At 46.4% G+C, this 57671-nt stretch carries 54 protein-coding genes (2 of these 54 cut by a window edge); 46 read left to right on the top strand and 8 right to left on the bottom strand.

What is annotated here, in order from left to right; translation table 11 throughout:
- From MHH93_RS12435 to MHH93_RS12445, 3 genes are all read left to right on the top strand, one after another.
- Nucleotides 1-54, top strand: partial view of a lipid II flippase Amj family protein gene (locus MHH93_RS12435; RefSeq protein WP_500054277.1) — the 3' portion only. 747 nt of this gene lie to the left of the window's left edge; the window shows 54 of its 801 coding nt (coding positions 748-801); its start codon lies beyond the left edge, outside the window; it ends in the stop codon at nucleotides 52-54.
- A gap of 135 nt (nucleotides 55-189) precedes the next feature.
- Nucleotides 190-798, top strand: coding sequence for a TetR/AcrR family transcriptional regulator (locus tag MHH93_RS12440; RefSeq protein WP_500054278.1), 609 nt, complete (start codon nucleotides 190-192; stop codon nucleotides 796-798).
- Nucleotides 799-878: 80 nt separating this feature from the next.
- Nucleotides 879-2108: an MFS transporter gene (locus tag MHH93_RS12445; protein ID WP_500054279.1), complete on the top strand. Its 1230-nt coding sequence runs from the start codon at nucleotides 879-881 to the stop codon at nucleotides 2106-2108.
- Between the two features lie 106 nt (nucleotides 2109-2214).
- Here MHH93_RS12445 and msrA read toward each other — a convergent pair whose 3' ends face one another.
- Nucleotides 2215-3177: a peptide-methionine (S)-S-oxide reductase MsrA gene (msrA, locus tag MHH93_RS12450; RefSeq protein ID WP_124116135.1), complete on the bottom strand. Its 963-nt coding sequence runs from the start codon at nucleotides 3175-3177 to the stop codon at nucleotides 2215-2217.
- Nucleotides 3178-3358: 181 nt separating this feature from the next.
- Nucleotides 3359-3970 carry a TVP38/TMEM64 family protein gene (locus MHH93_RS12455; protein ID WP_500054280.1) on the bottom strand — a complete coding sequence of 204 codons (612 nt, stop codon included), beginning with the start codon at nucleotides 3968-3970 and terminating at the stop codon, nucleotides 3359-3361.
- A gap of 199 nt (nucleotides 3971-4169) precedes the next feature.
- Here MHH93_RS12455 and MHH93_RS12460 point away from each other — a divergent pair, with 199 nt between their 5' ends.
- Both MHH93_RS12460 and yxiS read left to right on the top strand, forming a co-directional pair.
- Nucleotides 4170-5108 (top strand): Gfo/Idh/MocA family protein, encoded by a 939-nt coding sequence (locus MHH93_RS12460; RefSeq protein WP_500054281.1) that lies wholly within the window; start codon nucleotides 4170-4172, stop codon nucleotides 5106-5108.
- 32 nt (nucleotides 5109-5140) lie between these two features.
- Nucleotides 5141-5455 carry a protein YxiS gene (yxiS, locus tag MHH93_RS12465; RefSeq protein ID WP_500054282.1) on the top strand — a complete coding sequence of 105 codons (315 nt, stop codon included), beginning with the start codon at nucleotides 5141-5143 and terminating at the stop codon, nucleotides 5453-5455.
- A 25-nt stretch (nucleotides 5456-5480) separates the two neighbouring features.
- Here yxiS and MHH93_RS12470 read toward each other — a convergent pair whose 3' ends face one another.
- Nucleotides 5481-6299 (bottom strand): AraC family transcriptional regulator, encoded by an 819-nt coding sequence (locus MHH93_RS12470; protein WP_500054283.1) that lies wholly within the window; start codon nucleotides 6297-6299, stop codon nucleotides 5481-5483.
- Between the two features lie 190 nt (nucleotides 6300-6489).
- Between MHH93_RS12470 and MHH93_RS12475 the strand changes: the two genes are divergently transcribed.
- From MHH93_RS12475 to MHH93_RS12500, 6 genes are all read left to right on the top strand, one after another.
- Nucleotides 6490-7602 carry a Gfo/Idh/MocA family protein gene (locus tag MHH93_RS12475; protein WP_500054284.1) on the top strand — a complete coding sequence of 371 codons (1113 nt, stop codon included), beginning with the start codon at nucleotides 6490-6492 and terminating at the stop codon, nucleotides 7600-7602.
- A gap of 151 nt (nucleotides 7603-7753) precedes the next feature.
- Nucleotides 7754-8722 (top strand): sugar phosphate isomerase/epimerase family protein, encoded by a 969-nt coding sequence (locus tag MHH93_RS12480; protein ID WP_062835305.1) that lies wholly within the window; start codon nucleotides 7754-7756, stop codon nucleotides 8720-8722.
- A 24-nt stretch (nucleotides 8723-8746) separates the two neighbouring features.
- Nucleotides 8747-9475: a ThuA domain-containing protein gene (locus MHH93_RS12485; RefSeq protein WP_017687549.1), complete on the top strand. Its 729-nt coding sequence runs from the start codon at nucleotides 8747-8749 to the stop codon at nucleotides 9473-9475.
- Nucleotides 9476-9789: 314 nt separating this feature from the next.
- The gene (locus MHH93_RS12490; protein WP_167483707.1) at nucleotides 9790-10086 is read left to right on the top strand and encodes a winged helix-turn-helix transcriptional regulator; all 297 of its coding nucleotides are present in this window, start codon (nucleotides 9790-9792) and stop codon (nucleotides 10084-10086) included.
- Nucleotides 10087-10280: 194 nt separating this feature from the next.
- Nucleotides 10281-11012: a hypothetical protein gene (locus MHH93_RS12495; RefSeq protein WP_500054285.1), complete on the top strand. Its 732-nt coding sequence runs from the start codon at nucleotides 10281-10283 to the stop codon at nucleotides 11010-11012.
- Nucleotides 11013-11205: 193 nt separating this feature from the next.
- Nucleotides 11206-11919 (top strand): hypothetical protein, encoded by a 714-nt coding sequence (locus tag MHH93_RS12500; RefSeq protein ID WP_500054286.1) that lies wholly within the window; start codon nucleotides 11206-11208, stop codon nucleotides 11917-11919.
- A gap of 88 nt (nucleotides 11920-12007) precedes the next feature.
- Here MHH93_RS12500 and MHH93_RS12505 read toward each other — a convergent pair whose 3' ends face one another.
- A complete protein-coding gene (locus MHH93_RS12505; RefSeq protein WP_500054287.1) occupies nucleotides 12008-12724 on the bottom strand; it encodes a Crp/Fnr family transcriptional regulator in 717 nt (238 codons plus the stop codon).
- A gap of 430 nt (nucleotides 12725-13154) precedes the next feature.
- On the opposite strand from MHH93_RS12505, the gene adhE reads away from it, so the two are divergent.
- The 17 genes from adhE (at nucleotide 13155) to MHH93_RS12590 (ending at nucleotide 38143) form a co-directional block, all read left to right on the top strand.
- On the top strand, nucleotides 13155-15767 hold the full coding sequence (gene adhE, locus MHH93_RS12510) for a bifunctional acetaldehyde-CoA/alcohol dehydrogenase (protein ID WP_500054288.1): 2613 nt from the start codon (nucleotides 13155-13157) through the stop codon (nucleotides 15765-15767).
- Between the two features lie 871 nt (nucleotides 15768-16638).
- The gene (pflB, locus tag MHH93_RS12515) at nucleotides 16639-18897 is read left to right on the top strand and encodes a formate C-acetyltransferase (protein WP_500054289.1); all 2259 of its coding nucleotides are present in this window, start codon (nucleotides 16639-16641) and stop codon (nucleotides 18895-18897) included.
- 89 nt (nucleotides 18898-18986) lie between these two features.
- The gene (pflA, locus tag MHH93_RS12520) at nucleotides 18987-19739 is read left to right on the top strand and encodes a pyruvate formate-lyase-activating protein (protein ID WP_500054290.1); all 753 of its coding nucleotides are present in this window, start codon (nucleotides 18987-18989) and stop codon (nucleotides 19737-19739) included.
- A gap of 192 nt (nucleotides 19740-19931) precedes the next feature.
- Nucleotides 19932-21299 carry an ABC transporter substrate-binding protein gene (locus MHH93_RS12525; protein ID WP_091028776.1) on the top strand — a complete coding sequence of 456 codons (1368 nt, stop codon included), beginning with the start codon at nucleotides 19932-19934 and terminating at the stop codon, nucleotides 21297-21299.
- A 51-nt stretch (nucleotides 21300-21350) separates the two neighbouring features.
- Nucleotides 21351-22235 carry a carbohydrate ABC transporter permease gene (locus tag MHH93_RS12530; RefSeq protein ID WP_339256228.1) on the top strand — a complete coding sequence of 295 codons (885 nt, stop codon included), beginning with the start codon at nucleotides 21351-21353 and terminating at the stop codon, nucleotides 22233-22235.
- Nucleotides 22235-23065, top strand: a complete 831-nt coding sequence (locus MHH93_RS12535; protein WP_500054291.1) for a carbohydrate ABC transporter permease — start codon at nucleotides 22235-22237, stop codon at nucleotides 23063-23065. Before MHH93_RS12530 ends, MHH93_RS12535 begins: the two co-directional genes overlap by 1 nt.
- A gap of 31 nt (nucleotides 23066-23096) precedes the next feature.
- Nucleotides 23097-24932, top strand: coding sequence for a cache domain-containing sensor histidine kinase (locus tag MHH93_RS12540; protein ID WP_500054292.1), 1836 nt, complete (start codon nucleotides 23097-23099; stop codon nucleotides 24930-24932).
- Complete coding sequence (locus tag MHH93_RS12545; protein WP_500054293.1) at nucleotides 24929-26560, top strand: response regulator transcription factor; 1632 nt, start codon at nucleotides 24929-24931, stop codon at nucleotides 26558-26560. The genes MHH93_RS12540 and MHH93_RS12545 overlap by 4 nt, the downstream gene beginning before the upstream one ends.
- A gap of 28 nt (nucleotides 26561-26588) precedes the next feature.
- Nucleotides 26589-28241, top strand: a complete 1653-nt coding sequence (nagZ, locus tag MHH93_RS12550; protein WP_500054294.1) for a beta-N-acetylhexosaminidase — start codon at nucleotides 26589-26591, stop codon at nucleotides 28239-28241.
- A 273-nt stretch (nucleotides 28242-28514) separates the two neighbouring features.
- Complete coding sequence (locus tag MHH93_RS12555) at nucleotides 28515-30767, top strand: stalk domain-containing protein (protein ID WP_500054295.1); 2253 nt, start codon at nucleotides 28515-28517, stop codon at nucleotides 30765-30767.
- Between the two features lie 338 nt (nucleotides 30768-31105).
- A complete protein-coding gene (locus tag MHH93_RS12560; protein ID WP_017687564.1) occupies nucleotides 31106-31570 on the top strand; it encodes a Fur family transcriptional regulator in 465 nt (154 codons plus the stop codon).
- A 2-nt stretch (nucleotides 31571-31572) separates the two neighbouring features.
- Nucleotides 31573-31824, top strand: coding sequence for a membrane protein insertion efficiency factor YidD (yidD, locus tag MHH93_RS12565; RefSeq protein WP_017687565.1), 252 nt, complete (start codon nucleotides 31573-31575; stop codon nucleotides 31822-31824).
- A 419-nt stretch (nucleotides 31825-32243) separates the two neighbouring features.
- Nucleotides 32244-34304: a methionine--tRNA ligase gene (gene metG, locus MHH93_RS12570; protein WP_500054296.1), complete on the top strand. Its 2061-nt coding sequence runs from the start codon at nucleotides 32244-32246 to the stop codon at nucleotides 34302-34304.
- A gap of 304 nt (nucleotides 34305-34608) precedes the next feature.
- Complete coding sequence (locus MHH93_RS12575) at nucleotides 34609-35667, top strand: metal ABC transporter solute-binding protein, Zn/Mn family (RefSeq protein ID WP_500054297.1); 1059 nt, start codon at nucleotides 34609-34611, stop codon at nucleotides 35665-35667.
- Nucleotides 35668-35765: 98 nt separating this feature from the next.
- Nucleotides 35766-36524, top strand: coding sequence for a metal ABC transporter ATP-binding protein (locus MHH93_RS12580; protein ID WP_440390784.1), 759 nt, complete (start codon nucleotides 35766-35768; stop codon nucleotides 36522-36524).
- A gap of 52 nt (nucleotides 36525-36576) precedes the next feature.
- Nucleotides 36577-37380, top strand: a complete 804-nt coding sequence (locus MHH93_RS12585; RefSeq protein ID WP_278294255.1) for a metal ABC transporter permease — start codon at nucleotides 36577-36579, stop codon at nucleotides 37378-37380.
- A 49-nt stretch (nucleotides 37381-37429) separates the two neighbouring features.
- On the top strand, nucleotides 37430-38143 hold the full coding sequence (locus tag MHH93_RS12590) for a cytochrome c biogenesis CcdA family protein (RefSeq protein WP_062835286.1): 714 nt from the start codon (nucleotides 37430-37432) through the stop codon (nucleotides 38141-38143).
- 149 nt (nucleotides 38144-38292) lie between these two features.
- On the opposite strand, the gene splB is transcribed toward MHH93_RS12590, so the two are convergent.
- On the bottom strand, nucleotides 38293-39363 hold the full coding sequence (gene splB, locus MHH93_RS12595; protein WP_500054298.1) for a spore photoproduct lyase: 1071 nt from the start codon (nucleotides 39361-39363) through the stop codon (nucleotides 38293-38295).
- 192 nt (nucleotides 39364-39555) lie between these two features.
- Here splB and mntR point away from each other — a divergent pair, with 192 nt between their 5' ends.
- The 3 genes from mntR (at nucleotide 39556) to MHH93_RS12610 (ending at nucleotide 42897) form a co-directional block, all read left to right on the top strand.
- Nucleotides 39556-39984 (top strand): transcriptional regulator MntR, encoded by a 429-nt coding sequence (gene mntR / locus MHH93_RS12600; RefSeq protein WP_062835284.1) that lies wholly within the window; start codon nucleotides 39556-39558, stop codon nucleotides 39982-39984.
- A 210-nt stretch (nucleotides 39985-40194) separates the two neighbouring features.
- On the top strand, nucleotides 40195-41805 hold the full coding sequence (locus MHH93_RS12605; RefSeq protein WP_500054299.1) for a family 10 glycosylhydrolase: 1611 nt from the start codon (nucleotides 40195-40197) through the stop codon (nucleotides 41803-41805).
- Between the two features lie 90 nt (nucleotides 41806-41895).
- Nucleotides 41896-42897: a patatin-like phospholipase family protein gene (locus MHH93_RS12610; protein ID WP_500054300.1), complete on the top strand. Its 1002-nt coding sequence runs from the start codon at nucleotides 41896-41898 to the stop codon at nucleotides 42895-42897.
- A gap of 60 nt (nucleotides 42898-42957) precedes the next feature.
- Here the strand turns inward: MHH93_RS12610 and MHH93_RS12615 are convergent, their stop codons facing one another.
- Both MHH93_RS12615 and MHH93_RS12620 read right to left on the bottom strand, forming a co-directional pair.
- Nucleotides 42958-43290, bottom strand: coding sequence for a hypothetical protein (locus tag MHH93_RS12615; protein ID WP_500054301.1), 333 nt, complete (start codon nucleotides 43288-43290; stop codon nucleotides 42958-42960).
- Between the two features lie 5 nt (nucleotides 43291-43295).
- A complete protein-coding gene (locus tag MHH93_RS12620) occupies nucleotides 43296-44288 on the bottom strand; it encodes a DUF1385 domain-containing protein (protein ID WP_062835280.1) in 993 nt (330 codons plus the stop codon).
- Nucleotides 44289-44501: 213 nt separating this feature from the next.
- Here MHH93_RS12620 and MHH93_RS12625 point away from each other — a divergent pair, with 213 nt between their 5' ends.
- The 5 genes from MHH93_RS12625 (at nucleotide 44502) to MHH93_RS12645 (ending at nucleotide 49019) form a co-directional block, all read left to right on the top strand.
- Nucleotides 44502-45080, top strand: a complete 579-nt coding sequence (locus MHH93_RS12625) for a YqhR family membrane protein (protein WP_500054302.1) — start codon at nucleotides 44502-44504, stop codon at nucleotides 45078-45080.
- A gap of 76 nt (nucleotides 45081-45156) precedes the next feature.
- The gene (gene aroQ / locus MHH93_RS12630; protein WP_062835278.1) at nucleotides 45157-45600 is read left to right on the top strand and encodes a type II 3-dehydroquinate dehydratase; all 444 of its coding nucleotides are present in this window, start codon (nucleotides 45157-45159) and stop codon (nucleotides 45598-45600) included.
- A gap of 39 nt (nucleotides 45601-45639) precedes the next feature.
- A complete protein-coding gene (locus MHH93_RS12635) occupies nucleotides 45640-46713 on the top strand; it encodes a M24 family metallopeptidase (protein ID WP_500054303.1) in 1074 nt (357 codons plus the stop codon).
- 304 nt (nucleotides 46714-47017) lie between these two features.
- On the top strand, nucleotides 47018-47575 hold the full coding sequence (gene efp / locus MHH93_RS12640; protein WP_017687580.1) for an elongation factor P: 558 nt from the start codon (nucleotides 47018-47020) through the stop codon (nucleotides 47573-47575).
- A gap of 190 nt (nucleotides 47576-47765) precedes the next feature.
- Nucleotides 47766-49019 carry an aspartate kinase gene (locus MHH93_RS12645; protein ID WP_421886351.1) on the top strand — a complete coding sequence of 418 codons (1254 nt, stop codon included), beginning with the start codon at nucleotides 47766-47768 and terminating at the stop codon, nucleotides 49017-49019.
- A gap of 86 nt (nucleotides 49020-49105) precedes the next feature.
- Here the strand turns inward: MHH93_RS12645 and MHH93_RS12650 are convergent, their stop codons facing one another.
- Complete coding sequence (locus tag MHH93_RS12650) at nucleotides 49106-49855, bottom strand: 2-phosphosulfolactate phosphatase (protein WP_500054304.1); 750 nt, start codon at nucleotides 49853-49855, stop codon at nucleotides 49106-49108.
- 263 nt (nucleotides 49856-50118) lie between these two features.
- Here MHH93_RS12650 and spoIIIAA point away from each other — a divergent pair, with 263 nt between their 5' ends.
- The 10 genes from spoIIIAA to accC all read left to right on the top strand — a co-directional run.
- Nucleotides 50119-51123, top strand: a complete 1005-nt coding sequence (spoIIIAA, locus tag MHH93_RS12655) for a stage III sporulation protein AA (RefSeq protein ID WP_500054305.1) — start codon at nucleotides 50119-50121, stop codon at nucleotides 51121-51123.
- Nucleotides 51116-51634, top strand: coding sequence for a stage III sporulation protein SpoIIIAB (gene spoIIIAB, locus MHH93_RS12660; RefSeq protein ID WP_211083536.1), 519 nt, complete (start codon nucleotides 51116-51118; stop codon nucleotides 51632-51634). Before spoIIIAA ends, spoIIIAB begins: the two co-directional genes overlap by 8 nt.
- A gap of 29 nt (nucleotides 51635-51663) precedes the next feature.
- Nucleotides 51664-51867 (top strand): stage III sporulation protein AC, encoded by a 204-nt coding sequence (spoIIIAC, locus tag MHH93_RS12665; protein ID WP_017687585.1) that lies wholly within the window; start codon nucleotides 51664-51666, stop codon nucleotides 51865-51867.
- Between the two features lie 32 nt (nucleotides 51868-51899).
- Nucleotides 51900-52289, top strand: coding sequence for a stage III sporulation protein AD (gene spoIIIAD, locus MHH93_RS12670; RefSeq protein ID WP_017687586.1), 390 nt, complete (start codon nucleotides 51900-51902; stop codon nucleotides 52287-52289).
- Between the two features lie 20 nt (nucleotides 52290-52309).
- Nucleotides 52310-53500: a stage III sporulation protein AE gene (spoIIIAE, locus tag MHH93_RS12675; RefSeq protein ID WP_253438819.1), complete on the top strand. Its 1191-nt coding sequence runs from the start codon at nucleotides 52310-52312 to the stop codon at nucleotides 53498-53500.
- Nucleotides 53501-53531: 31 nt separating this feature from the next.
- The gene (gene spoIIIAF / locus MHH93_RS12680) at nucleotides 53532-54362 is read left to right on the top strand and encodes a stage III sporulation protein AF (RefSeq protein WP_500054306.1); all 831 of its coding nucleotides are present in this window, start codon (nucleotides 53532-53534) and stop codon (nucleotides 54360-54362) included.
- 15 nt (nucleotides 54363-54377) lie between these two features.
- Entirely contained in the window at nucleotides 54378-55016 is a 639-nt protein-coding gene (gene spoIIIAG, locus MHH93_RS12685) for a stage III sporulation protein AG (protein ID WP_500054307.1), read from the top strand.
- Between the two features lie 66 nt (nucleotides 55017-55082).
- The gene (locus MHH93_RS12690) at nucleotides 55083-55901 is read left to right on the top strand and encodes a SpoIIIAH-like family protein (protein WP_500054308.1); all 819 of its coding nucleotides are present in this window, start codon (nucleotides 55083-55085) and stop codon (nucleotides 55899-55901) included.
- A 139-nt stretch (nucleotides 55902-56040) separates the two neighbouring features.
- Nucleotides 56041-56505 carry an acetyl-CoA carboxylase biotin carboxyl carrier protein gene (gene accB, locus MHH93_RS12695; protein ID WP_253438811.1) on the top strand — a complete coding sequence of 155 codons (465 nt, stop codon included), beginning with the start codon at nucleotides 56041-56043 and terminating at the stop codon, nucleotides 56503-56505.
- 55 nt (nucleotides 56506-56560) lie between these two features.
- Nucleotides 56561-57671 carry the 5' portion of an acetyl-CoA carboxylase biotin carboxylase subunit gene (gene accC / locus MHH93_RS12700; RefSeq protein WP_062835268.1) on the top strand. 233 nt of this gene lie beyond the right edge of the window, so only the first 1111 of its 1344 coding nucleotides appear in the window; its start codon is at nucleotides 56561-56563; the stop codon falls past the right edge of the window.

Genomic DNA, 57671 nt, shown 5'->3' on the forward strand with positions numbered 1-57671 from the left:
TTGTTATTAATTCCTTTTGCGTACTGGATCGGTTGGATTGTAAGTATGATGTGACGAATACTTTCGTGAATTGTAGCCAGGCGCGCTCTCGTACATCTTTTGAAACAGCAAATGAGAGGTGCCTGTGTAAATTGAATTGACGAGGTATTTGTGCTGTGATACTATTAGACCGAATAGTCGGTTTAGTTTATGGGGGTATTTCCAATCGAAGTCAAACGAAGAAAAGATGTTACCCAGATTAAAAAAGACATTGCACGTAATACCAAGGAACTGTTTGCCCAAAAGGGATATAGTGCAACTTCCATGGAAGACATCTGTACAATTAACAATCGAAGTAAAGGCAGCATCTATTATCATTTCAAAAGCAAAGAAGAGCTATTCATGTATCTAATCAAGCTTAATAATGAAGATTGGATGGATGCTTGGCTGGACAAAGAATCAGAGTATAAGACTGCCATAGATAAACTGTACGGACTTGCTGATCATTACGTGGATGATTTGGCCAATCCGCTGAATCATGCCATTAACGAGTTTGTCTCGGGCCAGGTTGTTAGCCAGGAGATGCTGGATGAGATGCTTTCCCTGATTCGAATTCCATATGCGACATACGAGTCCATTATTACTAAAGGGATGGAAGATGGGGAGTTAAAACCCGATGACCCACAGGATGTAATGCACATTATCTACGGCCTGTTTAGCGGATTGACGACACTCTATTACGAGAAGGACTTGGCAGATATTCGTCGAATTTACCACAAAGGCATGGCCAGTCTATTGGCGGGCATACAACAACATTAACCATGAAAAGCTGATGTAACGTCAGTTTTTCTTTTTAAACATTAATAAACCGGACAGTCGGTTTAAAAAGGAGATGAAGAATGAGCACTTTGTTCAGGAACAAAGCTTTTTTAATCGTTACAGGGTCTGATCTGCTGCAAAATCTGGCGATATGGATCCGGAATATGGCGATCCTCTATTATGTGATGGACCGAACTCAAGGAAGTCCAATAGCCGTCTCGCTGATTACCGTACTTGAATATGCCCCGATTTTTGTTTTCTCCATCATTGGCGGTGCACTTGCTGATCGCTGGAATCCGAAACGAACGATGATCTTGGGAGATATTCTGAGTGCATTGTCCATTGTCATGATTATTGGCGTGTTATCTTCCGGGTATTGGCAGATTCTATACGTAGCCACGTTTGTATCCTCCATCGTTAGCCAGTTTTCTCAGCCATCTTCTCTAAAGATCGTGAAGCGAAATGTAAAGGGAGAACATTTGCAATCTGCAATTGCTATTACCCAGAGTGGTCAATCGTTATTTTTAATTCTCGGACCAATCGTCGGAACGTTTATATACACGGCAATGGGAATTCAGGCGTCCATGTATGCATTACTCATTCTATTCCTCACCTCTGCACTTCTACTCACATTGTTGCCTAAAGACGCCACTCAGCGCGAAACAAATACCTCATTATTAGCGGATATCAAAGAAGGCTGGCAATATGTTGCTCGATCTCGCTCATTAAAAATGCTTAGTCTGGTATTCATCTGTATAGGGCTTTCTGCAGGTCTCATCAGCCCACTGGGCATATTTTTGATCACCGAACGCCTGGGGCTTGTAGCAACATCGTTACAGTTCCTGTCTGGCGCATCCGGATTAGGTTTATTGATTGGAGGAGGTATTGCGGCTGCTGTAAGTGGCAAGTTGAACCAGACTTTAACTCTAATCGTAGGTGTGCTGTGTCTGGCTGTAGCCACGATGGGGGAAGTGTTATCCAGTTGGTTCTGGCTGACCCTTTTGATCAGCTTCTTGAGTTCCGTCAGTCTGGCATTTATCAACGTCATCATCTCCACGTATTTGGTCACCCGGATTGATGAGCACTTGATCGGTAGAGTAAATGGCACCATCACACCACTATTCATCGGAACGATGCTGCTCGGATCTTCCATGTCAGGTGTATTGATGAACAGCACATCCATTTTTATCGTCTACGCAATCTCCGTTATCGTAATGATAATGGGTATTGTTCCAGCGATGAGAATTCAATTTGATAATGATCAGATAGCTCCTGCCAGCACATTGAATTCGGAAATCTCCTCGAGCTAAACATAGTTCATACATGCTCGTGCAACGATAGTTCGTTTATTAAAAGCAAGAATATATAAATAAAAAGAGCAGCGGGATCATCCCACTGCTCTTTTTAGATTAAAACTTATTGGAAAAGGACGGCGTACTCACCGTATCCTTCTTTTTGCAAGTCTTCTTTGGGTACAAAACGAAGTGCCGCAGAGTTGATGCAATAACGCATTCCACCTGCTTCGGCAGGACCATCGTTGAACAGGTGGCCCAGATGGGAATCCCCCTCACGACTTCTCACTTCGGTACGAATCATGAAGTGGCTGAGATCGGTTTTTTCCTTTACGTTGTGGTCACGTAATGGACGTGTGAAGCTCGGCCAGCCACAACCGGAATCGTATTTGTCAGTAGAACTGAACAATGGCTCGCCAGATACGATGTCCACATAGATACCATCACCATGGTGATCCCAGAATTCGTTATGGAATGCAGGCTCGGTAGCGCTGTTCTGCGTAACTTCATATTGAAGCGGCGTCAGACGTTCTTTCAGCCCGTCTTTGTCCACGTTGCCGGACCAGTTGCGTTCGATGAAATCTACGCGTCCAGAACCTTTGCTGTACCGTTTGTAGTGGGCAGGGTTCTTCCGGTGATAATTTTGATGATGTTCTTCCGCTTCATAGAACGGTTTGGCTGGCAGAATGGGTGTGAAGATTGGTTTGTCAAAACGCCCGCTTTGTCCCAGCTCCGCTTTGGAAGCTTCCGCAATCTGACGCTGCTCTTCGCTGTGATAGAAGATAGCCGTCTGATAGGAAGATCCACGGTCATGGAATTGCCCGCCTGTATCCGTCGGGTCAATCTGCTGCCAGAACAGTTCAACCAGTTTCTTATAAGGGAAGATGGCAGGGTCGAACGTAATTTGTACAGCCTCTACATGTCCTGTTGTCTCCGAGCAGACCTCTTCATATGTTGGATTCTCGGTATGTCCTCCTGTATAACCCGATACGATTTTATGAATACCGGGCAGTTCTTCAAAGGGGGATACCATACACCAGAAGCATCCGCCTGCAAAAGTTGCTAACTCATTTGAATGTTGTTCCATGCTATAGTCACTCCATTTCTGATGAAGATTTAGCGCTCGTGTTCGAGCTCCAGCAATCTACCGTTTTATTAAAACTTGTTACACAAGCATTAGGCTTGCTCTTCTATTATATCCTGAATTGGCAAGCCAACCAAGCCGGAATGAAAACAAGCTGAATCTGAACGGTTTGCGAATTCTGAATTCACGCTTTGTTGCGTGATCGAAAGCGAAATAAGAGCAATACAATGGCCATGAGCACCAGATATCCGGCAAGAATCCCCAGGGTCAGCCAGATTGATGTTTCAGCTTGGGCACCTGCATAGGCAAAAACAAAAATCGCTGGCATTTTGCCAATGGCCGTGGCAACCATGAACACCCAGAATGGCGTATACGTTATACCTGCGTAGATATTAACGGCCATCTGAGGCACGACTGGCAACAGTCGCATCGACATAACACCCATAAACGGATGTGCTTCCATCCACGTGGTAAAACGGTTCAGACCCTTAATGCGTTCGAGGTACGATCTCGCCTGATGTCTGAAGATGGTTCTTGCTCCGCCATAGACGAGCATGGCAGCAAGTGTTGTGCCAAGCCAGCATATCCAGGCTGCTGTGGTAGTACCGTAACTGTAACCAAAGGCGATAATAACAAACTTATAAGGAATCACTGGCACAAGAGCAAACAATGTTGCCATGGCGAGTAAAAGCGGTATGGACTGATGAAGATCTGTCCAGGCAAGCAGTTCATATCTGTAAATAAACGTGACTCCTGCAAGTAAAACATATAACAGAAGCCATAGCCATTTTCGCAAAATCCCAAACGCTCCTTTCAGATCAGGCAGGTCTGGTCGTGTCCCGATCTGTACTGCTGTTCCTCCTAAGTTTACCACGTTCGCCCATGGTCTGAACAATTCGAGCGAAGTCTGCTGCAATCACTGGCAAGTTGCTGTCTGAAGGGTTACACTATAGGACGTGGAAATATAGAACCGAACTGAAGGTGGAATGATCATCATGGAAACAAACCAACGTAAACGAATTGCAATTATCGGCCTCGGGGATATTGCACGTAAAGTATATTTGCCGCTGTTAACGGCTCATCCAAACGTGGAGATTGTAGGCATTATGAACCGGTCTCCGGAGCCGGTTCAGGCCGTTCAGGAGGCGTACCGATTAGAACGGGGCACAACAGACCTGAAAGAACTGTTGTCCTGGGACTTGGATGCGGTGTTTGTACATACAGCAACGGAAGCGCATTTTGACATTGTCATGCAATGTCTGGAACAGGGACTAGCCGTGTACGTAGACAAGCCGTTATCCTATACGATTCGGGAGTCGGAAGAGATGACGGCTTTTGCCGAGGCACAAGGTCTGTTGCTCGCAGTAGGCTTCAACCGCAGATTCGCACCGATGTACCAAAAAGCCAAAGAATGGATGCAGGGTGGGGAAGGCTTCGACTCCCTGACAGTGACGAAACATCGTACAGGCATTCAGGATCGTCCTGCGGCAGAAACCATCTATGATGATCTCATCCATATGCTGGATCTGATGTTGTGGTACTCGGATCATAATGTGGAGTTGCTTCATCAATGGATCCGGAAGAATGATCTGGATAGACTATTGCATGCAACCGGTACGGCCAAGTTGGGCAGAACAGCCCACGGTCGATTCGATATGGTGCGTGAAGCTGGGGCAGATCTGGAGAAGATCGAATTGCACGGTGGTGGACGATCTGTTGAAGTGGTGAACATGGACATGATCAGCTACATGGAAAAGGGGAGTCTGGAAACCAAAGAAACGTTCGGGAGCTGGGATATCGTGTTAGCACGCAGAGGTTTTAGCGGAGCAGTTGACAATTTCCTGGCTTGTCTCGACTCTCCTGATGATTGTCTGATCAGTGCAAGTCATGTCATGGACAGTCATGAACTGGCGGAACAATTGATTCGCAAATAATTGCAGAATACACATACGGAGGAATACACGTCATGGATGAATATGAAAAGGAACGTGCTAAACAGGTCGAGGAAGCTGTTATTGAAACCTATAAACAGGAAGAAGAGATGATGATCCTGGTGTTTGCCCAGTGGTGTGTCAATAATAATTTGGACCCGGAAGAGATGTACCGGCAAGCCTACCCGAATCAGCAGAGCAACGAGCGATTGCAGCAGATGCAGAAGCTGATTGTATCCAAGGAGGAAGCCGGTGAGATCCCGGATGATACGGTACTTGGTGTGTTGTCCATGTTCGGCAATGAAGATCTGGCGATGGTTGTATCCGAGGCCATAGCCGCGCGCAAATAAGTTCAACTTACGTATACTGGTATGATTACATCTGTTCCCGGTGAATGACGCGGAATTCCTTCGGGGACATGCCGAACCGGGAACGGAATACCCGATGGAAATAAGTATAGTTGTTAAAGCCGGAAGACTCAGACACTTGCTCCAGGGTCATTGGACTGAAAATAATCCGCTCCCTGGCCATGTTCAGCCGGACGTCAAGCGTGTATTGCATAATGCTTTTGCCAAACGCTTCTTTGAAGAGATGAACACCCCGTGAGACACTGATGCCGAGATGTGTTGCCACATCGTCCAGCTTGAATAAAGAGGAAGCGTTTTCTTCAATATAGTTCTTGATCTCATAAGCCACATAATTGGTGTTGGTTATCGTTGGATGCTCCGCGAGCAGACGATCCACTTCAAGACACAAAATTCGCATATAATAACTTGAAATTTCCGGATACGGATTGGAGATTCGGCGCTGCTCCAGTACGAGCTGTCGAAACAGGACCAATAGGCTTTCCGTCAGTTCAACTTTGATCCGGGTCGGCCGTTTGTGACGCTTCCACCACTCATCCACCCAGGAACCATTAAAGAAGATATGATAGTCTCCACTCTCTACCAGTCGCTCTCCCATCGGATTGGTTTCATTGTCTATTCTCAGCTCATAGGGCTCATCAGGATCAAAAAGAAGCAGATCACCCGCATCTACCAGGGACATGTCCCCGTCAATGCGTGCACGGCAACGTCCGTCTGTTTGCAGTCTTAACAGGTAGTTCTTCACCCCTTCAGGCTGCACCATAGTGTAGGGTTTACGATGAAATGAAAAGCCTGCTGTAAGAACTTGGCAGGAAGAATCTGTAGGCATGGGCATACTCCTTGCAATTTGAAAATTATGACCAGATAGTTCATGTTTCAATCATATTATTCATTTTAATTCAAGCTGAAACGGAATACCATAGTATTAGATTTAAGGAACAGGAAACATCCAACACAACAAATGTATCTCAACCATTCAAACGCAGATTTTCACCATGCGTAAGGAGATGAACGTCACAGTGGAGAAAATGAAAGCAGGCATCATCGGGTGTGGTAACATCAGCGCCATCTACCTGGAAAATTTCAAAAACAACCCGCTTATTGAAGTCGTGGCTGTTGCGGATTTGATTCGTGAACGGGCTCAGGAACGGGCAGATGAATTTAATATCGCAAACGTTTACAATGTAGATGAGTTGCTGCAAAATAACGAAATTGAACTTGTGTTGAACCTTACGGTTCCTGGCAGTCACGCCATGACCGATCTGGCTGCACTTGAGGCAGGCAAACATGTGTATGCCGAGAAGCCGCTGGCGATTTCGCTTGAGGATGGTCGCAAGGTTGTTGAACTGGCTGAGGAAAAGGGATTGTATGTGGGTTCTGCACCGGACACCTTCCTTGGTTCAGGCATACAGACAGCTCGTAAAGCCATTGAGGATGGGCTGATTGGCAAGCCAATTGCTGCGACTTCGTTCTTCATGGGTGGAGGACCAGAAGCATGGCATCCTAATCCGGAGTTCTTTTATGTCGCAGGTGGTGGACCCATGTTTGATATGGGGCCTTACTATCTGACCGCGCTGATTACGCTGCTTGGACCGATACGCAGAATCAGCGCCTCGGCAGGCATACAGATCGCTGATCGCAAGATTGGCTCCGGACCGAAGGAAGGTACAGCGCTACAAGTAGAGACGCCTACCCACTTGGCAGGAACCATTGATTTCGCAGAAGGTGCCATTGCAACGATGATTACCAGTTTCGATATTCGAGGAGCTTCGGATCTGCCACGTATTGAAATCTACGGTACAGAAGGTACGCTGAGTGTACCCGACCCCAATTATTTTAACGGGGAAGTGAAGGTTCGCAGATACGGTCAGGACACTTGGGAGACGATCAAACCAGTCTTCGAAAGTGGACAAAACGAACGAGGCATTGGCGTAACTGAGATGGTCGAATCCATTCGTGCCGGACGGGAACACAAAGCTAGTGGCAAGCTTGCTTATCACGTACTGGAAGCCATGCATTCATTCCAGCGTTCTTCACTTGAAGGCAAGCATATACATCTGGAGAGCAGCTATGACGCTTTTGCAGTAACTCGCACAGTTCAAACTGAGATTGAAACCGTGGACTCACACTAGTCTGAGTAACAAATGTTCAATTTCAGGATAGAAACACTCTCGATTTTCCACACTAATCAAACAGGCATGTGATCTGAACGGTAATGGTTTTACAGTTCAATATTCATGAATTCAGCAATCATACGATATCTAATCCAGGGAGGAATCGCACTTGAAACTCGGCGTATTTTTGGTACTATTCGGAGGACGTAAATTGGAGGATGCTCTTGATTATGTAGCATCCAAGGGATTAAAAGCAGTAGAGATCGGAACGGGCGGACATCCAGGCAATGCACATTGTAAGCCGGATGAATTGTTAAGCAATCCTACAGCACTGAAAAACTTCAAAAACGCAGTGGAATCACGCGGTTTGACGATTAGTGCACTGAGCTGTCACGGTAACCCGCTTCATCCGCAAAAGGATATTGCGAAGGGATTCCATGATGATTTTGTTAAAACGGTAGAACTGGCTGAGAAGCTGGAAGTACCTGTAGTGAATACATTCTCCGGTTGTCCGGGAGACCATGAGGATGCCAAATATCCGAACTGGCCTGTTGCACCATGGCCGAATGACTTCCAGGAGATCCTGAAGTGGCAGTGGGAGAACAAGGTTATCCCTTATTGGACAGAGTGGGGTAAATTCGCAGCAGATCGTAACGTAAAAGTTGGACTGGAGCTGCACGGTGGATTCTCGGTTCACACACCAGCAACGTTGCTGAGACTGCGTGAAGCAGCAGGTGAAGTGATCGGAGCCAATCTGGACCCAAGTCACATGTGGTGGCAAGGTATTGATCCGGTTCAGGCCATTCACATCTTGGGACGTGAAGGAGCGATCCATCACTTCCATGCAAAAGATACAACGATTGATCCGATAAACGTGAACAAACACGGTGTAACGGATATGCAGGACTATACCAATATGCTGGATCGGGCTTGGCAGTTCCGCTCGGTCGGTTATGGACATGATAACAAGACATGGGCAGATATTATGAGTGCCTTGCGTCTGGTCGGATATGATTATGTAGTAAGTATTGAACACGAAGACGGTCTGATGTCGGTTGAAGAAGGATTCTCTAAAGCCGTGCAAAATCTCCAGCAAGTATTAATCGAAGAACCGCTGGGCGATATGTGGTGGGTTTAGAGCTACACTAGGGGGAAATTGAATATGATCAACGTCACCATTTGGAATGAATTTGTCCATGAGAAAATTCACGATGAAGTAAGGGAAGTCTACCCGGATGGTCTGCATCGAGCACTGGCTGACGGACTTGGCGGCGAAGGCTTTGCTATTCGTACAGCTACACTGGATCAGCCTGAACACGGATTAAGTGATGAAGTGCTGAATTCCACGGATGTGCTCATATGGTGGGGACATATGGCACATGATCGCGTAAGCGATGAGATCTCACAGAAGGTCGCGCAGCGAGTGCTGAACGGGATGGGAATGATTGTGCTCCATTCAGGTCATTTCTCCAAACCATTCAAAGCGCTGATGGGAACCAGCTGCGATCTGAAGTGGCGTGTAGCTGACGAGCAGGAAATTGTATGGTGTGTTAACCCATCTCATCCGATTGCGGATGGCATCGAAGGCAAGATTGTATTGGAAAAAGAAGAGATGTACGGCGAATTCTTCGATATTCCGGTACCAGATGAACTGGTGTTTGTAAGTAACTTCCAGGGTGGGGAAGTATTCCGGAGCGGATGTACGTTCCGGCGCGGTGAAGGTAAAATCTTCTATTTCCGACCAGGTCATGAGACGTATCCGACCTATTACAAGCCGGAAATATTAAGAGTGATCAGCAACGCTGTGAAATGGGCATATCCTGCCCGCAGTTTTAAGCCGGAATTTGGCAAGAGCGAACCTGTAAGACCATTTGGTGGCGTACTGGTCTAATTCACTAACTCCATGGTGAAATGGAAATTATAAGTTTTATTCAAAAGAACCCTTCTCCGAGTCAATAATGACTGTGGCAGTTGGGTTCTTTTTGGGTAAGATAGTCGTATGGGGAAGTTATACGATATTTCCCATGGTTGCATGGCAGGTTGTAAGGTATACTGGGATGTAACAAGTTATGCTTCTAAAATTTAAACTTTTTAGGGGCAGACGTTTTCTTTAACGCTTAAATATGTTATTATGAAATATACTAACAAAATGTAAGTTGAGTGATCTCTAAAGAGGTGATTAATGTGGAAGGTCAAGACTTGCGGATGTGTCCGCGTTTTGAGACGGCGTTTTCTTTTTTGGGCAAGCGCTGGAATGGTTTAATTATTCAAACGTTGATGAGTGGTTCGAAGCGATTCAAGGATATCTCCAATCTGATTCCATCCATGAGTGATAAGATGTTATCCGAACGGATGAAAGATCTGGAGAGTGAAGGTATTCTGGTTCGTCACGTCTATCCTGAGACGCCAGTTCGTATTGAATATGAACTGACGGAGAAAGGTAGAGCGCTACAGCCTGTCATGAATCAAATTCAAGACTGGGCTGAGCAGTGGGTTGACTAACGTATAAGCAATATCACCCACTTTTGTTGCATGAATGACATAGACTCCTGATTTCTGTGGAAATCAGGGGTTTTTGTCTTAAGTAATAGGTGGATCGGCGTTTTTCTCTTGGGCGTTGCACATGTTGTCATGAGTTGTAGTATAATCTATAGAAAATGGCCACAGACGGCCGGAGCGAAGGAGGCCCACTTGTCATGAGAGAAGAAAGCTTATCCCGTGAAGTACGCTACGGCAAAAAAGATATTGCAGAACTTGAGAGCGCATCCATTCAGGTCCATCTAATTTACAAAAAAGCTGCAGAGTTATTTAAGCGCACAGCATATTCCCAATCGGTTAAGGATGATCTAGCCGAAGTGAATACGCATTCTGTGAACAGCGATGGTCCGAAACTAGCTCCGGCGGTGCTGCAAAAATGGATTCAAACGTCCAGGGGCTGGAAGTGTATCGGATGTGAATTGAGCCAACCTGATCCAACGTTGTCTCAGGTGGAACAAACAATCCAGAGTAAGCAGTTGGTTCTGGATGTGGGAGTAGGCCGGTTGGCTCAGGCAGAGATGCTGATTCAGGCGGTTGTCTGGTCCCAATATGAGAAAATTCGAATGTTTGCGCCATGGCTTGGTGATGAACCCTTTTACAGCGTGCAGGAACTGGATGTTATTGCCCGTTATATTGTACCTACCTATTTCTCGGAACGGCCTTTGCATGAGCAGGGGAAGGTATTCAAGGTCCATCAACAATATGGGCAGATTCCGTTGTATCAGGAGTATGTCGACGCACCTTCATGTTGCGTGCAGGTGGACGGTGGATTGCTTGAAGGGCGATTGCTGACAGGTGTATATGTATCTGAGGAGCAGTTCTTCGGGCTTAATCCCTATCTGAAAGATGGTGATGGAGGACGAACATACATGCAGGCTTGTGTCCAATAACAGCAACCAATGAGATCTGAAAATTGATTATGATAGGAGAGCCTGTATGCGGGCTCTCTTTCTTGTACAAGCCCGATTTGGAGGGGGCACCATAAAAGTAACGGCTTTGACACTTTTTTTTGTTGAGTGTTGTGCCATAATAGAGGTTATGGACAACAGGGTGAATGATTTTACGCAGGGTGGTGTTACCTACATGATGAAGAAAATCCCCGGTTACATAGGTGTATGTTTGCTCCTACTGGTGATCCTGGCTGGTTGTAGTGAGACGCAGCCTTCTGAGCAGCCAATTGTCAAAGAGACAGACACAGCGAATACGATTACAGTGGCTGTAGATGGCAGTACGTTTTTGCCTGATGCAACAAAGTCCATTAAGCGAGATTTTAGTGAGGGTTTGACACTTAAAAAAGCATTACTTAATAGCGGACTGGTTGATTTTACGGCAGATGGAAAACGGATTCAATCCGTTGGTGAAGTGTCTCTGGATTCTTCGCTTAGCTGGGCTGTCAAATTAAATGGCAAGGATATTGAACAGGAAGATTGGAACATGGAGCTTCATGCCAAAGATGAAGTGATCATTTACGTGAAAGCCGCTGACAGTGGGGGAGATGGCGTTGCATATCAGACAACATTACTCAAGGTTAGCGGTGGAAACATTATGCCAACTCTCAATCGTCAATATGCCGGAGTCTACGTTCAAGAGTGCACCGTTCGCGATGTGTTGAAGTCCAGCGGGATTGTAAGAATGTCGGAGAATAACAAATTCGTCGTTGCGGTCGAGAATGTCACACCTCGCATGAATGAGCGGTGGGTTATCATGGTGAATGACAAAGAATTAATGGAAAATGGTTTGGACATGAAATTGAATCCACGTGATGCGGTGAAGCTTGAATTAACCAATGCATCCTAAGTATACGAAGAAGCCCAATCTCTACTTAGAGAACTGGGCTTTTTTGCATTAAAATATATGAGCAACATTCGATTAGCATAGTCATTTATTAAATACGACAGATCTCGTTCGGGCAAAGTTCACAGTGACAGATCCCTTGCAGCATCTTCAGATCTTTGATGACGATCATGCCGTTGTCATATTCAATCGCATCTTTCTTGCGCAGATCGCTCAACATGCGGTTTACACTTTCACGGGTAGCTCCAATCATATTGGACAGGTCGGTGTGGGTAATTTTTTTGTGAATAATGACATGCTCTCCATGAGGTTCACCATACGAATTCGACAATCGAATGAGGGTGGAGCAGAGCGCACCTGGTTTGCCATATAACATTAGATCCCGGAACTTCGTCTGTGTCAACCGGTGGTGGATGCCCATCCATTTCATAAAGTCGATTGCGAAGTCACAATGCTGGCAGATTAGCATCTCCAGGTCCTTATGCTCCAGTACACCGATCTCACTGTCTTCCAGTACTTCCGCTGAGAAGGTATGTTTAGAGCCGAAGAAGGGATCAGCCTGACCAATCATATCACCGGACTGATACATGTACATGATTAATTCCTTGCCTTCATCCGTGGATTTGGTGATCTGGGCACGGCCCCGTTTCATATAATAAAGTTTGTCAGAGACGTCCCCTTCCCAGTACAGATGTGTACCTTCGGGATAAGTTCTATCTTTCATGGTAACCAGCAGATGGTTGAAATTCGCTTCCGAGAAACAGTTGGTATTGCCGCGTTTTTCCAGTACAGTCGTTAGTTCTATCATAAGTCTATCTCCCCTTTGTGTCCGTCGGTCGGATTCCTGTAGTTTACAGTAGCCCCCGAGGTTTGCCGCAAACCGTTGCCGTCCTGATCAGGGTCATCTCGGCCGGGAAGAAGGACGGTACAAATTGCGGTGGTTCAATTTTTAAGTTCAGTATATACCTAATCTTACCGTTTGAGGGGGAAGGAAAGGGGGCAAAAATGACGAAATTTCAAACATTGTGATAAAATTCACTTTTAGTGGAGAGGATGATTTTTACAGCCCTATATTTTAAATAGGAAGTGAAAATGGTTGGATGAAGGACACTACAAAACTTAAATTAAATTTGTTATACTTTGTGAAAAAAATCACATAATTAAGTTTAGTGGCATGTTACGATGTGAATGTAAAGAAGAGAGACAAACCAATACGAACCTTTAGGAGGATGAGGGAGATGGCTGTAAAGAACGAAGTCGCCCCAGCAAAAGAACCGACAGCAGGTCAGTATATTCAAACGTTAATCGACAAAGCGAATAAGGCACACGCAGCATTCATGAAGATGGATCAGAAGCAGATTGACCGAATTGTGCAAGCAATGGCGCTTGCGGGTCTGGATAAACACATGATGCTCGCCAAGATGGCCGTAGAAGAAACAGGCCGCGGAGTATATGAGGATAAAATCACTAAAAATATATTTGCAACAGAATATGTGTACCACAGCATCAAGTACGACAAAACTGTAGGTGTGATTGAAGATAACGAGTATGAAAGCTTCCAGAAAATTGCGGAGCCGGTTGGTATTATTATGGGAATTACACCCGTCACGAATCCAACATCAACGACGATGTTTAAAGCACTGATCTCCATTAAGACGCGTAACCCGATTATCTTTGGTTTCCACCCATCTGCACAGAATTGTAGCCGGGAAGCTGCCAAAATCCTGCGTGATGCAGCGGTGAAGCATGGTGCTCCAGAGGATTGTATCCAGTGGATTGATGAACCTTCCATGGATCGTACGAACGAACTGATGAATCACAATGATGTGGCTCTCATTCTGGCAACCGGCGGATCCGGCATGGTACGTGCAGCGTACAGCTGCGGTAAACCTGCACTGGGCGTAGGACCGGGTAACGTACCTTGCTTTATCGAGAAAAGCGCGGATATCAATCAGGCAGTGACGGATCTGATCTTGTCGAAATCCTTCGACAACGGTATGATCTGTGCTTCCGAGCAAGCGGTCATCATTGAAGAACCGATCTTTGATCAAGTGAAGAAAAAAATGATCGCAAATGGCTGTTACTTTGTTAACAAAGATGAAGCAGCAAAATTGACAGCAGGAGCAATTAACGCCGAGAAATGTGCGGTGAATCCGGCAATTGTTGGTCAATCTGCAGTGAGCATTGCGAAGTTGTGCGGTATTGAAGTTCCGGCAGGCACCAAAATTCTCGTGGCCGAGATTGAAGGGGTAGGTACGAAATTCCCATTGTCGGCTGAGAAATTAAGTCCGGTACTGGCTTGTTACAAAGTCAAAACGGCAGCAGAGGGAATTGAACGTGCAGCAGAAGTGGTTGCTTTTGGCGGTATGGGTCACTCCTCGGTTATCCACTCAACAAACGAAGAAGTGATCGGCAAATTCGCAGATCGTCTGCAAACTGGACGGATCATTGTGAACTCACCATCCACACATGGTGCCATCGGGGATATCTACAACACAAACATGCCGTCATTGACACTGGGATGCGGATCATACGGACGTAACTCGACTTCTTCCAACGTAACCGCTGTGAACTTAATCAATGTGAAAAGGGTGGCTCGCCGTACCGTGAATATGCAATGGTTCAAAGTGCCGAACAAAGTCTACTTCGAAAAAGGGGCAACACAGTATCTTGCCAAAATGCCTGACATCACACGTGTGGCGATTATTACCGATGCCATGATGGTGAAGCTTGGATATGTTGAAAAGGTAGAACACTATCTGCGTCAACGCCAAATGCCAGTAGCGATCGAAGTGTTCTCCGATGTAGAGCCAGATCCGTCCACAACAACGGTAGATCGCGGAACCGAAATGATGCGCCGCTTCCAGCCAGACTGCATTATCGCACTCGGCGGCGGATCACCAATGGATGCTGCGAAAGCCATGTGGTTGTTCTATGAATATCCGGACACGGACTTCAACGATCTGAAACAAAAATTCATGGATATCCGCAAACGGATCTACAAATATCCACGTCTCGGCGTAAAAGCGAAATTTGTAGCGATTCCAACCACATCCGGTACAGGTTCTGAAGTGACATCGTTCGCGGTTATCACAGATAAAAATCAAGGTAACACCAAATATCCATTGGCCGACTATGAGCTGACACCAGACGTAGCAATTGTCGATCCGGAGTTCGTATACTCCCTGCCTAGAACAGCCGTTGCAGATACAGGTATGGACGTACTGACGCATGCAATTGAAGCTTATGTGTCTGTCATGGCGAATGATTACACGGATGGACTTGCGATCAAAGCCATTCAACTGGTGTTCCAATACCTGGAGCAATCTGCACTGCAAGGAGATAAACTGGCTCGTGAGAAAATGCATAATGCTTCCACAATTGCCGGTATGGCGTTTGCCAACGCATTCCTGGGCATTAACCACAGCTTGGCGCATAAATGGGGCGGTCAGTATCATACTGCACACGGACGTACCAATGCAATTCTGATGCCGCACGTTATTCGTTACAACGCGAAAAAACCGACCAAATTTGCATCGTTCCCGAAATATTCGCACTTTGTAGCGGATGAGCGGTATGCCGAAATTGCCCGGATTCTAGGGTTGCCTGCACGTACGACAGAAGAAGGCGTAACCAGTCTGATCAATGCCATTCGCAAACTGAACAAAACTTTGGGCATTGAAGAATCGTTCCAGGAAATCGGATTTGATGCCAAAGACTTTGAAGCACATGTAGATTATCTGGCAGACCGTGCCTTCGAAGACCAATGTACAACCGCCAATCCGAAGTTGCCGCTGGTAACTGAACTGGCTGATGTGTACCGCAACGCATTCTACGGCAAGTTTGAATAATGAATTAGAACGAAGAGAGTGCCTTACGGCAAGAAGATCAGGGTTCCCCGAGAGGGGAGCCCCGATTGCCGTCTTTTTAGAGGTTACACCAAATTCGTGATTGAGTGAGATATTAACACGATGACGAACAAAGGAACGGGCAGAAAAACAGAAAAGCGAAGCATCTGTTTTCAGGAAATAGTCCTAAGTCCTTGTTTGTTCCGAGTTTAACGGAGCAATGGTCCTAAAGAGGTTAAACGGAATCCTTGATGAGGTCGTTTAAACAATCCCTTTACACGACAACGGAGGGGCAGAAATAACCTGAAAAAGCGAAGCTTGCATCTTCGAAATAAATTTTGACCTTTTTGTTTTATCAGTTGAACTACACATGTACACGATAACGGAGAGGAGAGAAAAAACCTGAAGAAGCGGAGCATTCGCCTTTATCACTGGATTTTCACCTTTGAAAAAGTGAATCAAAAAATCCGGGGATAACAGCGATCGGAAGGTTATTCTCTACTTGCAGTGGCCAGTGTACACCACCTAATGTTCATTCGCTTTTTCAGTAAATTTAAATAGTGAGCAGCGATTGGAAGACTATTCTCTCCACGGAGTGACCAAGTGTGAATCTAAAGAGGTTCAATGGGACACAGCGCAGGTGGAGTGAGTTAGTTCACTGACTTTGTGACAAAAATCACAGATGATGAAAGCCCCAAGACGTATACTGAAAATGTAAGAAAAACATTCATCCCGCGGTTCCGGTTCCCAAGTAGAGAGAACATGTTCCGGTTTATGTGAAACAATTCACATTAATCGCGGCTCTGGGCACACAATGCTACGAATGAGGCAAGATGTTATGTGTCCAGAAATCCAAATTAGTGGAGGGATTAAGATGTCGGTGATTGAAAAAGATGTCAAACAACAAACAGGTTGGAGAAACTTTACCAAAGGAACATGGACCAAATCCGTAGATGTGAATGATTTTCTGGCACACAACTTGTCTCCGTATTACGGTGATGAAGCATTTCTCGCAGGTGCAACCCAGAATACCAAAGAATTGTGGGAGATTGTATCTGATCTGACCAAAAAAGAACGGGATAACGGCGGTGTCCTTGACGTTGATGTGAACACACCAGCGACAATTGTTTCTCACCAACCAGGTTATCTGGATCAATCCAAAGAGCAGATTGTCGGCGTTCAGACCGATGCTCCATTCAGACGTTCCATTCAACCAACAGGCGGAATCCGGATGATGATTGATGCATGTGAAGCATATGGCTTCGAATTGCCTCAAGGTGTCATTGATATATTTACTAACATTCGCAAAACACATAACCAGGGTGTATTCGATGCTTATACTTCAGATATGCGTGCAGCGCGTAAAGCAGGGATTATTACAGGTCTGCCAGATGCTTACGGCCGTGGCCGGATCATCGGTGACTATCGTCGTGTAGCTTTGTACGGGGTAGACTTCCTGATCCGTAACAAAAAAGGCGAATTGAACGCACTTGAAGTTGATGTTATTGATGAAGATGTCATTCGTCTGCGGGAAGAATTGTCTGAACAGATTCGTGCATTGCAAGAATTGAAGCAATTGGGTGATATGCACGGGTTCGATATTTCCTTGCCAGCGACAACAGCAAAAGAAGCATTCCAATGGTTGTACTTCGGTTATCTCGCTGCGATCAAAGAGCAGAACGGTGCTGCAATGTCTCTGGGACGTGTATCTTCCTTCCTGGATATCTACATTGAGCGTGACCTGCAAGAAGGTATCTTGTCCGAAGAACAGGCTCAGGAACTCGTTGACCATTTCGTAATGAAACTACGGATTGTCAAATTCCTGCGTACACCGGATTACAACGAATTGTTCAGTGGAGATCCAACATGGGTGACGGAGTCCATTGGCGGTATGTCTGTGAATGGTGAAACACGTGTAACTAAAAACAGCTTCCGTTTCCTGCATACACTGCACAACTTGGGTCCTGCACCAGAACCGAACCTGACTGTACTTTGGTCCACGAAGCTTCCAGAAGCTTTCAAAGATTATTGCAGTAAAGTATCCATTGAAACAAGCTCAATCCAGTATGAAAATGATGATCTGATGCGTCCGATCTACGGTGACGATTACGGTATTGCTTGCTGTGTATCGGCGATGAAGATCGGGAAACAAATGCAATTCTTCGGTGCTCGTGCCAACCTGGCAAAAGCTCTCCTCTATGCGATCAACGGTGGTCGTGACGAGAAATCCGGAGCACAGGTCGGACCGGAGTATCCTGCCATCACTAGCGAAGTGCTGGATTACAATGAGGTTATGAAACGCTTCAAACCAATGATGGAGTGGCTCGCGAAGCTGTATATGAACACCCTCAACGTCATTCACTACATGCACGATAAATACAGCTATGAGCGTATCGAGATGGCATTGCATGACCGTGACATTGTACGCACGATGGCTTGTGGTATCGCGGGTCTCTCGGTTACAGCAGATTCACTGAGTGCCATCAAATATGCCAAAGTAAAACCAATCCGTAACGAACAAGGCATCGCTGTTGATTTCGAAATCGAAGGAGACTTCCCTTGTTACGGTAACAATGAAGATAGCGTGGACAGCATTGCTGTTGAACTGGTTGAGAGCTTCATGGGCATGATTCGCAAGCACAAAGCATACCGTAACGCAATACCAACACAATCCGTTCTGACGATTACTTCCAACGTGGTATATGGTAAGAAAACAGGGACTACACCGGACGGTCGTAAAGCAGGTGAACCATTTGCTCCAGGTGCGAACCCAATGCATGGTCGTGACAAAAAAGGTGCACTGGCATCCCTTGGCTCTGTAGCCAAATTGCCTTATGAACATAGTCTTGACGGGATTTCTAATACCTTCTCCATCGTGCCAAAAGCCTTGGGTAAAGAAGAGGCTACACGTAAATCCAATCTGACTGCGATGATGGATGGTTACTTCGGTCAAAACGCTCATCACCTGAACGTTAACGTATTTGATCGTCAGCAACTGATTGATGCGATGGATCACCCGGAAAACTATCCGCAACTGACTGTACGGGTATCCGGCTATGCGGTTAACTTCATTAAACTGACTCGTGAACAACAGTTGGATGTCATCAACCGTACGTTCCATGGCTCGATGTAAGTAATTTGCAAGTAGAAGACCGCTAGAGCAAGGCATTCCAACTCATATTAAACGCACAGCGGATGCGGATACAGAAAGGAAGAGGCAACATGGTTAACGGACATATTCATTCACTCGAAACTTTCGGGACGGTTGACGGCCCAGGCATCCGCTTCGTGCTTTTTATGCAGGGATGTCTACTCAAGTGTCAGTACTGCCATAACCCAGATACATGGGCGCTGGATGGTGGAAAAGAAATGACACTAGAAGAGGTATTGGCTGAGATTGAGCCATATCTATCCTACTACCGCAGTTCTGGAGGCGGACTCACGATATCTGGTGGAGAACCAACGTTGCAGGCTCACTTCGTAGCTGAAATCTTCAAAGAAGTGAAACGTCGCTGGGGATTGCATACGACACTGGACAGCAACGGATTTAACGAACCGGAACGGATTCACGATCTGCTCGATAACACAGACCTGGTTCTGCTGGATCTCAAGCATATTGATGACGAGAAACATATCAAGCTGACAGGCAAATCCAATGAGAGAACGTTGAAAACGGCCAAGTGGTTGTCGGAGCAAGGTCGGAAAATGTGGATACGCCACGTATATGTGCCTGGCATTCATAACGAGGAAGAGGATCTGGTTAACCTCGGACGGTTTATCGGAACATTAAATGGCGTCGAAAAGTTCGAAATTCTTCCATACCATCAGATGGGGATCTACAAATGGGAAGCACTCGGCAAAGTATATCCTCTGGATGGCGTTCCTTCGCCAAGTGAAGAAGAAGTGGATCGGGCGTATCGCCTGATCGAACAAGGTCGCCAGGAAACGGCTGGCGTGGCTTGTTCCGATAAGTGATATACCTTTATATATAACGTCAGAACCAAGAGCCAAGTAGCCCTTGCGAATACACTTCGCAGGGGCTGTTTTTTGTCCAGTGAAGGATTTTATCCCTCCATTGATGAATTGTCATCCTTACGATGTAAGCTCCGGCTTTTTATAATCAGAGTGTAAAGCCAAATGCTCAATATCTTGAGGAGGGTCAACCAGATGAAAAAAGGAATGACATTACTGCTTTCATTATTGCTTATCACTTCATGGACTTTGGCGGGATGTGCAAGCTCAAGTAACGAGCCACAGCAAGGCGCAGGCAATACACCTGTGGAGGAGACAAGTAAGGAACCGGTTGAGATGCTTCTTCGCCACACACAGGTGGGAGCTGACAAACAGAAACGATTGGCCATCCTGCAGGATGTTGTGGACAAAGTTGAAGGAGAGATTCCCAATCTGACCTTTACGCTGGATGGTGTCGAATCCGATGTGAATCGCAAGGAAAAGCTTCGCGGAGAGATGGCGGCAGGCAATCCGCCGGATATATTTGAACTGTTCGGTAGCCCGGATTCCAAAGTATATGCCAAGGAAGGCATGTTGCTTGATCTGACTCCAATCCTGCAAGAGCTGGGCATTCAGGACCAGTTTACATCCCTTGAACCGTTTACGTATGAAGGCAAAGTATATGGACTGCCGATTGGCGGTTCAGGCGAAGGTTTTTTCTATAATAAAGAGTACTTTGAACAAAAAGGGTGGAAAGCGCCAACCACCATGGCCGAACTGGATAATATACTGGCCGAGATCAAGGCTGATGGCAAAGTACCGCTTGCTTCTGCATCCAAGGCAGGCTGGGTTCCACTTATGTTAACCAACCATCTGTGGTCCCGCTATGCCGGGCCGGAGATTACTGCAAAGTTTGCAACAGGTGAAGCGAAGTGGACCGACCCTGGTGTTGTACAAGGTTTTGCCAAACATAAGGAATGGGTGGATAAGGGGTATTTCAAAAAAGGTGAACTGGGCTTCGAGTACGCCGAATATACCACGCAATTTACAAGCGGTGAAGCGGTATTAATGTATGACGGAACATGGAAATCATCTGTATTCAAAGAAGGTCAGAGCGGTGAATCGCTCATTGGCAAGGTTGGATTCTTCAATATGCCTCCGGTAGAGAACGGCGCAGGCGATCAGACGTCCTTGATGCGGGATGTGAACAATGGATATGGATTCTCGGCAGCCGTGGCGGATGACCCGCAGAAGCTGGAAGCCGTTAAAGCTTTTATCAAAAATTTCTACAATGAAGATATGCAGGTTCGCGGCCTTGTGGAAGATGGTGTATTGCCTGCCATGAAGCTGGATGAAAAAGTGTTAACCGATAGCATTACCGATGATCTGATGAAAGAAATTGTGGCCGTGCTTAATGCGTCCAAGACGTCGTTCCCGGCATTTGATGCACTCGTTCAGGCTGATGTGACGACAGAGATCAGTAATCTGCAGATTCAGAAGTTGATCGGTGGGCAGACTACGCCAGAGAAAATGGCAGAAGAACTGCAAAAGGTACAGGAGGAAGCAAACGCTTCAGTGGAATAAATCAATCCAAGTTGAAACTGCGATCGTTGAAGTGACTGAAGGAGGCTGACCATGAATACTTCACTCCGCAGCCCGTTAATCTATACGCTGTTTGTAATGCCAGCCCTGATTCTGTTTATCATGTTCTTTCTATATCCTATTGGCAGCTCCTTATATTACAGTCTGACGAGTTGGAATGGGGTTTCCGCTGAGCCACGTTTTGTGGGCTTATCCAACTATGTGAAGGCACTGACCGATGAACGATTTTGGATTTCCACACGGAATAACGGCTTTTTCATCGGATTTTCGGTACTGATTCAGGTACCTCTAATCGTCCTGTTTTCGCTACTGATTGCCAATGTGAAAAGGCTGAAAGGTCTGTATAAAACAGCTGTTTTTTTACCATCCATTATGTCGACAGCCGTGATCGGTATCTTATGGGGGTTCATCTATGAGCCGAATATCGGATTATTAAACAAAATGCTTCATGTGCTGGGCATCGATCCAATCTACTGGTTATCCGATAACCGATTTGCCATGTTGTCCATTTTGGTTACCAATGCCTGGCAGTGGACGGGATTTTACATTGTCATGGTACTGGCTGCCATACTGGCGATTCCCCGTGATTTGGATGAAGCAGCTGCAATCGATGGTGCAACGGCGGTACAACGTGCAATGCGGATAACACTGCCGCTGATTCGTCCGATCATTTCCGTCGTTATCATGTTGTCCATTGCAGGAGCTATGAAAGCAGCTGACATCGTGATTGTCATGACCAAAGGTGGGCCCGCTGGGTCCACCGAGGTTCTTGCGACATACATGATCAAATATGCGATTACCAATTTCAAATATGGTTATGGCAATACCATTGCGGTACTGATCTTTGCTCTGACGCTTGTGCTTACTGCGGTGTATCAACTGCTGGTGGCGAGAAAGAGCGAGAAGGTGGAATATTGATGGCGAAAAACATAAAAAGCAGTATACCTCATGTGTTGTTAATGTTGTATTTAATCGCAATTTTGTTTCCCTTTTTATTTGTGATTTTCTCGTCTTTCAAGCAGGATAACAATGAAATTGCCTTGAATCCATTCGGTCTGCCGACAACATGGGAGTTTAACAATTATGTGGAGGCCTGGGTGAATGCGAAGATTGGCACGTATTTCTGGAACAGCCTGTACATTTCGATTCTGTCTTCGGCGTGTACAATTGTGCTCGGTGCCATGTTTGCTTTTGCCGTAACCCGGATGAGACACCGAAAGTGGAGTCTGTTTCTGTACAGCCTGATACTGGCGGGTATGCTTATTCCCAACAACGCACTCATGCTGCCGATCTATCTGCTTGTACGCAAAATGGGCATATTGGATACACATCTGGCATTAATCGTGCCTTATGTGGCGAATGCGATCCCTTTTACCATTATTATACTGGCGGCTTTTATGCGTTCACTGCCTGGCGAAATTGAGGAAGCGGCGGTCATGGACGGCTTGAGAGCTCCGGGTATCTTTGCTAAAATAGTGATACCTCTTACGATTCCGGCTATTGTTACCGTTTTTATCGTTAATTTCCTCGGCAACTGGAATGAGTTTTTACTTGCCAACTATTTCTTATCCACCGACAAATTGCGTACGCTGCCAGTGGGCATGGTCCAGTTTCGGGATCAATATCAGATGAACTATGCTCAGATGTCGGCAGGTATCGTATACAGTGTTGTACCTGTACTTGTGATCTACGCTATACTTCAGGAGAAAATTATTGAAGGCGTAACTGCAGGTGGTGTCAAAGGTTAATACCATGAACCAGTAATAGGGAGAACGGGATATGAACTTGCGAATGAAGCTGGCCTTGGCATTTCTGCTGCTGATCATTGTACCCATGTGTGCGCTTGGTATTGGCATGTTTCTGGTGACGTCACATACGATTGAGAAAAAATACAATCAACAGGCCGAATATGCGCTTCAGGCCATCAGCTACAATATCGAAAATGTATTTCAGCAGATTAATAATGTGACCGACAACGGGATAGCCACATCGGTTTTCCAAATGGCATTGAACGCTAAAGATCCGACCAAGCAGGATCTGGGGACCGGTAATCAGTTATCCCTGAATGCCAGCCAGCGCAATTTCCGTTCCCTCTTATATAACTATCCGTTCATCAGTTATGCCTTTTTATATGATTTGCGTTCGTCCGAAAATAATCAAATTGTCTCCATTTTCACCAAAGAAAACTTTCAAGCCCTTCCTTTTCAGCAATTCAAAGTGCATCCCTTATTCAACGAAATTCAGCAACTTAATGGTGTGCCCAAATGGCTCGCACCTTTGGAATATCCCGAACTAACCGGGGTAGAACCTGTCTTCACCCAGATCAGACTGGTCAAAGAACTCAGTTATTTTCAAAATATCGGCGTGCTTGTTGTTCAGATCAAAAAAGGAGAGATCGACCGGATCTTTCGTCACCTGCAAATCAGTGATTCGGCACAGGATACATCATTCCTGTTAATCAACGAAGAAGGACTGATCGTCTATGATCCTGCAGGGCGTTATAACGGTGAGAACATGCAAAACCTTGGTGCTGAATTCGGAAGTTACGGTCCCGGCTTTAGCAGCGTCAGAACGGTCTTTGACGACAAGGAGAGCATCATTTCGCAATATCATCTGAAGAACTATAACTGGAGTCTCGTCAGTGTAACTTCATGGGAAGCCTTATCTGCGGAAACCAATGCCTTTGCAGGCTGGTCTGTCATTATTATTTTGTCATGTCTATTCGCCGCCATGATCTTTAATCTTTTTTTCATGAATCGTATTACTGGCAACATTGCTGTACTTGTAAGGTTTATGCGTCGTGTGGATGATGGTGATTTTAATGCGAGGGTGGAAGGGAAAGGTTTTGACGAGATGCAGCTGCTTGCGCAAGGATTCAATGAGCTAATGGATCGTATCGGAGGATTATTCCGTCGTGTTCGGGCAGAGCAGGAGCAGAAGGCCCAGGCAGAATTACGTGTACTACAAGCCCAGATCAAACCCCATTTTCTGTTCAACACATTGGAATCGATCAATGGCTTGGCATTGCGTGGTGAGGGGCGCAAAGTAAGTGAGATGGTGACCAGGCTGGGCAATATGCTTCGTATCAGCATTCAGGATCAGGAAGAGATTCCACTGGGTGAGGAAATAAGGCATTTGCAGAGTTATCTGGAGATTCAACAGTACAGGTTCAGTGATTTGTTCACCTATGAGATTGACATTCCACCCCATCTATATAGTTCAATTCTGCTCAAATTGACCCTCCAGCCTCTGGTGGAAAATAGCATTCAACATGGGTTTGAAGGGATCACCTATCCAGGTGTACTGCAGATAAGTGCCTATGCAGAACGGGGTCAACTTGTGTTATGTGTTGAGGATAATGGGATCGGTATTCCCCAGGAAATGCTCGCGCGGTTTGAGTATATGGCAGCGGATCCACCGGAAGGTATGCTGGCGAAAGGGGCGGAATCATTATCGTCCATAACAGAACGCCGGGGATTGGGATTACGAAGTGTGGCAGATCGAATTCGTATTCAATACGGGACCGGGAATGGCGTATTTATATGTTCAGCACCGGGGTATGGCACAGTTATTCGATGCATCATTCCATTATATGAGCAGGAGGAAGCCGGATGAATCTGACTGCAATGCTGGTTGACGATGAGCTCCCGATTCTGGAGAATCTGAACTACATTTTACCCTGGGAAGAGATGGGGATCGAAATCACAGGTACAGCGAGAAGCGGGGCAGAAGCACTGGGGAAAGTAACAGAAAGTCATCCAGACATTCTCTTGTGCGATATTCGGATGCCGTCTATGGATGGATTGGAACTCATTCGTTTGCTGCGAGAGCAGGGTGAAACGTGTGAAATTATTTTACTGACCGGGTATCAGCAGTTTGAATATGCTCGAACCGCTATCAAGTATAACGTACATGAATACATATGTAAGCCAATTGATTATTTGAATCTGGAACATAAACTGCGTGAGCTTGCCGGACAGATCCAGAAGAGACGTCTGGAAAATGAATCGCAACGTTATCGCAGCCAAAAGATGGAAAGCTGGATCAGACATAAACAGTTGATTGACCTGTTGCGGGGAGAAGCACCGTTGAAAATTTCTGATCCTGTCTCTGTGCCACCATTCATGCCTCATTCTGTTGGCTATACATTGCTGCTGGTGGATGTGGTCGGTTATTTCCGCCATTCCATCGGCTGGTCCGAGGTCAAGCATGTTAGATGGCATGAGGCGATAAGTTCCAGGCTGAGGGAAGTTACGGACAGAATCTCTAATAACTGCCAGGTTCTTTCTACCCGCAAAGGAGAGTGGTGCCTCTTGCTGGACGCATCGGGCGAGTGGAGACTTCAATCAGAGGAGTTGGCACATCAACTATTATTTGAATTGAATGCAATCTTGTCCATGGATTCAGGTGTAAAAGCAAGGGTGGTCCAGGATCATGTACTCGTAAAACTGGAACAGCAAATCCTTGAACGGTACCAGCATTGTCAGAGAGTTCTAATGACACATTCGGAAAGCGAAGACAAGGTATTGAATTCGGGCTGCGCGGGATCTTCATTATCGTATGATCATGAGGTTTCCAAAAGGGGCGGTACATGGATAACAAGAGACGATCTGGAGCTTATCACACGGTGCATTCGGCAATGGAATAAACAAGGATTACAAGATCTAATGAATGCGCTTAAACAGCGAATGGGGAATGCCGAGCAAACAATAGACAAGATAGATGAAACCCATGTTCGCTATATGCTTGTACACATGCTTCGGGAACTTCGCGAAGTCAATGTCATGGCTGAAAAGGACGAAGTGAATTTCTGGAATGCGCTGCAAGAGGCTGTATCCATGAGAGAACTGATTGAACTTGCAGAGGTCATTATTCATGCCTGTCAAGGTAAACAAACTCAACCGCGTCCTTCGATAGCGGAACTAATCCGATCTGCATGTGATTACATGAACGCCAGACTGCAACAGGACTTGGGAATAGATGAAGTCTCCGATTGGCTCGGAATCAGCCCAGGCTACTTCTGCCAGCTATTTAAAACCCAAATGGGTGTTACTTTTGTGGAATACATGACGCAGAAACGGATGGAAAGTGCCGCTTTATTGTTGAGTACAACCGAATGGAGCATTACAGCGATTGGGGAAGCAACAGGGTTCAAGGAGCGTCGCTACTTCTCCAAGGTGTTTCATAAACACTTCCACATGAAACCCTCCGAGTACAGGCAGAGTAAACGATTGGGTTCGTAGTGGCAAGGGAAACGAGAGGAGAGGTCGAATGAAACCTTTGAATGATCTGACGTTGGAGCAAAAGGTAGGCCAATTGTTGATGTGTGGATTTCACGGTCAGCACGCAGATGAACAGATTACTCACTTAATCCGAGACTATCACGTCGGGGGTGTCATTTATTTCCGGCGCAATGTCGAAAGTGTAGATCAATTGACAAGGCTGTCCGCCGAACTACAAGATCTGGCTGCCGAAACGGGGGCATGGCCCCTTATGATTTCGGTAGACCAGGAAGGCGGCATGGTTGCTCGGATTGACAAAGAGGGAATGACGCAAGTACCGGGCAATATGGCACTCGGTGCGACAGGCAATCCGGAATATACTCTGGCGTGTGCCCGAATTCTGGGGCGTGAGTTAAAAAGCATCGGTATTGATATGAACCTTGCACCAGTGCTCGACGTGAATAACAACCCGCTGAACCCGGTCATCGGTGTGCGTTCGTATGGTGAACATGCTGAAAGTGTGGCCGCTCATGGCGTAGCAGCCATCACAGGATATCAATCACAGGGCATAGCTGCTACTGCCAAACATTTTCCGGGACATGGAGATACCGCCATAGATTCTCATCTGGGTATGGTTACGGTACCTCATGATCGAAACAGACTGGAACAGATGGAGTTGTTACCGTTCCGCAAGGCGATTGAGGCCGGAGTTGATGCTATTATGACAGCTCATGTGATGTTCCCTTCGATTGAGCCCGAGCCCATTCCGGCAACGTTGTCACATAAGGTGTTAACGGGCCTGCTACGTGAGGAAATGGGTTTTAAAGGCATTATTATTACAGACTGTCTTGAAATGCATGCAATATCCAAACCATATGGGGTAGCTGAAGCTGCCATTCGTGCTGTAGAAGCCGGAGCAGATCTGATCCTGGTGAGTCATACCTTGCAAGATCAGGTCGCTGCGCTGAAGGCCATTGTGGATGCCGTTCAAACGGGGCGCATCTCGGAAGAGGTTATTCATCAGGCGGTTGAACGCATTATGACATGGAAAAAAAAGCGTTGCGGGCAGCAGAATGATCATCTCGTTTTGCCGAAAATGAATGATACGATCGAAGCAGCAGATGTTGAACCTATTCATTACACTGAATCCACTAAACCCAGTGATTCAAGTAAACGAAACGAATCGATGCTGTTCAAGATTGCTTCAAGCAGTATTACGATTGTTCATAATGATGGGCTCCTACCGTTGGCCCCAGAGAAGGGCGTGTATGTCATCTGGCCTGAGGTTGTACAACGGACAGAGGTGGATGAGCCATGGTCTCATACAGAATCACTCGGTATGGCGCTTTCGCAGTTGCGAGGCAAAGTTCGTGAACACAACATAACAACTCAGCCCACTCAGGATGAAGCAGATCGGATATTGGCTGATGTTGATGTGTCGGATAGTGAACAAGTTATCGTATGTACGTACACATCGGCTGGCCATCTTCCCAAAGGGCAACAGTATCTGGTTGAAAAGCTTAGTGAGAATCATTCCCTGATTGTCATTGCTCTGCGCAATCCATATGATCTGCTGGAGATTTCGAGGCCGGGAAGTTATGTGTGTACCTATGAGAATACACCTGCAGTCGTCCGCGCACTGTCCCATGTGTTAACCGGTGGACTGCAGCCAACAGGAAGTCTGCCTATCCGTTTGTTCTAGATTTATTCAATGACTAAATCTCTCAGCCATATGGTGCGATTAGACCATATCGCTGAGAGATTTTTTGTTGAAAATTGCTATTGGGCAATTTTGGGATCTGATGCCGAGAAGATATTTAATAGATAACTATTTTCATAGTATTTTCCTTCTATTAAAAGTTTACAATTCTCCTCTTAACTTTTTAGCAACTTTTCCCGGTTCCAAGCGTCTAATAATATGACTTTTTGAGGGGGATATTTATAAAATGGGAGCAGAAGGAGCCAAAGACAAAGAATGAATTTGAAGAAGAAATTGTCCATACTTACCGCTTTTGCTGTGTTTCAGGCGTTTGCAGTGATTCCTGCCAATGCACAATCAGCAGATCAGAGCGATACTACATCAGTGAATACAGCCAAAGTTAAATCCGTGGAGGTTGTGAAGAAAGAACAAACCATCGCGGAATCCGAAGTGAAATCCGGAACAAACACGCCAACATCAAATAATGAAACAACTGAAGAAGTGAACCCTGAGACAGATGTTCCTACAGGAACAGACGCGACTCCTGTTGAGCCGGTAATTGAACCTACGGACGAAGAAGGTACAGCTGAGGAAACACCAGCACCTGCACCAGTTGAAGTGGAGCAACCATCTACAGGCGGTTCATCTGTTGCTGGAGGCGGGGGTGGAGACCTCACTCTTTATATGAACAGTAATAAAATGATGCAAGATGGAAAAACGTATCTTGCTGGACAGCCGATGGCTGTTAAAAATGGTGTATCCTATGTAGCCATCCGTGCTCTCGTTGATCGGGTTGGCTATGATGTCAAATATGATAACACAACCAAAGAAACGATTATTATTAGTGGTGAAGATGAGCTGCGTTTCAAAACAAACAGCAAAATCTATACCGTTAATGGTGTGTCCCGAACGATGAAGGGCGCGGCTTATCAACAAAAAAATACGTTCATGGTGCCATTGACTTCAATTACACAGGCTCTGGACATTACGTATAAAGTAAATCAATCTGCCAAAACGGTTGTATTGAATCTGAGTACCAAACCGGTGGCGAGCTTCACGGTACAAAAAGAGGTCTTTGCCGGAGACCAGGTGACCTATACAACCAGATCCAGCTCTCCAAAGGGACTCAGCATTGTAGATGAGCGTTGGACAGGTCGTCAGGATTCATTCGACCAACCAGGTGTATACACAGTAACCTATGCGGTTCAGGATTCAAGTGGTCAATGGAGCGATCCGTATTCGGTTACGATTAAGGTTGAAAGACCGAATCTGCCACCTGTCGCAATGTTTACGACAGATAAAGAAGAATACAAAATGGGTGAGAAAATCACTTATATTGATCAAAGCACAGATGATGAGAACGCAATTGTTAAAACCGAATGGGATAACAATGCACTTGCATTCTTTGTTCCAGGACCGAAGACCGTAACGATTACAGTTACCGATAAACATGGTGCTAGTGATAGCTACACCAAGATGATCAACATTACGGGCGAAACGCTGTATAGTTTGTCCGACTTCAATCAATTGTTCACACCAGTTGGTGAGAAGTTCACTTTTGACGGTGGTGGAGTACCAGCATTGGAGAAAGTACCTTTCACTTATTATGATGAACCAAGTCTGCTGATCCGCAGCAACAGCCCGGAAACCGTGAATACAGAAGGCATTGTGTACAAGGAATCTTCCTTCGGACAGACACGCTTCATGATTCACCATGTGAACAACACGGGCAAAAATGTGAAAATGTATGTTGTAGCGACTAACAATAATGCTTACACGGCGTCCATTGAACAACAAAACATGGGCTTTGCAGGTCCGTCACCTTTTGCAACGGTAGCTGGAAAGTTGTCGATCGACCGTTGGTTCCAATCCATGCAGAATGGCACAGGACAAAAGAAAGTGTACATCCAGCCAGGAGAAAGCAAGCTGATTCTTAATGATCTGAGCGTTCTTCCGATGAAACAGGGACAAGTCATTTCCTTGTATTCGGATGTATTCAGTGACTATGAACTGGATTACAACATTATCATGATCGAAGAAAACAAGGACCCGATGGAAGTATTGTCGAGCCTGCCAGTTCTGGATCGTGATGGGGTTCACAACCGTGGTACCTATCCAAATGCAACACGGATCATTACGTATGATCAAGAAGTAGGGTCGAAGCCTGCACGTCTTCCGCTTGGAGACAATGCAAGTGATCCAAACCTTGTGGGAACGGACCCTATGGCATACACGGAAGCGTCCAACGCAGGTAACTTCGGTGTATTGTACAAAATTACATTGAATAATGTTGCTCCGCGCACATTGATTTCATTCAACCCTCGTGGAGGCAGATATTCAGGTGTGGCACTCGTGAATGGACAAGTTGTTCAGATTTCCACAGGTAAATCTGTAACTGCACCTAATGAGCAAAGTGTTATGTATCGCACAGGTTCGTACGGCGAGAGTGTAACGATTCTCTTCTCGGCGGCACCAGGAAGTAACTTGCCTGTTAACCTGCTGTTCACGCCGCTTCCGGCGGAAAAGTAATAACATGAACATGCACGGACGGTTTGGAGTGAAAGCTTATATCATATATACCCGTTCACCCCAAAAGTCGCCCGAACGATTGATCATCTGAACCGTCAGGAAGGGACTCCATCAAAATGTAATGTCATTAGCTCAAGCTAGACTAATGGCAATGCATGTGCATGGAGTCCTTTTTATGTGATGTTGGAATGACCTAACCCGGTGTCTTCGTTGACTCTAATCGTAATTTGATGCATTATTAGAGGTATACATGAAAGCAAAAGTTTTCGCTTTTGCCGAATAAACTGTCGCTCTATGAATGATGCAAAATGCTCGTATGACAGGAGGTGCTTTAGATCATGCTGTCGACAGAACAGATTATTTCGACCATGTCCTCACAGGGGCTTCGTATCACCGATCAGCGGAAAACACTGGCCCGGTTATTTGCCGAGTCTCCCGGGTATCTTACACCCAAGGACGTCTATGAATATATGGGTAAGACTTACAGCGGACTGAGTTTTGACACAGTATACCGTAATTTGCGGGTGATGCAGGAACTGGGTGTACTGGAACAGGTCATCTTCGAAGATGGCGTTAAATTCAAAGCGCACTGTAGTGAAGATCATCATCACCATCATATGATCTGTCTGAAGTGTCAGAAGACATATCCTATTATTTTTTGCCCGATGCAACTTGCGGATGCGCCTGAGCAATTTCAGGTTGTAGACCACAAGTTCGAGGTGTTTGGATATTGCAAGGACTGTGCTGAGCATGCTCCGGCCAAAGCGGCCTCGGGACATACACACGCTCATGGGAAGCACTGACCATGAAGTTATCGCGTAGAATCGCTCAAGCACCCATTCGGGTGTACCGAAACTATATCTCTCCATTAACACCGCCAACATGTCGGTTCTATCCGAGCTGTTCGGCTTACGCCATGGAGGCGATTGAAGTGCACGGTGCGCTCAAAGGCTCGTTGTTAACAGCGAAACGTATTGCCAAATGTCACCCGTTTCATCCAGGCGGTGTAGATCTGGTGCCACCAAAGGCGGAGAAATCCATGATGGTATCAGAGTAACGATGTAGCTTGAAGTATTCGGATGGCCTGGAAGCAGGCCAGGATTGAACTTGAGGATGCTGTCCACTTGACAAAGGGGTCCGCATTTCAGTATATTTTTCCTATATGATTTTCCAGTGAAGGGATAAGTACAGACACACCCCCAGTGCAGAGAGCCGGATGAGCTGAGAACCGGTCTGGGAGGAGGATGGAACATGGTCCCGGAGGAACCTCTTTCGAGCGTGCAGACAGTGATTTCAGAGCTGCTGTCGTAAGGCTGAGGCGTGATCCAGCGTTAATGGGCGGTCGAAGGACCGACAGAGCCTGTGTTTTGTGAAAAACATGGGGAATTTGGGTGGTAACACGTGAGAGCAACTCTCGTCCCATAGGGGCGGGAGTTTTTTGTGTTCTTTTTTAGTTGTTTTGGACGAAGGGATCACATGAAGCAGGAACATTTGAAGGAGGAGAAGTCATTCATGGCTGACCAAAAAACATTTTATCTGACAACCCCGATCTATTATCCGAGTGACAAATTGCATATTGGGCATGCGTATACAACTGTGGCGGGAGATGCGATGGTTCGTTACAAGCGTCTACGCGGTTATGATGCTCATTATCTGACAGGAACCGACGAACATGGCCAGAAGATTGAGCGCAAGGCACAAGAGAAAGGACAGACACCGCAAGCTTTTATCGACGATATCGTTGTGGGGATCAAGGAACTGTGGAAAAAGCTGGACATTTCCAATGACGACTTTATCCGTACAACCGAAGAGCGTCACAAAACCGTCGTTCAGGATATCTTTGACCGTTTGCTGAAACAGGGAGATATCTACAAAGGTGAGTATGAAGGCTGGTACAGCATTCCGGATGAGACGTATTACACGGAGACTCAACTGGTGGATGTAGAGAAGAATGAAAAGGGCGAGATTATCTCAGCCAAGAGCCCGGATAGCGGACACCCGGTTGAATTGGTCAAAGAAGAATCCTACTTCTTCCGTATGAGCAAATATGCAGATCGTCTGTTGAAATATTATGAAGAGAACCCGGGCTTTATTCAGCCGGAATCCCGTAAGAACGAGATGATCAACAACTTCATTAAGCCAGGTCTTGAAGATTTGGCTGTATCACGTACTACATTTGAATGGGGCGTCAAAGTTAAAGGCGATCCAAAACACGTGGTTTACGTGTGGATTGATGCATTGTCCAACTATATTACAGCTCTGGGCTATGGTTCATCCGATGCATCCCTGTATAACAAGTTCTGGCCTGCGGATGTACATCTGGTAGGTAAAGAAATTGTTCGTTTCCATACGATCTATTGGCCAATTATGTTGATGGCATTGGATCTGCCATTGCCGAAGAAAGTGTTTGCACATGGTTGGTTGTTGATGAAGGATGGCAAGATGTCCAAATCCAAAGGCAATGTCGTTGATCCAGTCACTCTGATTGACCGCTATGGTCTCGATGCACTGCGTTATTACCTGCTGCGTGAAGTGCCGTTTGGTTCCGATGGTACGTTTACACCGGAGAGCTTCGTAGAACGTGTCAACTCCGATCTTGCGAACGATCTGGGTAACCTGTTGAACCGTACAGTTGCCATGGTAGACAAATATTTCGAAGGCAAAGCCCCTGCGTTTGCATCGAATGTAACGGAATTTGATGCTTCGCTGGAAGAAGCAGGCCATGCCACGGTGGAAAAAGTGGAACAGGCGATGGAAAACCTGCAGTTTTCCGTAGCACTGACAGCGATTAGCCAGTTTGTCAGCCGCACAAATAAATACATTGATGAGACGCAACCATGGGCGCTGGCTCGTGATGAAGCAAAACGCGATGAATTGGCATCCGTTATGGCTCATCTGATCGAAAGCTTGCGCATTGCTTCCATTCTGTTGCAACCGTTCCTGACACGTGCTCCTCATAAAATATGGGCACAGCTTGGCATTCAGGAAGGTGAACTCACGGCTTGGGATACAGCCAAGCAATGGGGCCTGGTTCCGGCTGGAAACGCCTTGCAAAAAGGTGATCCAATCTTCCCTCGTTTGGATTCCGAACAGGAAATTGCTTATATCTCCGAAGCGATGACTGGTGGCCAAAAAGCGGCAGAGCCTGAAGCAAGTCAAGCAGATGCTGGAACTTCGGCAGCTGTTGAACCGGTAACTGCACCTGAGGGTACCGAAGAGATCGGTATTGATGATTTTGCCAAAGTTGAATTGCGTGTGGCTCAAGTCATTTCCTGCGAACCTGTCAAAAAAGCGGATAAGTTGCTGAAATTGCAGCTCGATCTGGGTTATGAGCAGCGCCAGGTTGTCTCTGGCATCGCGAAGTTCTATTCACCAGAAGAGATGGTTGGACGCAAAGTCATCTGTGTGACCAACCTCAAACCAGTGAAACTTCGTGGAGAACTGTCTCAGGGTATGATCCTTGCAGCATCGCATGGGGACCAGCTTACACTTGCTACAGTACCAGACAACATGCCTAATGGCGCACAAGTGAAATAACAAGAATCAATTTCATAATACCTTTAGCTGCTTCAATCAAGGGTAGTTACAAAAATCCTTTCTTATGAGTTATGAAATTGCTTCAAATACTGTCGTAACTATGACTCAAGGTGGCCCGATATAATTCGGGTCCCTTTTTTTATTGGTATAATTCATATCTGACGGGAAGAGAACAAGCATATACTGTTATGAACTCCGGACTTCAGGAAAGAATGAATAGGACGGGATAGCTTGACAAGTAGGTTCAGGTTACCTATAATTCTTTCAGTAATGTTTACGATTAAGAGATACGGAGTGAATCATAATGACATTTTATAAAATGCAACACCAAGTTCAGGATAACCCGACAGGAAAGACGAACAAGAGAGGCAACATGAAGTTGCTGTGGACGGGTTTGCTTATTCTCACTTTGCTGGTATTGTCTGCGTGTGGGCAGGATAGTTCCAATAGTGCGAAGATTGTGGAAGGTAAAGTAAACGTTGTGACGACATTTTATCCTGTATATGCTTTTACGACTGCAATCGGTGGTGAAGATGCCAATGTCATTAACCTGCTGCCAACGGGAGTAGAGCCACATGACTGGACTCCGAAGAGTCAGGATATTGTTAATACATCCAAGGCACAACTGTTTTTCTATAATGGAGCTGGACTGGAAGGATGGGTGCCGAATTTCCTGAAGTCGCTGAATAGTGATACACAGGTGAAATCGGTTGCCGTCAGCGAAGGAGTTAAGCTATTAACCGCTGAAGGTGATGACGGGCATGGTCATGGCGAAGAGCATGAAGACGAGCATGCAGATGAACACGCTGATGAGGCTACCAGTGAAGGTGTCGCTGATCATCATATTGATCCACATACGTGGGTTAGTCCGAAATCAGCCATGATCATGGCTGAAAACATCAAAAATAGTCTGGTCGAAGCAGATCCTGATCACAAAGCAGGTTACGAACAACGTTATGAAGAGCTTCGTACCAAGCTTGCGACGCTGGATCAGCGTTTTACAGATGAGTTGGCTACCGTACCGAACAACGAAATTGTTGTTTCTCATCAAGCGTTTGGCTATCTTGCGCGTGATTATGGACTAACCCAGCATGCTATTATGGGACTCTCCCCGGATGCTGAACCGACAGGACAGGATATTGTGAAACTTGCGAAATTGGTTAAAGATGAAGGCATTAAGTACATTTTCTTCGAAGAGCTGGTATCTGACAAATTGGCCAAAACACTGGCAAGTGAAGCAGGAGTGGAGACCATGGTACTTAATCCGGTTGAAGGATTGACCAAGGAGCAGGCAACCAACGGGGATGATTATTTCACCCTGATGGAGAAAAATTTGCAAAATCTGCTGATCGCATTAAAATAAGATAGAATGAAGGAATCAGACCTAAGAGTCTTTACCGTTTGCGGTGAAGGCTCTTAGGCGCTATGAGATCCTCATATATAATGAAAGGCGGCTCTGCCATGCAGCAAATCATGCCATTATGTCATGATCCAATTATAGAGATCGAGAAACTATCATTTTCCTATGGGGACCAGCGAGTGATTGAGAATCTCGATTTTATGGCCCAGGAGCGGGACTTTGTCGGGATTATCGGTTCCAATGGGGCGGGTAAAACGACATTGCTGCGCATGCTGGTAGGACTTCTTCCTCCTGCGCAGGGAGATATTAAACTATTCGGACAGTCGATCCGAAGATTCAAAGACTGGGAACGAATCGGGTATGTACCACAAAAGAATGCATTTAACCCATTATTCCCTGCGACCGTTCGTGAAGTAGTCATGTCAGGCTTGTACAATAACAAAAACATGTTTCGTCGTATGTCTCGCAAATGTCAGCAACAGTGCACGGATGCGATGGAAGTCATGCGAATCGAGGATCTGGCGAACAAGCGTATTGGTCAGTTGTCTGGCGGACAGCAGCAACGTGTATTCTTGGCACGAGCGCTTATCAATCACCCGGATCTGTTGATTCTGGATGAACCCACAGTAGGTATTGATGCTGAATCACAGGCCAGTTTCTTTGAACTGATTACCCATATGCATGAACATCACCGGATGACTTTTCTGATGGTGTCTCATGATATGGATCGGATGGAGAGTTATCTGGGTTCTGAAGCTGCGGTAACGAATGGCAAAATCAATTTCCATGTCCGTCATTCGCATGAGTTGCAAGATTGTGCCGAGACTAACCTGCAACATACTACAGCACAGGTACGCTAGCCGTATTTATGGCGCATTAGATTAGAGCAAGGCCGAAGGAGTCGTGTTTGTTTTGGAAATATTAATGAGTGATTTTTTTCAGCGTGCGCTGGCCGGTGGTTTGCTAATTGGTATCACCGCGCCGTTGATCGGACTGTTCCTGGTGTTACGGCGGTTATCCATGATTGGAGACACCTTGTCTCATGTGACCATCGCCGGCGTAGCGCTTGGATTCCTGATTGAAGTGTATCCCATTGCGGTAGGTTTGATATTTGCTGTGCTTGCTTCGTTTGCGATCGAGAAATTGCGTAAAGCGTACAAGAGTTACGCCGAATTATCCATTGCCATTATCATGTCCGGTGGCGTGGCGCTGGCTTCCTTGTTCTTCACGCTCGGTAAAGGATATAATGCAGATGTTATGAGTTATTTGTTCGGCAGCATATATACATTAGACGCTACGGATTTGAAGCTGGTAGGTGTAGTTACGCTGATCGTGGTGATTGTAGTGGCGTTGTTACATAAGGAATTTTTCTTGCTCAGCTTTGAGGAAGATGCGGCAGCGGTCACAGGGTTGCCTGTGAGAATTCTAAACATGTTAATCACTGTAATGACAGCACTTGTCATTAGCACGGCAATTAAGATTGTCGGTGCGCTTCTGGTGTCTGCGCTATTAACCATTCCGGTTGCAGTCAGCCTATTGATGGCCCGAAGTTTCAAATCTGCCATTATTTTGTCCGTGGTGATCGGCGAAATTGCCGTAGTCCTTGGACTGGTCGTAGCAGGAGTCTGGAACCTCGCACCGGGAGCAACAATCGTACTATTGCTAATCATGATGTTGATTCTGACGATGATTGGAAAAAAAGGGTTCCGAGCCTGACGATTAAACGAGCAAGCACGTGAGCCCGGGGAAGGGAGACATCCGCTTCATGCCTGATGTTAATGTATGGATGGCTTTTGTAGCAGGTTTGGTCTCATTTATATCACCATGTTGTCTTCCGTTGTATCCGTCATATCTCTCTTATATTACAGGGATGACGGTGCAACAATTGAAGGATGACCGCAATCAACGGGAAGTCCGCTTTAAGACCATGACGCACACGCTGGCGTTTATTCTGGGCTTCTCGGCTGTGTTTTATTCACTTGGCTTGGGTGCCGGACTGTTTGGCCAATTTTTCAATGATAACCGGGAACTGATTCGGCAATTGTCTGCAATTTTGATTATGCTTATGGGGTTATTTTTGCTTGGTGTGTTCAAGCCGCAGTTTCTGATGAAGGAACGAAAGCTGGATATGAAGTGGAAACCAGCAGGCTATCTGGGCTCTTTTATATTTGGCATCGGTTTCTCAGCAGGATGGTCGCCTTGTATTGGGCCTATTCTAACAGCGATTATTGCAATGGCTGCGAGTGAACCCACCACCTGGCTGGCGCTGATCACAGGTTATACTGCAGGGTTTGCCATCCCGTTCTTCATTTTGGCGTTTTTCATTGGTTCGACACGCTGGATCTTACGGTATTCCAATGTCATGATGAAAATCGGGGGAGCATTGATGTTGTTCCTTGGGGTATTGCTTTTTACAGATCAGATGACGAAGATTACTATCTGGTTGCAGCAGATTACACCAGACTGGATGATTATTTAAACGGATGAACTGAAATTAGGTTTTTATTATGCACGATAAAGCAGGCTACATGTTAACCAGAGTCACTCTGGGGCATGTAACCTGCTTTTTAATCGTTTGGTAGGAATGCTTATACAAGCATAACTATTCAGGCAGTCCCGTTTTTTCGTTTAGGTGAAGTAATCAATATTGGCAAGTGGGAAATGTTCAAAGATGCGTTCCGTAATGAATTCGCGCAGCGCATCTTGCTGGTCATCTTTATACACATACTTGTACTGGCCCCAGCGGCCCCATTTCATCTTGCGTTTCTCGATATTCATCTCGAGCTTGGTTTTAGGATAACGTTTCTCAATGGTCGCTTTGGCCGTTTTGGTAAAACGGTGCTGGATCATCTCAAACGTAAGATCCTTGGTTGCTTCCTCTGGAAGCGTATCTGCGAGCTTTTGCAACAGCTCGGAATATCCTTCTTCCCAGCCCTCATACCACATGATCGGAGCGATAATGAAGCCGAGAGGGTAACCTGCATGTGCAATTTTGCCAGCAGCTTCTATGCGTTCCTCAAATCTGGAGGTAGCTGGTTCAAAGTTTTTGATGACATAATCCGAATTGACGCTAAACCGGATACGGGTGTGACCGTTATGCTTAATGTTCAGCAACGGATCAACGTGATGATATTTCGTTACGAAGCGCAAGCGTCCATATTCTTCTTCCGCCATAAAGCGGATCAAGTCACTTAAATTCTCCGTGATATGCTCGAGTCCTACGGGATCAGATGTACAGGCGGCTTCAAATCGTGTGATTTCAGGCGCGCGTTCTTCAATGTATCCTTTGGCTGCCTGTATGATCTCCTCGGTATTAACATACACGCGGACATAAGGTTTCGCACCAAGTGTCGTTTGAAGATAACAATAATGGCAGTGTCCCATACAGCCTGTAGAGATGGGGATGGCATATTCCGCTGAAGGTTTCGACTGGTCAAACTTGAGTGTTTTGCGCACACCAACAACCAGAGTACGCTTTGCCATCCGATATTTTTCTTGTTCGGTTTCACCCGGCAAGTTTGTGATTCGGTTATGGGATGTGGTCATCTGATAAGGGATGCTTTTGGATGTCACCCATTCCATAATCCGTTTGCCTTTATCATATTCCAACGCACCGGGTTCAAAATACACCAAATCGGGAATAAAGGGTTTAGTACCTTTTGCTTTACGAACTGGCGGTGAGGCTACACTTGTACTCACGAAATCACTCCTTTCGATGCGGAACTTTGCTTAGTTTGCCTTGTTTGGGGAAAAGTCACGCCTGCCAATTACTTGTGTAACAGCGCGCTCCAAACTGTGCAGGACTTGCCAATGCGTATTGATAACATGTATCATTATAAGATAGGGACCAGGCACGAATAGGGGCCGGTCAGAGAGAAAAGAGGGAAGCAGATGCCAACGCCCAGTATGGAAGATTATTTGGAGCGTATATACAAATTAATTGATGAAAAGGGCTATGCTCGTGTGTCTGATATAGCTGAAGGACTGGAAGTACATCCTTCATCGGTGACGAAGATGATCCAAAAGCTGGACAAAGACGAGTATCTGATTTATGAGAAGTACCGCGGACTGGTGCTGACGCCAAAAGGCAAAAAGATGGGCAAACGTTTGATGGAGCGCCATCATCTGCTTGAACAATTTTTGACAACGATTGGTGTTCAGGAAGAAAATATCTACAATGATGTGGAAGGCATTGAACATCATCTGAGCTGGGACTCCATTACATGCATCGAGTCCTTAGTTGAATACTTCCGTCAGGACGAGAGCCGGTTACGTGACCTCAAAAATCTTCAGGATGTCATGAGTAATACAGAATCTTAAGTTTCAGCAGTACATTAAACAAAGTAATATACAATGAATTGTATCCTGTGATCAAAGGATGCTTCTTGCCGTTTTAATGGCAGGAAGCATTTTTTGTTTTGCATGAACACCATAATTTGGTGAATTATCGCAACTAAACGATCGATAGGAGCGTCTATTAAACTAGTAGAATTTACCGCAAATTTATAATGATTTTGGAGGACTGCACTAATGAATGTTCGTAAAGGATTGATGCTGCTGCTCATTTTTGTACTTGGATTACAGACAGCAGGCATGACGGCACAAGCAGCCGGACAGAAGGAGATTGCTATTTTTCTGGACGGCAACCGCTTGGAATCGGATGTATCACCATACATCTTGCCCAAAGTAAATGTAACGATGGTACCTCTGCGTGTCATTAGCGAAGGACTGGGTGCATCTGTACTATGGTCTCAGGCAACTCGTACCGTGACCATCCAGAAATCCGACTCCGTCATCACGATGACGAGCGGACGCCAGCAGGCAACCGTGGATAACACTGTAGTTGGTCTGGATGCATCGGTCGAATTGAAACAAGGTCGGGTCATGGTACCTATTCGATTTGTCAGTGAGAATCTTGGCATTCGTGTGAATTGGAACCAAGCAGCGCAGACCATTGATTTGTACACAGGAGACGTTTCAACACCGACACCTGAACCGACTCCAGCAACTCCGGCAGAGCCTGGATGCACAGGCACTGTACCAGCATCTGAAGAGATGCGGGGAGCCTGGATCTCCACTGTAAATGGAGACTGGCCTTCATCCGGAGCGAAAGGAAATGTAGAGAAGCAAAAGCAGGAATACACGAAACAGCTTGATACATTACAAGGCATGGGCATTAACGCCGTATTTGTCCAAGTGAGAGCCAACGGGGATGCCATCTATCCTTCAGGTCTGGTACCTTGGAACAGTGTGCTGACAGGGACACAGGGTAAAGATCCAGGTTATGATCCCCTCGCCTTCATGATTGAGGAAGCTCACAAACGTGGCTTGGAGTTCCACGCCTGGTTTAATCCGTTTAGAGCGACCAACTCAGCGAGTACAACGAACCTGGCTGCTAACCACATCTCCAAGCTTCATCCTGACTGGATTGTGAATGCATCCGGCAAAATGTACATCAACCCGGGCATCCCGGAAGCCAGACAGCATATTATCGATACAATCATGGAAGTGGTCAATCAATATGATATTGATGGTGTGCATCTGGATGATTATTTCTATCCATCCAATGTGACTTTTAATGATGATGCAGCCTTTAAAACCTATAACACATTGAATACCAAAGACCGTGCTGAATGGCGTAGAGACAATATTAATCAGTTCGTCAAGCAGCTCGGACAGAGCATTCACAGGGTGAAAGCTGACGTTGAATATGGAATTAGTCCATTTGGTGTATGGCGTAACAAATCCGTCGATCTGACTGGCTCTGATACCAAAGCAGGAGTAACCGCGTATGACAGCATGAATGCAGATGTGCGGACATGGATCAACCAGGAGTGGATCGATTATGTCGCTCCTCAGGTGTATTGGAGTATGACTCTGAGCGCAGCACGTTATGATAAAGTCGTGGACTGGTGGGCCAATGAAGTGGCTAACACGAATGTAAAATTGTATATCGGCCACTCTCCTTATAAGCTAGGTACGCCGGAGATTGGCTGGCAGACATCCCAGGAGATTATCGATCAACTGAACTATAACAAGAAATATAGTTCGGTCAAAGGGGACATTTTCTTTAGTTCACAGTACCTGACGAAGAACCCTCTCGGCTTGATTGCCAAGTTGAAAGCCTACTATGGTCTATAAAACATTTTAACAACATAGTAATAAGACAAACCCTTGTTCTCATAGAGTGGCAGTAGCAATGTGCTGCCTGGAGAACGGGGGTTTTTTGTTATGTTAATTAACGCGGTATTTGAAGGTGGAGGCGTCAAGGGAATATCGCTTGCAGGTGCTGTGCAAGGTGCTCAAGATTGTGGCATTCAGTTCAATCGGGTGGCTGGTACATCATCTGGCTCCATCGTAGCTGCGCTGCTAGCGGCGGGTTACCGGGCTGAAGAGATGAAAGACATTATTGAGAATACACCCTTTGTTTCATTGCTGCGTCGTTCCCCCATATTTAATACCAGATGGATCGGGCCCGCAGCAAGGCTGTTCTTGAAGAAAGGACTGTATTCGGGAGAAGCGTTGGAATCATGGATTCGCAAGATGCTGGCGCAGAAAGGGATTCGCACATTCGCTGACTTGCCGCAAGGCAAATTGCTTATTACCGCATCCGACATATCCAATGGGACCATTCTGGTGCTCCCTGACGATATTCGGCGGTTCGGCATTGATCCTGCCAAGCTGGATGTGGCGAAAGCGGTACGAATGAGTTGCAGCATCCCTTATTTTTTCGATCCGGTCGTTATACGCAAATCCCCAGTGTTCTCCAAAGGCCTTCCTTTTCAAGATCAATTCGTATATGTAGTCGATGGTGGATTGCTTAGCAATTTCCCGCTTTGGCTCTTCGATGGTGATCGTTCAGAACGAGGGGGAGATGTTATTCCGGTTGTCGGTTTCAAAATGGTGGGCAAGACAGAAGTGGAACCTGCCCGAATTAAAGGTCCGCTAAGCATGCTTCAGGCTCTTGTGGAGACGATGCTCACAGCACATGATGAACGCTACATCGAACAGATTAACCGGTTTCGTACCGTGAAGATACCAACGCTTGGGATTAAACCGACGCAATTTCATTTATCGTTACAGGACAGTACTGCCCTATATCGATCAGGCGCTACCGCAGGGAGCGAATTTTTCAATGGGTGGAATATGAAAATGTATGATGAACAGCTGGACAAACAAAGAAAAGAATTGCGTAAGAAACAAGCGGAAGCTCCGCCTCTGATTCCTGTCTAAACGTGAAAAAAGCAATTCTCCGCGTGCTGGGAGAACTGCTTTTTGTCTGTTCAGTAACTTTTAGTGAAATTTCGGTATATCTTCATCGCTTTTACCTTTTTGTCCCTGAATCACTTGGAAAGGATAATCCTTGCGTTTCTTTGAAGAGCCGTTGCTCTTTCTGGCACTGGACTGTGCATTGACTTTCGCCATGGTTCGTGCCGATGGCTTGATCTTTGGTGATTTGGCTTTGCTTGCCCAGCGACGAGGCGGATATTTGTACAGCAGGAATACAGCTCCGAACACGACCAGAGGAATAATGATCCTGGATGGACTAGCATTTCCCAGCCAAGTCAAGACCCCAACAGCAGCTAGTGCTATGAACGTCCAAAATAAGATTGCCTGCTTGTTCATATCATTCACCCTTTCACAGGATCGAGTGTTGCAACAGGTACTTCTGATGTAGCAGAGACATTGGCAAGTTTGGCATCCAACTCACGCATCCGGTTAAACGAAGCAATGGATACTTCTACCTGTTCGTTGGTCGGTTCTTTTGTTGTCAGCAATTGCAGCCACAATCCCGGGTAGCCGAGATAACGCAGTACAGGAATATCACGTACCGAATTCGTGAGCTTTAACAGTTCAAAAGAAATGCCTAGCACAACTGGCAATAACAACAGACGCTGACCCATACGTTCCCAAAGGTTATCGTATGTGAAGAGGGAGTATAGGAACACTCCAATAATGACAGTCAACATAATGAAGCTGCTTCCACAGCGGTAATGCAACCGGCTATACTTTTGCACGTTCTCCGGTGTCAGTTCTTCACCAGCTTCATGTGCGCTGATGACTTTGTGTTCCGCTCCATGATACTGGAAGAGACGTTTGATCATCGGCGTCTGTGAGATTAACCACAGATAGGCCAGTAACAGGATCAGCTTAATGCCGCCTTCCAGTAAATTATGCAAAAACTGATTGTCGAATGCATTTTTGAATAGAAAATTCTCGATAACAACAGGAAGCAACGTGAGCACAACTTTACCAAAAAGGAATGAAAGGATGGCTACGGCGGTCACACCAATGATCATGCTAAGGCTCCAGCCCGAACCTTCTTTCTCTTTTTGCTTGGCTTTCTCTTCCGGTTCCAGTTCATCATCAGCATAAGCGTCAGCAGAATAATTGAGATGTCTGCTACCTTTGACACTTGAATCTATAATGCTGACAATTCCGCGTAATAAAGGAATCCGCCGCAATTTCGTGACCCAGGACTTGTCTTGCTTGGGAACTTCCAGATACGTAATTTCGCCGTCTTTTCTACGAACAGCTGTAACGTTGACATGTTTCCCACCGAACATTACGCCTTCAATGACAGCTTGCCCCCCATAGCTGACAGGCTTGGATTGTTGAGGCAAATTATTCACCTTCCTATTCTGTTCTAGGCCTTCGCGATCAAAGGCAGTTTAATAACCCTATTGTATCGAATTTCAAGCGCAATTTCTAGTTTGTGAGTCAATCCTTGAGGGATGTTGTTAAGATTGTCCTGTTTTGAACATACTACCTCCTAGAATCAGACAGAAAATTCGAGGCATAGTACGGGGCTATCAACTGAATGAAGGAGAATATCGATGACAGAACGCAAGCATGAAGATACATCACCTCATGAAGGTCAACGTGCAAAAGAACGGCAGCCAAAAGACAGGGGCACGCGTCCTACCCAGAGGCAAGGTCAGGCTCACTACTACACGAAGCCATTTTCCTTTGCGTTAGAGCTAGGCTTCTTTGCCGGTTTTATATGGGGGGGGCTACACTGGCTATTCTACCTGTTGCATTTTACGATTGTACCTGTCGGATTTCTGGCCGAGCCGTTTTTCAAACATCAATATATATATACCGCGGCAGGACATTTGACAGGATGGCTGTTTTTTATCGTTTTTTCCATCTTCGCATCCTTGCTCTATACGTTCACAATTAGAAAACTGAAAGGGCCTATACCCGGCATGGTGTATGGAATTGTCTGGTGGCTAATTCTCTTTGTGCTGGTCGGACCAAAAGTGGGGATGATGAAGCCTTTGAAGGGTTTAACGTGGGATTCGATCTTCACGGAACTCTGTTTCTTTTTGCTATGGGGGCTGTTCATTGGTTACACGGTAGCCATGGAGTACACGGATGAACGTAAACGTGAGCCCGAGCAAGCGGGGGCATAGCGCAAAAAAGCTTCTCAATCCGGCAATGGCTGTGTTAAAATAGCAGATGGTTATTTGCAGAGAGGGTGGAGCAGCGATGAAACGAATTATTGTGATCAATGGTCCGAACCTGAACATGCTTGGTGTACGCGAACCGGGCATCTATGGAACGCTTAGTCTGAAGGATATTGAGGACAAAATTCGCAGACAGGCTGATGAACTTGGCGTCTCCATCGCTTTTTATCAATCGAACCATGAAGGGGACATCATTGACCGCATTCATGCAGCGATGGGGGAGGCAGACGGAATCATTTTGAATGCCGGAGCATTTACCCATTATAGCTATGCTATCCGTGATGCTATCAATGCTGTAAAAGTCCCTACGGTTGAAGTACATCTATCCAACATTCATGCACGCGAAGCGTTCAGACATCATTCAGTGATTGCAGCGGAAACAATCGGGCAGATTGCCGGATTTGGCGAAGTAAGCTATGAACTGGGATTGCTGGCTCTTGTGCGTCATCTGGACAAACAAACCTGAGCCGGGAACCCGGGAATGTGAGAGAAAGAAGGGTTACCGATGGAAAACAAACGAGTAAATAAGTTGCGTGAAGCCATGCGTGAGCGTGAACTCAGAGCAATGCTGATTACAAACCCTATTAACCGTCGTTATATGACGGGCTTTACAGGCTCGGCGGGATATGTGTTGATTACGGAACAGGATGCTTTCTTGTTGACTGATTTCCGTTACATGGCTCAAGCTCCTCAGCAAGCCAAAGGATTCACTGTTGTGGAGCACGGAGCTAAGCCGATGGATACGGTGCGTGAGCTGCTTGCATCCTCGAATATCAAAGAAGTTGGCTTCGAGCAGGATAGTGTTACATTCGGCACGCATTCCGCATATGCTGAAGCACTTCAGTCTATTGAACTGAAAGCTGTATCCGGAATCGTGGAACAACTTCGTATGTTCAAGGATGAAGACGAGATCGCGGTCATGCAGAGAGCAGCAGATCTGGCAGATGCTACGTTCAGCCACGTTTTGCAGTTCGCAAAACCAGGCATGACGGAGCGTGAAGTGGATCTGGAGATGGAATTTTTCATGCGCAAACATGGAGCAACGTCCTCTTCATTTGACACCATTGTAGCATCGGGTGAACGTTCTGCTATGCCTCACGGTGTAGCGAGCAGCAAGGTCATCGGTCAGAATGAGTTAATTACATTTGACTTCGGTGCACTTTTGGATGGATACTGTTCAGATCTGACACGTACCATTGCAACAGGTACACCTGTGCCTGAACTGCGCAAAATTTATGACATTGTACTGGAAGCTCAGTTACATACGCTGGAGAACCTGAAACCGGGCATGACCGGACGGGAAGCAGATGCATTGGCTCGTGACATCATTGCAGGTCACGGATATGGAGGTCAATTCGGACACAGCACAGGCCACGGTCTGGGTATGGAAGTTCATGAAGCTCCTCGCTTGTCCAAGCTTAGCGACGATGTATTGAAACCGGGTATGGTTGTTACCGTTGAACCGGGTATATATATTGACGGACTTGGCGGCGTGCGTATCGAGGATGACGTAGTGATTACCGAGACGGGTATTCATATTCTCACGAAGTCGGACAAGAAGTTCACCGTAATCGGCTAAATTACAGCCACAGGGATATAAGACGATTTTTAATATAGAGGTGTACACGATTGATTCTATGCGAGCGCAAACACAGTGAAGGGGACGGAATCGATTCTGAAGAAGCGAAGCGTTCGCCTTTGTCTCCCTATTCTCAACCGCATTCCAGTTCAATCATGAAAATGGGGAGACAACAGCGATCGGAAGAACGATCCGAACCCGAAACGGTCAAGTCGCACAGAGTCACCAAGTAGATGAGCTCACCTTTATATTAACCCATCGTCTTATATCACCTACTTTTTAACCATATCAGGAGGGATTTTTTGTGATTTCAGTAAACGATTTTAAAACAGGCTTGACCGTGCAAGTAGACAACGATATCTATACCGTGCTTGATTTTCAACACGTTAAACCAGGTAAAGGTGCTGCCTTCGTACGTTCCAAATTGAAAAACCTGCGTAATGGTAACACGGTTGAAAAAACATTCCGTGCAGGCGAAACCATTGGTCGTGCCATCATCGAAAACCGTGGCGTATCCTACCTGTATGCAAGCGGTACAGAGCACACGTTCATGGATAACGAAACTTATGATCAGTTCACACTGACTAGTGATCAACTGGAATGGGAATTGAACTTCCTGAAAGAAAACATGGTCGTTAAAATCGTTAGCTACCAAGGTGAAATCCTCGGAATCGACTTGCCAACAAGCGTTGAGTTGAAAGTTATCGAAACTGAGCCAAGCGTTAAAGGTAACACTGCACAAGGTGCTACCAAAAATGCAAAAGTGGAAACAGGCTTGAACGTACAGGTTCCTTTGTTCATTAACGAAGGTGACGTTCTCCTGATTGACACACGTGAAGGTAAATACTCTTCCCGTGCGTAACTTTCACAAGCTGTAAGCTAATAAACGGTATTAACAACCCTTTGCCATTCCTTTGGCAGAGGGTTTTTTCGAAAAAAGATTAGCCTATCAGGCGCTTTCGTAATATACTGGGTTAAAGTCATTTCTCGTAGAGAATAATGACGATGGACATCAATTATGCATACTGCACAAGGTAGGGAGTGGATTTGCGTTGTCATTGTACGTCATGAAATTTGGGGGCAGCTCGGTCGGAGATACAGAACGCATGAAGCGTGTAGCCGGACGTGTTGTAGAAAAAGCTGATGAAGGACATCAGTGTGTAGTCGTGGTTTCGGCCATGGGGGATACAACAGATGATTTGATTGATCAGGCAAAACAACTGAATAGTGAACTGCCTGCTCGTGAGATGGATATGTTATTGACAACAGGAGAACAGATTTCGATCTCTTTGTTATCGATGGCTATTCAAGCGCTTGGACGTAAGGCAGTATCGTTTACGGGCTGGCAAGCAGGATTTCGCACAGAGCCGGTTCACGGAAAAGCACGTATTCATGATATTCAACCTGACCGTGTAAATGCAGCGCTTGCCGAAGGCAATATTGTTATTGTGGCAGGTTTCCAGGGCATGACGGAAGATGGCGAGATCACAACGCTGGGTCGTGGTGGTTCGGATACAACAGCTGTAGCGCTAGCCGCAGCCATTAAGGCTGATGCATGCGAGATCTATACGGATGTAGACGGTATCTATTCTACAGACCCGCGGATCGTTAAGGTTGCGCGCAAGCTGAAGGAAATATCGTATGACGAAATGCTGGAACTCGCTAATTTGGGAGCAGCGGTGCTGCATCCGCGTGCAGTAGAGTACGCGAAGCATTCCGGTGTACCTTTAATTGTAAGATCCAGCTTTAACCATAATGAAGGAACGGTTGTGAAGGAGGAAGCAGCAATGGAACAAGGCGTGGTGGTTAGTGGTATTGCCTATGACAAAAACGTGGCTCGCATCAGTATTTTGGGTGTGCCGGATGTACCAGGAGTTCTGGCTGAAGTGTTTGGTGCGCTTGCATCCAATCAGCTGGATGTGGACATTATCGTTCAGAGCGGCGTGATGGATGGTAAAGCGGACTTCTCATTCTCTGTTGCACTGTCTGATCGTGAGAACGCATTGCGTGTCATTGAAGGCCTTCACAGCCGCTTGCCATACCGTGAAGTCACATCTGAAGAGAATCTCGTTAAAATCTCGATTGTTGGCGCAGGCATGGTTAGCCATCCTGGAGTAGCTGCGAAGATGTTCAAAGTTATTTCCGCTGAAGGCGTGAGCATCAAGATGGTGAGTACTTCCGAGATCAAAGTTTCTTGTGTCATTGATGGTGATAAGCTGCATGAGGTCATCAAGGCATTGCATACAGCATACGATCTTGATACTGCTGAGCAAGCCGTTATTGGTGGACCACAAGATCGCAGATAAGGTTTTTCTGTGTATGTATAATAGTAAAGGTGTACTGCTGCCAATGGGCAGCAGTACACCTTTTTTTGTTTTTCTCATAGCCATTCTCACATCAATTTGAACATCTTTCCCCCGCGTATGCCTCTATAAGGTTGCATGCGGTTCCCCTCCCCCATCTCGGGAACACAATCCAGCAGATTTAATTGAGAGCAATATGAAATATCATGTAGCCTGCCTAACTTTTCAAGCCTCCGCCCGCTAACAGATCTCTGCACCAGATCCGGGATGTTCTCCTGACATTGGGATACCGCCTGATGGAGCACGGTGCCCAGATCGTTTAATTGGATGGGAGAACAGGATTGGCGTTGCAGTTCGTCGATGATACATCCGGCACACAAAGCGTCCTCCAGTGCAAATTCATCCTGATTCCCCGCACATAACAGCAATACATCCCGTTGAAGTTCGCATAGAACTGCTGCGATAGCCCTGACATTGAGAAATGACCCAGCTAGTACATGTTTCGCCCTGGAAGCCTTGATCAAGGCTCGGGTTCCATCGGTTGTGGTTAGAATGATGGTTTTATCTGCAATGCCTACAGTCATATATTCATAGGGGGAATTCCCCGCCTCGAATCCGATGATTTTTTTGTCAAAACGCTCCCCGCCTCGAATGCAATCTTTCACTTCCATTTGTTTGGCTTGTGGAACCGTCTCTACGGCAATCACAGCCGAAGCATCATATGCCAGAGCCGTAACAATTGTACTGGTCGTACACAAGACATCAATAACAACTGCACTTCGCCCTGCAATATCAATGGTACGTACTTCATTTACATTGCCAACCACATCGACTCGCACTCCCCACAGCTCCTTTCTGTATCTGGGGATGGGTAGTTCTGTTTTGATCCGGAATGGAACTTACCTATCTGCAATTACTATATGCATGCATTTCTAGACGGGTGCCTAGAACAGGAGGTTGATCTATGCTTTCTACTCTCAAACGTATTCTGAAGAATTGATAGATTTCAGCGTCATAAATTAAATGTACAGGCATAAACTTGAGATATGAACAAGCGCCAGAAGCGTAAACCATATGATCTCAAGGTTGGAGGAGCCTACTCATGAAGGTGAACTGGAAGGAACTTTTTCCGGAACCGATTCGAACCATTCTGGGAAGAATGCCGCCCGCTCTATTGGAACAAGTGGAGGAAGTACGTATTCGTGAAGGCAGGCCCCTGGAGATTAATGCAGGCAACACATACCACTTCCTGACACCTCAAGGTAGTCCGACCGGGAATCCTGATGAAGCATATGTTCCTCAGAAAGAAGTGACACACAGGTTGCTGGACCTGATCAGTAACCATTCACTCTATACATTGGAAGAGGAGCTTCGCAAAGGGTTCATCACCATACCTGGCGGACATCGAATCGGACTTGCTGGCCGGACGGTACTAAGCAGTGGGCGTGTCGAATACCTGCGTGACATCAACGGGTTTAACGTTCGGCTAGCCCGTGAGGTGCATGGAGTCGCTGATCGTATCCTTCCTTATCTTCTCGATATGAAGAGCGGACAGGTCCTGCACACGTTGATCCTTTCACCACCACAACAAGGAAAGACGACATTGCTGCGAGATCTGGCGAGGCAAATTAGCAGTGGTACAAAGCTTTCAGCGGGCAATGAACTGGTTCAAGGAATACGTCCGCGTCTGAAAGTGGGCATTGTGGATGAGAGGTCCGAAATCGCCGGTAGCTACAAAGGAGTACCTGGATTTGATGTCGGTCCCCGAACAGATGTGATGGACGGTTGTCCAAAGGCTGAGGGCATGATGATGATGCTTCGCTCCATGTCGCCTGATGTCCTGATTGTGGACGAGATCGGCCGTCCGGAGGATGCTGAGGCAGTAATGGAAGCCCTGCATGCAGGAGTCTCTGTGATCGCGACTGCTCATGGCCGTGACCTATCGGAGTTGTCGGCCAGACCCGCCCTCAGAACCTTAATAACAGAGCAGATGTTTCAACGATATGTCCAGCTGCAACGGACGAGCCGGGGCATGACCTTTCGGCTGGCTGATGGCAAAATGCGTGGGTTGCAGCAAAGCGGGGCAGGAGGTGAAGGCTTTGGTTAACATGTTTGGTGCGGTAATCATTCTGTTAGCCAGCACCCTCGCCGGTTTTTACAAGGCAAGACAGTATGCATTAAGACCGAGACAGTTGCGAGAACTCATTGCAGCTCTCCAGCGACTAATGACGGAGATTAACTATGGGCTCACTCCCCTTCCCGATGCCATGGGCAAGATGGGAGCCCAGACCAAAGAACCTGTTAAGACGCTGTTCCTTCATGCAGCCACACAGATGGAGCCTCCCCATGGACTCACTGCCCGGGAAAGTCTGCAGTCAGGCGTGGATCTGGCATGGGGAAGGTCTGCCATGAAGGCTGACGAGCGGGAAGTCATGCTGCAATTAAGCTTCAGCCTTGGCACAAGTGACCGTCAGGATCAGACCAAACATATATCGTTAGCCATTCAACAACTAATGCATGAGGAATCCCGCGCCCAGGCCGATCAAATGAAATATGAACGAATGAGCCGAAGCCTCGGGATGCTTGTCGGAGCGTTAATCGTCATTCTGATCTTCTGAAATAGCCGGGATAGTGAGGTGCCAAGGTCATGAATCTAGAAGTGAACGCAATCTTTCAAATTGCGGGTATCGGAATCATCATTGCCATGATTCACACGGTACTGAAACAAATGGGAAAGGAAGATATGGCTCACTGGGTGACCGTAATCGGATTTGTCGTTGTATTGTTCATGGTGGTCCGTATGCTGGACAGCCTGCTACAAGAGATCAAATCGATATTTCTTTTTCAATGAAAAACGGTCATGAAGCCGGATGGTGGTGACCTGTGGAAATTATACAAGTTGTAGGTTTGGCGCTCATCGCAACAGTACTCATTCTGGTCATTAAGGAACAGAAACCGATGTTTGCCTTTCTGATTGCAGCCGCGACCGGCATTGTCATCTTCATGTTGTTGATTGGTAAAATCGGTGCAGTCATCGAAGTGTTGAAGCGGCTTGCCGAGAATTCAGGCATGGAGAGTATTTATCTGAAAACGGTGCTGAAAATTATTGGCATAGCGTACATTGCTGAATTCGGCGCGCAGATTGTCAGGGATGCAGGTCAGGAGAGCATTGCGTCCAAGATTGAACTGGCTGGTAAGGTATTGATCCTTGTACTTGCTATACCGATCATCAGCATCATTATCGAAACCGTCATGAAGCTGATGCCGGTGTAGAAAGGGCGTGCGGACTTCATATGAAATCAATGCATCATAAGCCGCAGTGGCGCCTTACGGTTGTGCTGATGCTCTGTTTTTTGTTCGGTATCCTGGGACAGGTTACTGCAAGTGCACCTTCCGGTGAGTGGATGGAGCAGCAGGCGGACCAGCTTCCCAAGGATCAGGTGGAGAAATACTGGGATCAACTGATGCAACAATACGGTGGTTTCTTCCCGGACGGGAAGACCCCTTCCTTCATGGATATGTTAATCCCCGGCAATGAAGGGTTCAGCCTGAAATCGGTGTTTGTAGCCATAGGAACCTTCATGCTGCATGAAATTTTATATAACGGCAAGCTTCTGGTCACGATTGTGATGTTGAGCGTACTCAGCATGATTCTGGAGACCCTTCAGACCGCATTTGAGAAAAATAATATTAGCAAAATTGCCTATTCCATCTGTTATATGGTCATCATCATCATTGCAATCAACAGCTTCAGTGTGGCGATTGGGTACGCCAAAGATGCGATAACCGGCATGATCAACTTCATGATGGCCATGGTTCCCTTGTTATTCACGCTGCTCGCGTCCATGGGTAATGTCATCACCGTTTCAGTTACACACCCACTCATCATTTTCATGATTCATTTGGTGAGTACATTGATTCACTTGTTGGTATTCCCTTTACTCTTCTTCTCAGCTGTTCTGCATCTGGTCAGTTCATTGTCTGACAAGTACAAGCTGACACAGCTGGCAGACCTCCTGCGCAATATTAGTGTGGCATTGCTGGGTATCCTGCTAACGATGTTTTTGGGCGTAATCTCAGTTCAGGGCGCATCGGGCTCCGTAGCGGATGGAGTCAGCCTGAAGGCCGCCAAATATATCGCAGGCAACTTTGTCCCTGTCGTGGGCAGAACATTTGCGGATGCGACGGATACTGTCATTACAGCTTCTTTACTGGTCAAAAATGCAATTGGGCTCACCGGGGTAATCATCATTTTGTTTCTATGTGCCTTTCCAGCACTCAAGATCCTGGCTCTTGCCTTGATATACAACGTTACGGGTGCCATTATGCAACCGCTAGGAGACACTCCGATTGTAGGGTGCCTGCAGGCCATCGGTAAGAGCATGATCTACGTGTTTGCGGCGCTCGCAGCTGTCGGGCTGATGTTTTTCCTGGCAATCACCATCCTGCTGACCGCGGGCAATCTGACTGTCATGATGCGCTGAATGTATGTTGGCAAGAAAGGGGATGGAAAGGATGGGGTGGCTGAGCAACTGGCTCCAGGAATTGATTATGATCGTTCTGCTGGCGACATTCGTGGATATGCTGTTGCCCAATCGATCCATGGAACGTTATGTCAAGCTTGTGCTGAGCCTTCTCATCCTGCTGACCCTTTTATCACCCATAACCAAGCTGCTCAAAAGTGATCCGGTTGGCGAACTGAAACGGGCAATGTCGGCAATGGATGCTCCATCGGATGGCAATGCAACACTCGAACAGATTTTGGCTCAGGGCAAGCGGCTGCAAGCGGGTGAACAGGAACAATCCCTCCAATGGACAGCGAAAGAACTGGCTAACGTCATGAAAGGCCAGATTGAAGAAACAACAGGAGCGAGGGTTCAATCCGTAGAGGTACAGCTGGCGATGAGCAAATATGAAACCGAGATGGAAGCTGCCTCATCCGTCGAACTGCCAGTGATCCAGCGTGTGTTGGTCGAGATGGCAGGAGAAGGTGCAGAAGGAGAAGTGAGGGCAGGGCAGCAAGAAGTCGCTGTCAATACACAACCCATATTTGGAACAGACACAGAATCCGAGAGGGATGAATCACCTCAAACACAGCAGCCCATCCAGATTGGTCAGATTGAGGTGCATGACGTACAGATTGATGTGAGTAAAGGGCAGCGTGATGGAAATGGAGCATCTTCCAAGCCTGTTATACGTGATCAGGCAGATGAAACGAAGCAGAAAGGTGAAACGTCCACAAGGTCCGAACATGCGGTACAGATTATTACATTGCTGTCTGAAAAGTGGGATGTTGATGCAAATAAAATTCAAGTGAAAGAACCGAAAAGTGCTGAAGTGCTCTGAGAAGGAGGGTATCCGATGAAACAATGGTTTAGAAAGATGGAGACCTGGATGGGTGGCGGAGAGGGTGGAGCAAGGAGGAGTCAAACCTTCCGCTGGCTGATTATCCTGGGTTTGATCGGGGTGGGAATCATGCTGTTCAATTCCTTCGTCAATGTCAAAAAAATTGATTCCGAGAATATCGGTCGCGAACCACCGGACCCGGCAACATCCATGGCATCTATACAGAGTGATCCAATGGATCAGAACCCTTTTCAGGCGATTGAAATTGCATTTGAAGACAAAATCAAAGGTGTGCTGGAAAACATTGTTGGTGTGGGAACGGTTGATGTGATGGTTACTGTGGATTCTACAGAAGAACTGGTTGTTCAGCGGAACGTGAAAGATTCTCAGCAACTTACCGAAGAAACGGATGCTAGCGGGGGCAAGCGCCATATGACGCAATATACCCGAGATGGCGAGATCATTACGTACGAAGTATCAGGGGATCAGACACCGATAGTGACCAAAAAGCTCAAACCGCAGATCCGTGGTGTGCTTGTGGTAGCGAGGGGCGCAGAGAACAAGGTTGTGAAGGACTTGATAACCGATGCTGTGGAAAAAGGACTGAATGTGGCAGCTTACCGGATCTCGGTTGTACCGCGTAAACAAGACTAATTTGGTTTGTTGAATCAACTGATTCAATTCTCATAAGATTGAAGCCAATTTGAGGAGGAAGTTCTAATGAATAACAAACGTCAAACGGTATGGCTTGTGTCCATGCTGAGTCTGATGGTCATTTTGTCCGCGTATTATCTGTTCACTGAAGATTCCGGTCCAATCAATGCGCCGGTGGCTGACAGTCAGCAAGTCGATGGAATCAAGCAAGGGGAAGCGAAGGAGACGGCAGGCATTCTTGATCCTACAGAAGGATTGGTTGTGAATGAAGTAGTAAGTAGCGGCGAAGTTGAAAGTGATCCAAGTACGGCTGGCGCTGTGGAAGAACCGGCGGCTACGGAAGGTAAAGAAGCTGGAAATACAGAGAAAACGCCTGCTGTCGAACCGGAAGAGAATAAGGGTGAAGCAGGCAAAGAGACCGACAAGGGGGCAACAACTACACCGGAGACAGAGAGTCAGGCTGAGGGCACTGCCACGAAGACGGATGAGGAAGTCCTCAAGGAAATGGAAGAACAGAATACGGCAGCATCTGCGAGTAGCCAGTTCCAGAATTACCAATGGCAGCGTGAAGAGAGCAACAATCGTAAGTATGAGGAACTGATGACTGTGGCAGGGGACTTGAGTAAAACGCCAGAGGAGAATGCCAAAGCAACGGAGCAACTCCGTACATTGGAAGAAAAAGAAGCGAAAATCACAGGTATTGAGGAGACGCTCTCCCAACAGTTCGCCAATGCGATTGTTCAAGAAGACGCCGACAAGTATAAAGTGGTGGTCCTCAGTGACAAACTGGATGTAAAACAGGCGGTATCCATTGTCGATCTGGTCATGAAAGAATTGGCGGTTTCTCAGAACAAAATCAGCGTGCAATACGTTACAGAGCAGTAATCCAAATCATGGAAGAGCAGTCCCGGGAGCTGGTTCCACTCTCGGGCTCTTTCCATTTTTAATGATTATGATATAATACATAAAGCCATATGACCGTCCTAGTGAGACTGGCATGATGCCGAAGGAGTGAATAATGGAAATGTTTAAATTGAGTGAAATTAAAGAACTGATCAAACTGGTAGATGAAAGTTCCGTTCAAGAGTTGGAAATTGAAAATGAAGGATCACGGTTATCGATCCGTAAACCGGGCAAAACGGAGTATGTTCAAGCAGCTGCTGTGCAACCGCAAATGATTGCTGCTCCGCAAGTACAGCCGGCCGCAGTGGTAAGTGAAGCTGCACCGCAGGTCGATACTACAAGTCATTTACATAAAATTGTATCTCCGATGGTAGGTACTTTTTACAGAGCTTCCTCGCCGGAATCGGGTCCTTTTGTGAGCGCAGGTGATAAAGTTGTTGAGAAAACAACGGTATGTATCATCGAAGCCATGAAGCTGATGAACGAGCTTGATGCTGACATCAAGGGAGAAATCGTTGAAGTGCTGGTTGAGAACGGACAGCTGGTCGAGTATGGGCAGCCCCTTTTCCTGGTGAAACCGGAATAACCGTTATAGCTGTTCAACAGCTAACCGCATGAGCTTCGAAGGAGGACAAAACGAAATGAAATTTCAAAAAATACTGATAGCGAACCGTGGAGAGATTGCGGTACGTATTATTCGTGCCTGCCGCGAAATCGGCATCTCAACGGTAGCCGTCTATTCTGAAGCGGACAAGGATTCTCTGCATGTTCGTCTTGCAGATGAGGCTTACTGTATCGGACCGACACTGTCCAAGGACAGTTATCTGAACTTCACTAACCTGATGAGTGTAGCTACGCTGACGGAATGTGATGCAATCCACCCTGGGTATGGTTTTTTGGCTGAGAATGCTGACTTTGCAGAAATCTGTGGTTCCTGCAACATTACATTCATCGGGCCTTCACCCGAAGCCATTACCAAAATGGGAGACAAGGCTGTTGCCAAACAGACGATGAAAGATGCAGGAGTGCCTGTTATTCCTGGTTCGGATGGCCTCGTTGAAAATATGGATGAAGCCATCATGATTGCTAGAGATATCGGATATCCTATCATTATCAAAGCTACTGCTGGTGGCGGAGGTAAGGGGATTCGTATTGCCGAAGATGAAGAAACGCTGATTAAGCAGATTACCGCTGCTCAGCAGGAAGCACAAAAGGCATTTGGCAATGCAGGTGTGTACCTGGAGAAATTCCTGACAGGTATGAAACACGTGGAAATTCAGATTATTGCCGATAAACACGGCAATGCAGCGCATCTGGGAGAGCGTGATTGTTCGGTTCAGCGTCGTCGCCAGAAACTGGTAGAAGAAGCTCCATGCCCGATTCTCTCCGAAGATGTGCGCACACTGATGGGCGAAGCCGCAGTACGGGCAGCCCTTGCTGTGGATTACTCGGGAGCGGGCACATTAGAGTTCCTGCTCAGCCCGAATGGCGAGTTCTATTTCATGGAGATGAATACGCGTATTCAGGTAGAGCATCCGGTAACCGAGATGGTTACTGGCGTGGATCTGATCCGTGAGATGATCTCGGTAGCTGAAGGCAATCCACTTTCATTCCGTCAGGAAGACGTAGTCATCAATGGCTGGGCCATTGAATGTCGTATTAATGCAGAAGATCCGGACCGTAACTTTATGCCATCACCAGGCAAAATCGGATTCTACCTTGCACCGGGAGGACCTGGCGTTCGTGTAGATA

Source organism: Priestia sp. FSL H7-0729 (genome assembly GCF_038005685.1).
Lineage (GTDB): Bacteria > Bacillota > Bacilli > Paenibacillales > Paenibacillaceae > Paenibacillus.

What these genes read in the sequence shown, in the direction of transcription:
- metG (WP_500054296.1), top strand. Translation starts at nt 32,244, where the DNA reads ATGAAGCAGGAACATTTGAAGGAGGAGAAGTCATTCATGGCTGACCAA.
- pflA (WP_500054290.1), top strand. Translation starts at nt 18,987, where the DNA reads ATGGTTAACGGACATATTCATTCACTCGAAACTTTCGGGACGGTTGAC.
- spoIIIAE (WP_253438819.1), top strand. Translation starts at nt 52,310, where the DNA reads ATGAAATCAATGCATCATAAGCCGCAGTGGCGCCTTACGGTTGTGCTG.
- MHH93_RS12535 (WP_500054291.1), top strand. Translation starts at nt 22,235, where the DNA reads ATGGCGAAAAACATAAAAAGCAGTATACCTCATGTGTTGTTAATGTTG.
- yidD (WP_017687565.1), top strand. Translation starts at nt 31,573, where the DNA reads ATGAAGTTATCGCGTAGAATCGCTCAAGCACCCATTCGGGTGTACCGA.
- mntR (WP_062835284.1), top strand. Translation starts at nt 39,556, where the DNA reads ATGCCAACGCCCAGTATGGAAGATTATTTGGAGCGTATATACAAATTA.
- MHH93_RS12540 (WP_500054292.1), top strand. Translation starts at nt 23,097, where the DNA reads ATGAACTTGCGAATGAAGCTGGCCTTGGCATTTCTGCTGCTGATCATT.
- MHH93_RS12605 (WP_500054299.1), top strand. Translation starts at nt 40,195, where the DNA reads ATGAATGTTCGTAAAGGATTGATGCTGCTGCTCATTTTTGTACTTGGA.
- MHH93_RS12615 (WP_500054301.1), bottom strand. Translation starts at nt 43,290, where the DNA reads ATGAACAAGCAGGCAATCTTATTTTGGACGTTCATAGCACTAGCTGCT.
- adhE (WP_500054288.1), top strand. Translation starts at nt 13,155, where the DNA reads ATGGCTGTAAAGAACGAAGTCGCCCCAGCAAAAGAACCGACAGCAGGT.
- MHH93_RS12440 (WP_500054278.1), top strand. Translation starts at nt 190, where the DNA reads ATGGGGGTATTTCCAATCGAAGTCAAACGAAGAAAAGATGTTACCCAG.
- aroQ (WP_062835278.1), top strand. Translation starts at nt 45,157, where the DNA reads ATGAAACGAATTATTGTGATCAATGGTCCGAACCTGAACATGCTTGGT.
- nagZ (WP_500054294.1), top strand. Translation starts at nt 26,589, where the DNA reads ATGAAACCTTTGAATGATCTGACGTTGGAGCAAAAGGTAGGCCAATTG.
- MHH93_RS12525 (WP_091028776.1), top strand. Translation starts at nt 19,932, where the DNA reads ATGAAAAAAGGAATGACATTACTGCTTTCATTATTGCTTATCACTTCA.
- MHH93_RS12580 (WP_440390784.1), top strand. Translation starts at nt 35,766, where the DNA reads ATGCAGCAAATCATGCCATTATGTCATGATCCAATTATAGAGATCGAG.
- MHH93_RS12635 (WP_500054303.1), top strand. Translation starts at nt 45,640, where the DNA reads ATGGAAAACAAACGAGTAAATAAGTTGCGTGAAGCCATGCGTGAGCGT.
- spoIIIAG (WP_500054307.1), top strand. Translation starts at nt 54,378, where the DNA reads ATGAAACAATGGTTTAGAAAGATGGAGACCTGGATGGGTGGCGGAGAG.
- MHH93_RS12555 (WP_500054295.1), top strand. Translation starts at nt 28,515, where the DNA reads ATGAATTTGAAGAAGAAATTGTCCATACTTACCGCTTTTGCTGTGTTT.
- MHH93_RS12690 (WP_500054308.1), top strand. Translation starts at nt 55,083, where the DNA reads ATGAATAACAAACGTCAAACGGTATGGCTTGTGTCCATGCTGAGTCTG.
- spoIIIAC (WP_017687585.1), top strand. Translation starts at nt 51,664, where the DNA reads ATGAATCTAGAAGTGAACGCAATCTTTCAAATTGCGGGTATCGGAATC.
- MHH93_RS12490 (WP_167483707.1), top strand. Translation starts at nt 9,790, where the DNA reads ATGTGTCCGCGTTTTGAGACGGCGTTTTCTTTTTTGGGCAAGCGCTGG.
- MHH93_RS12500 (WP_500054286.1), top strand. Translation starts at nt 11,206, where the DNA reads ATGATGAAGAAAATCCCCGGTTACATAGGTGTATGTTTGCTCCTACTG.
- MHH93_RS12445 (WP_500054279.1), top strand. Translation starts at nt 879, where the DNA reads ATGAGCACTTTGTTCAGGAACAAAGCTTTTTTAATCGTTACAGGGTCT.
- MHH93_RS12460 (WP_500054281.1), top strand. Translation starts at nt 4,170, where the DNA reads ATGGAAACAAACCAACGTAAACGAATTGCAATTATCGGCCTCGGGGAT.
- pflB (WP_500054289.1), top strand. Translation starts at nt 16,639, where the DNA reads ATGTCGGTGATTGAAAAAGATGTCAAACAACAAACAGGTTGGAGAAAC.
- MHH93_RS12590 (WP_062835286.1), top strand. Translation starts at nt 37,430, where the DNA reads ATGCCTGATGTTAATGTATGGATGGCTTTTGTAGCAGGTTTGGTCTCA.
- MHH93_RS12560 (WP_017687564.1), top strand. Translation starts at nt 31,106, where the DNA reads ATGCTGTCGACAGAACAGATTATTTCGACCATGTCCTCACAGGGGCTT.
- spoIIIAA (WP_500054305.1), top strand. Translation starts at nt 50,119, where the DNA reads ATGAAGGTGAACTGGAAGGAACTTTTTCCGGAACCGATTCGAACCATT.
- msrA (WP_124116135.1), bottom strand. Translation starts at nt 3,177, where the DNA reads ATGGAACAACATTCAAATGAGTTAGCAACTTTTGCAGGCGGATGCTTC.
- MHH93_RS12505 (WP_500054287.1), bottom strand. Translation starts at nt 12,724, where the DNA reads ATGATAGAACTAACGACTGTACTGGAAAAACGCGGCAATACCAACTGT.
- MHH93_RS12495 (WP_500054285.1), top strand. Translation starts at nt 10,281, where the DNA reads ATGAGAGAAGAAAGCTTATCCCGTGAAGTACGCTACGGCAAAAAAGAT.
- MHH93_RS12470 (WP_500054283.1), bottom strand. Translation starts at nt 6,299, where the DNA reads ATGCCTACAGATTCTTCCTGCCAAGTTCTTACAGCAGGCTTTTCATTT.
- MHH93_RS12530 (WP_339256228.1), top strand. Translation starts at nt 21,351, where the DNA reads ATGAATACTTCACTCCGCAGCCCGTTAATCTATACGCTGTTTGTAATG.
- MHH93_RS12610 (WP_500054300.1), top strand. Translation starts at nt 41,896, where the DNA reads ATGTTAATTAACGCGGTATTTGAAGGTGGAGGCGTCAAGGGAATATCG.
- spoIIIAF (WP_500054306.1), top strand. Translation starts at nt 53,532, where the DNA reads ATGGGGTGGCTGAGCAACTGGCTCCAGGAATTGATTATGATCGTTCTG.
- accB (WP_253438811.1), top strand. Translation starts at nt 56,041, where the DNA reads ATGTTTAAATTGAGTGAAATTAAAGAACTGATCAAACTGGTAGATGAA.
- MHH93_RS12545 (WP_500054293.1), top strand. Translation starts at nt 24,929, where the DNA reads ATGAATCTGACTGCAATGCTGGTTGACGATGAGCTCCCGATTCTGGAG.
- yxiS (WP_500054282.1), top strand. Translation starts at nt 5,141, where the DNA reads ATGGATGAATATGAAAAGGAACGTGCTAAACAGGTCGAGGAAGCTGTT.
- MHH93_RS12625 (WP_500054302.1), top strand. Translation starts at nt 44,502, where the DNA reads ATGACAGAACGCAAGCATGAAGATACATCACCTCATGAAGGTCAACGT.
- MHH93_RS12485 (WP_017687549.1), top strand. Translation starts at nt 8,747, where the DNA reads ATGATCAACGTCACCATTTGGAATGAATTTGTCCATGAGAAAATTCAC.
- MHH93_RS12575 (WP_500054297.1), top strand. Translation starts at nt 34,609, where the DNA reads ATGACATTTTATAAAATGCAACACCAAGTTCAGGATAACCCGACAGGA.